The 57,671-nt window shown below is 57.5% G+C and carries 52 protein-coding genes and 1 pseudogene (1 of these 53 running past the window's edge); 23 read left to right on the plus strand and 30 right to left on the minus strand.

The genetic code is table 11. The annotated features are described in order from the left end of the window. Both GO007_RS27155 and fdnG read right to left on the minus strand, forming a co-directional pair. Positions 1 to 220: pseudogene (locus tag GO007_RS27155) on the minus strand (formate dehydrogenase subunit beta); the annotation flags it as partial. 12 nt (positions 221 to 232) lie between these two features. Continuing rightward, the gene (gene fdnG / locus GO007_RS27160; RefSeq protein WP_095105322.1) at positions 233 to 3,283 is read right to left on the minus strand and encodes a formate dehydrogenase-N subunit alpha; all 3,051 of its coding nucleotides are present in this window, start codon (positions 3,281 to 3,283) and stop codon (positions 233 to 235) included. Positions 3,284 to 3,439: 156 nt separating this feature from the next. On the opposite strand from fdnG, the gene fdhD reads away from it, so the two are divergent. Further along, complete coding sequence (gene fdhD / locus GO007_RS27165; protein WP_095105324.1) at positions 3,440 to 4,276, plus strand: formate dehydrogenase accessory sulfurtransferase FdhD; 837 nt, start codon at positions 3,440 to 3,442, stop codon at positions 4,274 to 4,276. A 128-nt stretch (positions 4,277 to 4,404) separates the two neighbouring features. After that, the gene (locus GO007_RS27170) at positions 4,405 to 4,617 is read left to right on the plus strand and encodes a YdgH/BhsA/McbA-like domain containing protein (RefSeq protein WP_095105326.1); all 213 of its coding nucleotides are present in this window, start codon (positions 4,405 to 4,407) and stop codon (positions 4,615 to 4,617) included. A gap of 41 nt (positions 4,618 to 4,658) precedes the next feature. Here GO007_RS27170 and GO007_RS27175 read toward each other — a convergent pair whose 3' ends face one another. Beyond that, positions 4,659 to 4,982, minus strand: coding sequence for an AzlD domain-containing protein (locus GO007_RS27175; protein WP_095105328.1), 324 nt, complete (start codon positions 4,980 to 4,982; stop codon positions 4,659 to 4,661). After that, a complete protein-coding gene (locus GO007_RS27180; protein WP_095105330.1) occupies positions 4,982 to 5,641 on the minus strand; it encodes an AzlC family ABC transporter permease in 660 nt (219 codons plus the stop codon). Before GO007_RS27180 ends, GO007_RS27175 begins: the two co-directional genes overlap by 1 nt. Positions 5,642 to 5,741: 100 nt before the next feature. On the opposite strand from GO007_RS27180, the gene GO007_RS27185 reads away from it, so the two are divergent. The 6 genes from GO007_RS27185 to GO007_RS27210 all read left to right on the plus strand — a co-directional run bounded on the left by GO007_RS27185 (position 5,742) and on the right by GO007_RS27210 (position 13,062). After that, positions 5,742 to 6,290 carry a helix-turn-helix domain-containing protein gene (locus GO007_RS27185; protein ID WP_045853684.1) on the plus strand — a complete coding sequence of 183 codons (549 nt, stop codon included), beginning with the start codon at positions 5,742 to 5,744 and terminating at the stop codon, positions 6,288 to 6,290. 93 nt (positions 6,291 to 6,383) lie between these two features. Next, the gene (locus tag GO007_RS27190; RefSeq protein WP_095105332.1) at positions 6,384 to 7,379 is read left to right on the plus strand and encodes a substrate-binding domain-containing protein; all 996 of its coding nucleotides are present in this window, start codon (positions 6,384 to 6,386) and stop codon (positions 7,377 to 7,379) included. 113 nt (positions 7,380 to 7,492) lie between these two features. Then, complete coding sequence (locus tag GO007_RS27195) at positions 7,493 to 9,616, plus strand: alpha-galactosidase (protein WP_095105334.1); 2,124 nt, start codon at positions 7,493 to 7,495, stop codon at positions 9,614 to 9,616. A gap of 41 nt (positions 9,617 to 9,657) precedes the next feature. Beyond that, a complete protein-coding gene (locus GO007_RS27200) occupies positions 9,658 to 10,923 on the plus strand; it encodes an MFS transporter (RefSeq protein WP_095105433.1) in 1,266 nt (421 codons plus the stop codon). A gap of 59 nt (positions 10,924 to 10,982) precedes the next feature. Further along, positions 10,983 to 11,573, plus strand: a complete 591-nt coding sequence (locus tag GO007_RS27205; protein ID WP_095105336.1) for a maltose acetyltransferase domain-containing protein — start codon at positions 10,983 to 10,985, stop codon at positions 11,571 to 11,573. A gap of 109 nt (positions 11,574 to 11,682) precedes the next feature. Further along, on the plus strand, positions 11,683 to 13,062 hold the full coding sequence (locus GO007_RS27210) for a carbohydrate porin (RefSeq protein WP_095105338.1): 1,380 nt from the start codon (positions 11,683 to 11,685) through the stop codon (positions 13,060 to 13,062). 53 nt (positions 13,063 to 13,115) lie between these two features. Here GO007_RS27210 and rhaM read toward each other — a convergent pair whose 3' ends face one another. The 9 genes from rhaM to rhaB form a co-directional block, all read right to left on the minus strand. After that, positions 13,116 to 13,430, minus strand: coding sequence for an L-rhamnose mutarotase (gene rhaM, locus GO007_RS27215; protein WP_095105340.1), 315 nt, complete (start codon positions 13,428 to 13,430; stop codon positions 13,116 to 13,118). Then, positions 13,427 to 14,575 (minus strand): lactaldehyde reductase, encoded by a 1,149-nt coding sequence (gene fucO / locus GO007_RS27220; protein WP_095105342.1) that lies wholly within the window; start codon positions 14,573 to 14,575, stop codon positions 13,427 to 13,429. Before fucO ends, rhaM begins: the two co-directional genes overlap by 4 nt. A gap of 51 nt (positions 14,576 to 14,626) precedes the next feature. Then, on the minus strand, positions 14,627 to 15,628 hold the full coding sequence (locus GO007_RS27225) for an ABC transporter permease (protein ID WP_095105344.1): 1,002 nt from the start codon (positions 15,626 to 15,628) through the stop codon (positions 14,627 to 14,629). Beyond that, positions 15,625 to 16,629 carry an ABC transporter permease gene (locus tag GO007_RS27230; RefSeq protein ID WP_095105346.1) on the minus strand — a complete coding sequence of 335 codons (1,005 nt, stop codon included), beginning with the start codon at positions 16,627 to 16,629 and terminating at the stop codon, positions 15,625 to 15,627. Before GO007_RS27230 ends, GO007_RS27225 begins: the two co-directional genes overlap by 4 nt. Further along, positions 16,629 to 18,140, minus strand: coding sequence for a sugar ABC transporter ATP-binding protein (locus tag GO007_RS27235; RefSeq protein WP_095105348.1), 1,512 nt, complete (start codon positions 18,138 to 18,140; stop codon positions 16,629 to 16,631). Before GO007_RS27235 ends, GO007_RS27230 begins: the two co-directional genes overlap by 1 nt. Positions 18,141 to 18,191: 51 nt before the next feature. After that, complete coding sequence (gene rhaS / locus GO007_RS27240) at positions 18,192 to 19,178, minus strand: rhamnose ABC transporter substrate-binding protein (RefSeq protein ID WP_095105350.1); 987 nt, start codon at positions 19,176 to 19,178, stop codon at positions 18,192 to 18,194. Between the two features lie 142 nt (positions 19,179 to 19,320). Beyond that, positions 19,321 to 20,151, minus strand: coding sequence for a rhamnulose-1-phosphate aldolase (gene rhaD / locus GO007_RS27245; RefSeq protein ID WP_095105354.1), 831 nt, complete (start codon positions 20,149 to 20,151; stop codon positions 19,321 to 19,323). An 82-nt stretch (positions 20,152 to 20,233) separates the two neighbouring features. Next, complete coding sequence (gene rhaA / locus GO007_RS27250) at positions 20,234 to 21,496, minus strand: L-rhamnose isomerase (RefSeq protein WP_095105357.1); 1,263 nt, start codon at positions 21,494 to 21,496, stop codon at positions 20,234 to 20,236. Continuing rightward, entirely contained in the window at positions 21,493 to 22,959 is a 1,467-nt protein-coding gene (gene rhaB / locus GO007_RS27255; protein ID WP_095105360.1) for a rhamnulokinase, read from the minus strand. The genes rhaA and rhaB overlap by 4 nt, the downstream gene beginning before the upstream one ends. 313 nt (positions 22,960 to 23,272) lie before the next feature. Between rhaB and rhaS (GO007_RS27265) the strand changes: the two genes are divergently transcribed. Together rhaS (GO007_RS27265) and rhaR are read left to right on the plus strand one after the other, a co-directional pair. Further along, the gene (rhaS, locus tag GO007_RS27265; protein WP_095105364.1) at positions 23,273 to 24,109 is read left to right on the plus strand and encodes an HTH-type transcriptional activator RhaS; all 837 of its coding nucleotides are present in this window, start codon (positions 23,273 to 23,275) and stop codon (positions 24,107 to 24,109) included. A gap of 72 nt (positions 24,110 to 24,181) precedes the next feature. Then, positions 24,182 to 25,030, plus strand: a complete 849-nt coding sequence (rhaR, locus tag GO007_RS27270; protein WP_223261845.1) for an HTH-type transcriptional activator RhaR — start codon at positions 24,182 to 24,184, stop codon at positions 25,028 to 25,030. A gap of 5 nt (positions 25,031 to 25,035) precedes the next feature. Here the strand turns inward: rhaR and rhaT are convergent, their stop codons facing one another. Further along, positions 25,036 to 26,070: an L-rhamnose/proton symporter RhaT gene (gene rhaT, locus GO007_RS27275; protein WP_095105366.1), complete on the minus strand. Its 1,035-nt coding sequence runs from the start codon at positions 26,068 to 26,070 to the stop codon at positions 25,036 to 25,038. 291 nt (positions 26,071 to 26,361) lie between these two features. On the opposite strand from rhaT, the gene sodA reads away from it, so the two are divergent. Beyond that, positions 26,362 to 26,982 carry a superoxide dismutase [Mn] gene (sodA, locus tag GO007_RS27280; RefSeq protein WP_095105368.1) on the plus strand — a complete coding sequence of 207 codons (621 nt, stop codon included), beginning with the start codon at positions 26,362 to 26,364 and terminating at the stop codon, positions 26,980 to 26,982. 71 nt (positions 26,983 to 27,053) lie between these two features. Next, a complete protein-coding gene (gene yiiM, locus GO007_RS27285) occupies positions 27,054 to 27,728 on the plus strand; it encodes a 6-hydroxyaminopurine reductase (protein WP_095105370.1) in 675 nt (224 codons plus the stop codon). Between the two features lie 39 nt (positions 27,729 to 27,767). Here yiiM and cpxA read toward each other — a convergent pair whose 3' ends face one another. Then, positions 27,768 to 29,141, minus strand: a complete 1,374-nt coding sequence (gene cpxA / locus GO007_RS27290) for an envelope stress sensor histidine kinase CpxA (RefSeq protein ID WP_041143428.1) — start codon at positions 29,139 to 29,141, stop codon at positions 27,768 to 27,770. Beyond that, the gene (cpxR, locus tag GO007_RS27295) at positions 29,138 to 29,836 is read right to left on the minus strand and encodes an envelope stress response regulator transcription factor CpxR (protein WP_004203671.1); all 699 of its coding nucleotides are present in this window, start codon (positions 29,834 to 29,836) and stop codon (positions 29,138 to 29,140) included. The genes cpxA and cpxR overlap by 4 nt, the downstream gene beginning before the upstream one ends. 149 nt (positions 29,837 to 29,985) lie before the next feature. On the opposite strand from cpxR, the gene cpxP reads away from it, so the two are divergent. The 3 genes from cpxP to pfkA all read left to right on the plus strand — a co-directional run bounded on the left by cpxP (position 29,986) and on the right by pfkA (position 32,709). Beyond that, a complete protein-coding gene (gene cpxP, locus GO007_RS27300) occupies positions 29,986 to 30,489 on the plus strand; it encodes a cell-envelope stress modulator CpxP (RefSeq protein WP_095105372.1) in 504 nt (167 codons plus the stop codon). A 158-nt stretch (positions 30,490 to 30,647) separates the two neighbouring features. Next, positions 30,648 to 31,544 (plus strand): CDF family cation-efflux transporter FieF, encoded by an 897-nt coding sequence (gene fieF, locus GO007_RS27305; protein ID WP_095105374.1) that lies wholly within the window; start codon positions 30,648 to 30,650, stop codon positions 31,542 to 31,544. Between the two features lie 202 nt (positions 31,545 to 31,746). Further along, positions 31,747 to 32,709, plus strand: coding sequence for a 6-phosphofructokinase (gene pfkA, locus GO007_RS27310; protein WP_095105376.1), 963 nt, complete (start codon positions 31,747 to 31,749; stop codon positions 32,707 to 32,709). A gap of 57 nt (positions 32,710 to 32,766) precedes the next feature. Here the strand turns inward: pfkA and rraA are convergent, their stop codons facing one another. The 7 genes from rraA to priA form a co-directional block, all read right to left on the minus strand. Then, positions 32,767 to 33,252 carry a ribonuclease E activity regulator RraA gene (gene rraA / locus GO007_RS27315; RefSeq protein ID WP_095105378.1) on the minus strand — a complete coding sequence of 162 codons (486 nt, stop codon included), beginning with the start codon at positions 33,250 to 33,252 and terminating at the stop codon, positions 32,767 to 32,769. Positions 33,253 to 33,344: 92 nt separating this feature from the next. Continuing rightward, positions 33,345 to 34,271, minus strand: a complete 927-nt coding sequence (menA, locus tag GO007_RS27320; RefSeq protein ID WP_095105380.1) for a 1,4-dihydroxy-2-naphthoate polyprenyltransferase — start codon at positions 34,269 to 34,271, stop codon at positions 33,345 to 33,347. A 68-nt stretch (positions 34,272 to 34,339) separates the two neighbouring features. Next, a complete protein-coding gene (hslU, locus tag GO007_RS27325) occupies positions 34,340 to 35,674 on the minus strand; it encodes an HslU--HslV peptidase ATPase subunit (protein ID WP_095105381.1) in 1,335 nt (444 codons plus the stop codon). Positions 35,675 to 35,683: 9 nt separating this feature from the next. Next, complete coding sequence (gene hslV / locus GO007_RS27330; protein ID WP_095105382.1) at positions 35,684 to 36,214, minus strand: ATP-dependent protease subunit HslV; 531 nt, start codon at positions 36,212 to 36,214, stop codon at positions 35,684 to 35,686. Positions 36,215 to 36,305: 91 nt separating this feature from the next. Further along, complete coding sequence (gene ftsN / locus GO007_RS27335) at positions 36,306 to 37,283, minus strand: cell division protein FtsN (protein WP_095105434.1); 978 nt, start codon at positions 37,281 to 37,283, stop codon at positions 36,306 to 36,308. Positions 37,284 to 37,374: 91 nt separating this feature from the next. Continuing rightward, complete coding sequence (gene cytR, locus GO007_RS27340; protein WP_095105384.1) at positions 37,375 to 38,403, minus strand: DNA-binding transcriptional regulator CytR; 1,029 nt, start codon at positions 38,401 to 38,403, stop codon at positions 37,375 to 37,377. A gap of 151 nt (positions 38,404 to 38,554) precedes the next feature. Next, positions 38,555 to 40,750 (minus strand): primosomal protein N', encoded by a 2,196-nt coding sequence (gene priA, locus GO007_RS27345; RefSeq protein ID WP_095105386.1) that lies wholly within the window; start codon positions 40,748 to 40,750, stop codon positions 38,555 to 38,557. A gap of 246 nt (positions 40,751 to 40,996) precedes the next feature. On the opposite strand from priA, the gene rpmE reads away from it, so the two are divergent. Then, positions 40,997 to 41,212: a 50S ribosomal protein L31 gene (gene rpmE / locus GO007_RS27350; protein WP_041143439.1), complete on the plus strand. Its 216-nt coding sequence runs from the start codon at positions 40,997 to 40,999 to the stop codon at positions 41,210 to 41,212. 107 nt (positions 41,213 to 41,319) lie between these two features. On the opposite strand, the gene metJ is transcribed toward rpmE, so the two are convergent. Further along, entirely contained in the window at positions 41,320 to 41,637 is a 318-nt protein-coding gene (metJ, locus tag GO007_RS27355) for a met regulon transcriptional regulator MetJ (RefSeq protein ID WP_004869405.1), read from the minus strand. A gap of 268 nt (positions 41,638 to 41,905) precedes the next feature. Between metJ and metB the strand changes: the two genes are divergently transcribed. Further along, complete coding sequence (metB, locus tag GO007_RS27360) at positions 41,906 to 43,066, plus strand: cystathionine gamma-synthase (RefSeq protein WP_041143440.1); 1,161 nt, start codon at positions 41,906 to 41,908, stop codon at positions 43,064 to 43,066. A 2-nt stretch (positions 43,067 to 43,068) separates the two neighbouring features. Beyond that, the gene (locus GO007_RS27365) at positions 43,069 to 45,501 is read left to right on the plus strand and encodes a bifunctional aspartate kinase/homoserine dehydrogenase II (protein WP_095105388.1); all 2,433 of its coding nucleotides are present in this window, start codon (positions 43,069 to 43,071) and stop codon (positions 45,499 to 45,501) included. A gap of 8 nt (positions 45,502 to 45,509) precedes the next feature. Here GO007_RS27365 and GO007_RS27370 read toward each other — a convergent pair whose 3' ends face one another. Continuing rightward, entirely contained in the window at positions 45,510 to 45,917 is a 408-nt protein-coding gene (locus tag GO007_RS27370; RefSeq protein ID WP_095105390.1) for a carboxymuconolactone decarboxylase family protein, read from the minus strand. An 88-nt stretch (positions 45,918 to 46,005) separates the two neighbouring features. Between GO007_RS27370 and GO007_RS27375 the strand changes: the two genes are divergently transcribed. After that, a complete protein-coding gene (locus tag GO007_RS27375; RefSeq protein ID WP_095105392.1) occupies positions 46,006 to 46,911 on the plus strand; it encodes a LysR family transcriptional regulator in 906 nt (301 codons plus the stop codon). 188 nt (positions 46,912 to 47,099) lie between these two features. After that, positions 47,100 to 47,990, plus strand: a complete 891-nt coding sequence (gene metF / locus GO007_RS27380) for a methylenetetrahydrofolate reductase (protein WP_095105394.1) — start codon at positions 47,100 to 47,102, stop codon at positions 47,988 to 47,990. A 30-nt stretch (positions 47,991 to 48,020) separates the two neighbouring features. On the opposite strand, the gene gldA is transcribed toward metF, so the two are convergent. The 3 genes from gldA to GO007_RS27395 all read right to left on the minus strand — a co-directional run bounded on the left by gldA (position 48,021) and on the right by GO007_RS27395 (position 50,907). Continuing rightward, positions 48,021 to 49,124, minus strand: a complete 1,104-nt coding sequence (gldA, locus tag GO007_RS27385; RefSeq protein WP_095105396.1) for a bifunctional L-1,2-propanediol dehydrogenase/glycerol dehydrogenase — start codon at positions 49,122 to 49,124, stop codon at positions 48,021 to 48,023. A gap of 54 nt (positions 49,125 to 49,178) precedes the next feature. Beyond that, positions 49,179 to 49,841 carry a fructose-6-phosphate aldolase gene (gene fsa, locus GO007_RS27390; RefSeq protein WP_095105398.1) on the minus strand — a complete coding sequence of 221 codons (663 nt, stop codon included), beginning with the start codon at positions 49,839 to 49,841 and terminating at the stop codon, positions 49,179 to 49,181. 202 nt (positions 49,842 to 50,043) lie between these two features. Beyond that, positions 50,044 to 50,907 carry a helix-turn-helix transcriptional regulator gene (locus GO007_RS27395; protein ID WP_095105400.1) on the minus strand — a complete coding sequence of 288 codons (864 nt, stop codon included), beginning with the start codon at positions 50,905 to 50,907 and terminating at the stop codon, positions 50,044 to 50,046. 152 nt (positions 50,908 to 51,059) lie between these two features. On the opposite strand from GO007_RS27395, the gene zinT reads away from it, so the two are divergent. Next, positions 51,060 to 51,710, plus strand: coding sequence for a metal-binding protein ZinT (zinT, locus tag GO007_RS27400; protein WP_095105402.1), 651 nt, complete (start codon positions 51,060 to 51,062; stop codon positions 51,708 to 51,710). Between the two features lie 64 nt (positions 51,711 to 51,774). Here the strand turns inward: zinT and ppc are convergent, their stop codons facing one another. Together ppc and argE are read right to left on the minus strand one after the other, a co-directional pair. After that, the gene (ppc, locus tag GO007_RS27405; protein ID WP_095105404.1) at positions 51,775 to 54,426 is read right to left on the minus strand and encodes a phosphoenolpyruvate carboxylase; all 2,652 of its coding nucleotides are present in this window, start codon (positions 54,424 to 54,426) and stop codon (positions 51,775 to 51,777) included. A gap of 255 nt (positions 54,427 to 54,681) precedes the next feature. After that, on the minus strand, positions 54,682 to 55,833 hold the full coding sequence (argE, locus tag GO007_RS27410) for an acetylornithine deacetylase (protein WP_095105406.1): 1,152 nt from the start codon (positions 55,831 to 55,833) through the stop codon (positions 54,682 to 54,684). Between the two features lie 179 nt (positions 55,834 to 56,012). Here argE and argC point away from each other — a divergent pair, with 179 nt between their 5' ends. Together argC and argB are read left to right on the plus strand one after the other, a co-directional pair. Then, entirely contained in the window at positions 56,013 to 57,017 is a 1,005-nt protein-coding gene (gene argC / locus GO007_RS27415) for an N-acetyl-gamma-glutamyl-phosphate reductase (RefSeq protein WP_095105408.1), read from the plus strand. Positions 57,018 to 57,023: 6 nt separating this feature from the next. Further along, positions 57,024 to 57,671 carry the 5' portion of an acetylglutamate kinase gene (gene argB, locus GO007_RS27420; protein ID WP_095105410.1) on the plus strand. The gene runs 129 nt beyond the window's last position, so only the first 648 of its 777 coding nucleotides appear in the window; the start codon lies at positions 57,024 to 57,026; its stop codon lies off the right edge, out of view.

The raw sequence follows: 57,671 nt of genomic DNA on the forward strand, positions 1-57,671 counted from the left end.
CGGTCAGATCGGCCGGGTTGTCGTACACGCCGACGTTGTGACCGACCTCATCACGGATATCGTTCCACTCTGAACAGGCCACCTGACAGGCTTTACAGCCGATACAGGTGGTGACGTCGATAAGCTTCGCCACCTCCTGCTGGTGGTCCCGCGCCTGAGGCGCGGGGGTGAAACCGTTAGTCGCGGAACGACGAATAATGTCTTGCGATTGATAAGCCATAAGCCGTCTCCCTTACACCTTTTCCACGTTCACGAGGAAGGCTTTGAACTCCGGCGTCTGCGTATTCGCATCACCGACGAACGGCGTTAGCGTGTTGGCGATAAAGCCCTTCTTCGCCACGCCTTCATAGCCCCAGTGGATTGGAATACCGATAGTATCGATATCCTTACCGTCCACCTTCAGCGTGCGAATACGCTTGGTCACCACCGCCTTGGCCTTGATATAACCGCGGTTGGAGGAGACTCTGACGGTATCGCCGTGGGCAATACCGAGCCTATTCGCCAGCTTCTCGCCGATTTCCACGAACTGCTCCGGCTGCGCGATGGCGTTGAGCAAGGCGTGCTTGGTCCAGTAGTGGAAGTGCTCGGTGAGACGATAGGTGGTACCAACGTACGGGAACTTATCCGCTTTACCCATCTGCTCCAGGTCACCCTTAAAGACGCGGGCGGCCGGGTTGGAGACGACGTTGGGGTGCAGCGGGTTAGTGCCCAGCGGCGTTTCGAACGGTTCGTAGTGCTCAGGGAACGGTCCTTCCGCCATTTTATCGATAGCAAACAGGCGGCCCATCCCTTCAGGCTGCATGATAAACGGCCCGACGTCGCTGCCCGGCGCGGCGGCGCTGTAGTCCGGAATATCCATACCACCCCATTTTGCGCCATCCCATTTGAGGATCTGGCGTTTCGGATCCCACGGTTTGCCCTGCGGGTCTGCGGAAGCGCGGTTATACAGGATGCGGCGGTTAAGCGGCCACGCCCATGCCCAGCCCAGCGTATTGCCGAGGCCCGACGGGTCGGCGTTATCGCGGCGTGCCATCTGGTTGCCATCCGGCGTCCAGCTGCCGGCGAAGATCCAGCAGCCGCTGGCGGTGGTGCCGTCATCGCGCAGCTGTGCGAACGTACTCAGCTGCTGCCCTTTCTTGACGATAACCGCGCCGGTGGTCGGGTCGGTTATATCCGCCAGCGCCTTACCGTTGCTCTCCATCGCGACCTCTTCGGAGGCCGGTTCATGCGGAGTGGAGTAGTCCCAGGTCATATTCAGCACCGGCTCCGGCGCCGGGCCGCCTTCTTCGGCGTACATTTTCCGCAGGCGCATAAAGATACCGGCGAGGATTTCGCCATCGGTGACGGCAATCCCCGGGGCGTCCGCGCCTTTCCAGTGCCACTGCAGCCAGCGTCCGGAGTTGACGATAGAGCCGTTCTCTTCGGCGAAGCAGGTTGACGGCAGGCGGAAGACTTCGGTCTGAATTTTCGCCGGATCGACGTCGTTCGACTCACCGTGGTTTTGCCAGAAGGTGGACGTTTCGGTGTTGAGCGGGTCGATAGTGACCAGGAACTTCAGCTGCGACAGCGATGCGACGACCTTGTTTTTATTCGGGAACGAGGCGACCGGGTTAAAGCCCTGGCAAATATAACCATTCACCTTGCCCTGGTTCATCATCTCGAAGTACTGCAGAACGTCGTACCCTTTATCCCACTTCGGCAGCCAGTCAAAGCCCCAGCTGTTTTCCGCGGTGGCTTTATCGCCATAGAAGGCCTTCATCATCGAGACGAAGAATTTCGGGTAGTTGCCCCAGTAGTTCACCTGATCTTTCAGCAGCGGTTTTGGCGTGTTGGCGGTCAGATAGGTCTGCAGATCGATTTGCTTCTCGCTCGGCAGGGTCATATAGCCCGGCAGGCTCTGCGACAGCAGGCCGAGGTCGGTCAGTCCCTGAATATTGGAGTGCCCGCGCAGCGCGTTCACGCCGCCGCCCGCCATCCCCATATTGCCGAGCAGCAGCTGGATCATCGCCATAGTACGGATGTTCTGCGCGCCGATAGAGTGCTGCGTCCAGCCAAGGGCATAGAGGAATGAAGCGGTTTTATCATGCGCGCTGGTTTCGGCGATATATTCGCAGACCTTCAGGAAGTCGGCTTTTGGCGTACCGCAGATATTTTCTACGACGTCCGGCGTATAGCGGGAAACGTGCTGTTTCAGCAGATTCCAGACGCAGCGCGGATGCTGCAAAGAGGTATCGCGTTTGGCAAAGCCGTTTTCGTCCAGCTCGTAGTTCCAACTGGTCTTATCGTACCTGCGGTTTTCGGCGTCATAGCCGCTAAACAGGCCGTCATCGAAGCTGTAATCCTCACGCACGATCAGGCTGGCGTTGGTATAGGCTTCGGTGTACTCGCGGTTGAATTTTTCGTTATTCAACAGGTACAGAATGACGCCTGACAGGAAGGTAATGTCAGTCCCGGAGCGAATTGGGGTATAGAAGTCGGCTACCGACGCGGTACGCGTAAAGCGCGGGTCGATAACAATGAGCTTCGCGCCATTGTGAATTTTGGCTTCCATCGCCCAGCGGAATCCTACCGGGTGCGCTTCAGCGGCGTTGCCGCCCATAACCACAATGAGATTGGCATTTTTAATGTCAACCCAGTGGTTCGTCATCGCACCGCGACCAAATGTTGGAGCAAGACTTGCTACCGTTGGTCCGTGTCAGACGCGCGCCTGGTTGTCGACCGCGAGCATACCGAGCGCGCGGGTGAATTTCTGCGTTAGGTAGCCGGTTTCGTTGCTGGAGGCGGATGCGCACAGCATGCCGGTCGTCAGCCAGCGGTTAACGGTGGTGCCGGCGTCGTTTTTGGCGATAAAGTGGGCATCGCGGTCTTCTTTCATCAGCTTAGCGATACGATCGAACGCTTGGTCCCAGCTGATTTGCTGCCATTTATCGGAACCTGGGGCACGATATTCCGGGAACTTCAGGCGGCTTTCGGAGTGGATAAAGTCCACCAGGCCGGCGCCTTTTGGGCACAGTGCGCCACGGTTAACCGGATGATCGGGGTCGCCTTCGATATGAAAGATGGATGCTTTGGCGTTTTTCGCACCGTCACCGAGGCTATACATTAACAGCCCACAGCCAACGGAACAGTACGTACAGGTGTTGCGGGTTTCACGGGTACGCAGCAGCTTATATTGCCGGGTCTCCGCGAGCGCAATGGCCGGGGCAAAGCCCAGCGTTGCTGCCGTTGTACCTGCCATACCGCCAGCGCAGATCTTAAAGAACTGCCTTCTGCTGACCTGCATGGTTCACTCCTTGTATCGACATTGTCACATGTAGTTATTTACTTTGCGGTAAGGGTCGCAAAGGTTCAGAATTAGGGGTAATCACCCTCTTTCATGAGGGGGTATGCAAAGAATACCACATTGTGTGTATGCCTGTTCCAATACGGTTAAAACAAAGTGAATGAGAACCCTCCCGAACAAATCGAAAATGTGATGAATGTCACAGGTTATCGCCAGGTCGCGCTGTGGAAGCGCGAGAATTTGCAACATTCTCAGCCGGACGAGTTAGCTGAGGAAGTGCCGGTCGCCCTGGTCTATAACGGCATCTCGCACGTCGTGATGATGGCCTCTCCCGGTGATCTGGAGCGCTTTGCCGTCGGTTTTTCCTTATCCGAAGGGATTATCAAAAATCGCTCCGAGATCTACGGCATGGATGTGGTGCAGGAATGCAACGGCCTTGCCGTCAGAATTGAGCTCTCCAGCCGTCGGTTTATGGGGCTGAAAGAGCGCCGCCGCGCGCTGGCGGGCCGCACCGGCTGCGGGGTATGCGGCGTTGAACAGCTAAACGATATCGGCAGGCCGGTGCAGCCGCTGGCGTTTACGCAAACTTTCAACCTTGCGAATCTCGATCGTGCGCTGGAGCACCTTAATGATGTGCAGCCTGTTGGCCGCATCACCGGTTGCACCCATGCGGCCGCCTGGGTTCGCCCATCGGGCCAGCTGGCGGGCGGGCATGAAGATGTTGGTCGTCACGTCGCTCTCGACAAGCTGCTTGGACGGCGCGTAGAGGAGGGAATCGACTGGCAGCACGGAGCGGCGCTGGTTTCCAGCCGGGCCAGCTACGAGATGGTGCAAAAAGCGGCGATGTGCGGCGTGGAAATTCTGTTTGCGGTCTCCGCCGCGACCGCGCTGGCGGTTGAAGTGGCGGAACGCTGCAACCTGACGTTGGTCGGTTTTTGCAAGCCTGGCAGAGCGACGATTTATACCCACCCGCAGCGGCTTATTGCGGGCTAAAATATAGTCAAATTTTTTGAATGATGAGAACAAATCCTTCCGCTTTTCGTTATGGGATGTGAGGTCTATTATTTATCACATCAAGGCACAACGCCTTATCCAAACAACTTAATTGAAGGATTTACATCATGAAAAACGTCAAAACTTTTGTCGCAGTTATTGCTCTTGCCGCTTCTTTTGGTTCTTTCGCCGCTGAAAGCGTGACCGCCACCGCCTCAACGATGGACGGGGCTGAAGCTAAAATTGCCGCTCAGGCACAGGCTGCTGGCGCATCGTCTTATAAAATTACCGAAGCCTTTACCGGTAACCGCGTGCATATGACGGCAGAACTGAACAAATAAATTCAGAGCTACTGTCGAAAGAGCGCCCCTGGGGCGCTTTTTTAGTTTATGCCCGCCAGCCTCAGCAGCGCGGTAACCACCGCCGCGGCGATAATCACCACGATCAGCGGCATTTTGCGGCAGGCGAGAAACACCGCGAAGCCCACCCCTAACACCCGCGCCATACCGGCAAAATGTTCGCTTTCATAAAATGTGGTCGCCAGGGCGACGGAAAACAGCAATACCGTCGCGGCGTCGGAGAGCAGCGCCTGGGAACGCTCGGAAAGCGCCAGCCGATTACCGAGCTTCGCGCCACCGAGGCGCATCAGGTAGGTTCCTGCCGACAGGATAGCGATCCCGGCGATAAACAGCGTGATGTTACCCATTATTTTTTCCTCGCCAGCAGGCCGAACAGGGAGAACAGCACCGGCAGGCCCGCAGGGGCAAAGGAGACCGCCGCAAGGGATAACGCCGCGCCGCTGCAGGCGCGGATTAAGGTGGTGCGGTTTTTAAACGCGGGAATGACCAGGGCCAGCAGAATGGCGGGGAAGACGGCATCGAGGCCAATGGTTTCCGGGGCCGGCAGGATCTTGCCGACCAATGCCCCAAGCAGCGCGCCCAGCGGCCAGATAATGGCTACGCCGAGTCCGCACAGCCAGTAGGCGGCTTTACGCTGTTCCGGCGTTTTTTGCGACAGCCCGAAGACCACGCTCTCGTCATTCATAATATGGCAGCCCAGCAGGCTGGCGCCGCGCCGGCCGACCAGATCGCGAACCGTTACGCCGAACGGCACGTGGCGGGCGTTGACCAGTAAGCCCGCGGCGGCGGCGGCCAGTGGATTACCGCCGCTGGCGACGATACCGATAAACATAAATTCCGAGGCCCCCGCCAGCACGCAAACCGACAGCACAAACGGCACCCACACCGGGAAGCCATAGGCTATCGCCAGCGAGCCGTAGGAGAGGCCGACGACGCCAACGGCCAGGCATACTAAGACTATCGCTTTTATCGTGTCTCCTTTGAGACAGGAGAAGTGCTGCTTCATACTATTTAGCCATATCGAACGAATTTCCATTATAATGAACGCAACCCCATCGACTTTCAAGTCGAACGAATCGTTCTATATAAAAAACGCGGAGCCGTGTATGACACAGCCAATTAGTCTGATTGCCAGAAGCCTGGTACGCGAGCGCTCGCGCACCGGGCTGTCGCTGGCGGAAGTGGCGCGCCGGGCCGGTATTGCCAAATCGACGCTATCGCAGCTGGAGTCAGGCAACGGCAACCCCAGCCTCGAAACGCTCTGGGCGCTCTGCGTCGCCCTCGATATTCCGTTTGCCCGGCTGCTGGAGCCGCAGGCGCAAAAAACGCAGGTGCTGCGTCGCGGGGAAGGGACGAAGGTGGTGGCTGAGCAGGCCCACTATCAGGCTATTCTGCTGGCGGCCTGCCCTCCCGGCGCCCGCCGCGATATCTATTTACTGCTGACCCAGCCGGGCGCTGACCGTATTTCTCACCCTCACCCGCCGGGATCGATAGAGCATATTATCGTCACCCAGGGCCGCGCGCGCGTGGGCCTGACCGAAGCTCCGGAAGAGCTGGGCGCCGGGGATTACATCTGCTACCCCGCGGATCGGGAACATCTCTTCCAGGCGCTGGAGCCGGATACCCAGGCTATTCTGGTCGCCGAGCAAAGTTAGCGTCATATCGCGACGATGACCGCGCCGCTCTCTGGACGTCCCGCCCGTATTGCGGGACACTAGCCGTTTCCTCCACCGTCGACTGGGATACGTATGTCGCTGAAAGCTATTGCTAAAGAACTTGGGATCTCGGTAACGACCGTCAGCCGCGCGCTGAACGGTTATGACGATGTGTCGCAGGAGACGCGCGCCCGCGTGGAGGCGGAAGCGCAGCGCCGTGGCTACCGGCCCAATACCTTCGCGCGGCGCCTTAAGATGGGCAAAATTGACGCAGTGGGTTTGGTTTTCCCCATCAGTCCGGCCCCGCTGAATAACAACGTGTTTCTCGACATGGTCGGCGAAATTAGCCACGAGCTGGCGCGCTATGAGATTGATTTACTGCTGATTGCCGACGATGAGCAGGCGGATAAGCACGGCTATATGCGAATGGTTCAAAGCCGGCGGGTCGATGCGCTGATTGTCGCCCATACCCTGGATGACGATCCCCGCCTGACGCAGCTGCTCTCCTCCGGTTTTCCTTTCCTCGCCCTTGGCCGTAGCCGGCTGCCGCAGCCCTATGCCTGGTTTGATTTTGATAATCAGGCCGGAACCTGGCGCGCGACCCGCCATTTGATTAGCCAGGGGCATCGGCGCATCGCGTTGTTGAGCGAAAATAACAATCAGGCGTTTATCACTCAGCGCCGTAACGGCTATCTGCAGGCGCTGCGTGAAGCCGGATTAGCGGACACATGGCTGCGCAGCGTGCCGCCAACCCGCCGCGGCGGCTATCAGGCGACGATGGAGCTGCTGCGTTTGCCGGAACCGCCAACGGCAATCGTGACCGACTGTAATACCCACGGCGACGGCGCGGCGATGGCGCTGTCCCAGCTGGGGCGCTTGACCGGCGATAATCGCGTGTCGCTGGTGGTTTACGACGGACTGCCGCAGGACAGCATTATTGAAACCCCGGTCGCGGCGGTGATTCAATCCACTCGCCAGGGCGTTGGTCGCCAGATTGCCGGCATGGTCCGTCGGCTGATTGCCGGCGACGATCTCACCTCTCTGCAGGTGCTCTGGCAGCCCGAATTTATCCCCGGCGACACCGCCTGATTTCTCTCCCGCTACGCTAATTTCTGAACTCGATCACGAATCCGAAACGTTTTGGTTGGCACCCGAAACGTTTCGGATCAACAGTAAGGCATTCCTTGTTGTGGAGATGTCTGATGTCTGATTCGATTTTACGCCTGCAAAGCGCAGGGGCCGATGTGGTAATCAAAACCCATCCGTTTGCCGAAATTATCTACTGGGGGCCGCATTTAAGCCATTTTTCGCCGCAGGATGCGGCCAGCCTGGCGCGTCCGGTGGCGAACGGTCGCCTGGACGTTGATTCCCCCGTGACGCTAATGGCCGAGCTGGGTCATGGTCTGTTTGGCGCGCCGGGGATCGAAGGGCACCGCCAGGGGCTGGACGGCTCGCCGGTGTTCGCCACCGCTGAGGTTGTGCAGGATGGGCAAAGCCTAACCATTATCAGCGAGGACCCGCATGCCGGCCTGCGCCTGCGTAGCGAAATCGTGCTCGATAGCAGCGGCGTGCTGAGCGTTCGTCACGGACTGACCAACCTACGTGCGCAGTCCTGGCAGGTGGACCGGCTTGCGGTCACGCTGCCGGTTGCCGAACGTGCCCGCGAAGTGATGGCCTTTCATGGCCGCTGGATCCGCGAGTTTCAGCCGCATCGGCTGGTTCTTGAGCACGACAGCTTCGTGCTGGAAAACCGCCGCGGGCGTACCTCCCACGAGCATTTCCCGGCGCTGATCGCCGGCAGCACCGCCTTCAGCGAGATGCAGGGCGAAGTGTGGGGAGTGCACCTCGGCTGGAGCGGTAACCACCGCCTGCGCGCTGAGGTAAAAACCGATGGTCGCCGCTATCTGCAGGCGGAAGCGCTCTATTTACCGGGTGAGATGGCGCTGGCCGAAGGCGAAACGCTGTGGACGCCGTCGCTGTACGCCAGCTATTCGGCGCAAGGGCTGAACGGCATGAGCCAGCAGTTTCATCGCTACCTGCGCGAGCAGATCGTGCGCTTCCCGGACAACAAGCCGCGTCCGGTGCATCTGAATACCTGGGAAGGGATCTATTTCAATCATGATCCGCAGTACATCATGCGCATGGCGGACGAGGCGGCGGAACTTGGCGTCGAGCGCTTCATCATTGACGACGGCTGGTTTAAAGGGCGCAACGACGACTGGGCGGCGCTCGGCGACTGGTATCTGGATGAGAAAAAGTACCCTAACGGACTGACGCCGGTTATCGACCACGTGAAGTCGCTGGGCATGGAGTTCGGCATCTGGGTTGAGCCGGAAATGATCAATCCGGATTCGGACCTCTTCCGCGCGCACCCCGACTGGGTGCTGGCCCTGCCGGGCTATACGCCGCTGACCGGACGCCATCAGTTCGTCCTGAACCTCAATATTCCACAGGCTTTTGATTATCTGCTGGAGCGGATGAGCTGGCTGCTGGGCGAACACGACGTGGATTATGTTAAGTGGGATATGAACCGCGAGCTGGTGCAGCCGGGACATAACGGTAAAGCCGCCGCCGATGCGCAAACCCGCCAGTTTTATCGCCTGCTGGATGCGCTGGTTGCCCGCTTCCCGCATATCGAATTTGAATCCTGCTCCTCCGGCGGCGGACGCATCGATTATGAGGTGCTGAAACGCAGCCATCGCTTCTGGGCTTCCGATAACAACGATGCCCTGGAGCGCAACACTATCCAGCGCGGCATGAGCTACTTCTTCCCGCCGGAAGTGATGGGCGCGCATATCGGCAACCGCCACTGCCACGCCACCTTCCGCCAGCACAGCATCGCCTTCCGCGGCCTGACCGCGCTGTTTGGCCATATGGGTCTGGAGCTGGATCCGGTGAGCGCCGACGAACAGGAGCGCGCGGGCTACCGCAAGTATGCCGCGTTGCATAAGCAGTGGCGCGATGTCATTCATCACGGCGTGCAGTGGCGTATGGATATGCCGGACGCCACCACGCTGGCGCACGGCGTGGTCAGTGAAGATAAGAGCCAGGCGATTTTCCTCGTCAGCCAGCTGGCGATGCCGGATTACACCCTGATGGCGCCGCTGCGGGTAGCGGGGCTGGACGCGGGCGCCCGCTATCGGGTAACGCTGCTCGATCACCCGGATATTCAGATTACGGGAGAGGGCGGTCATACGATGCGCAAGCTGCCGGAATGGATGATTACCCCGCAAACGGTGAGCGGCGAGTGGCTACAGCAGGCGGGGCTGGCGCTGCCAATCCTCGATCCGGAAAGCGCCATTTTGATTGGCCTGCAACGCGTGTAATGGTGACGGGCCGCCAGGCGGCCCTGACTGAGGAATATAAAATGAATCCGACTGCCTGTACCCATAAAAACAACCCTAATTTCTGGATTTTCGGCCTGTTCTTTTTTCTCTACTTTTTTATTATGGCCACCTGCTTCCCGTTCCTGCCGATCTGGCTGTCGGACGTCATCGGCCTGAATAAAACCGAGACCGGCATCGTTTTCTCCAGCCTTTCATTGTTTGCGATCTGCTTTCAGCCCGTTCTGGGGGTGATTTCCGATAAGCTGGGGCTGAAAAAACACCTGATGTGGATCGTGACGATTTTGCTGGTGCTGATCGCGCCGTTCTTCCTCTATGTTTTTGCGCCGCTGCTGAAAACCAACATCTGGCTGGGGGCATTAAGCGGAGGCGCCTATATCGGTTTCGTGTTCTCCGCCGGTGCCGGAGCGATGGAAGCCTATATCGAACGCATCAGCCGCAACAGCGGGTTTGAGTACGGCAAAGCGCGAACCTTCGGCTGCCTTGGCTGGGCGCTGTGCGCGACGACCGCGGGGATGCTGTTTAGCGTCAACCCCGAGTGGGTATTCTGGATGGGCTCGGCCGCCGCGCTGCTGCTGGTGGTGCTGGTGGCTATCGCTAAACCCCAGGCCAGCCAGACCGCCCAGGTAATGGATTCTTTGGGAGCGAATCGCCCATCGGTGGATTTAAAAACCGCCTTGCGGATGTTCCGTCAGCGCAAAATGTGGATGTTCATTTTGTATGTGGTCGGCGTAGCGTGCGTATACGACGTCTTCGATCAGCAGTTTGCCACCTTCTTTAAATCCTTCTTCGCTACGCCGGAATCGGGCACCCGCGCCTTTGGTTTTGCGACCACCGCCGGGGAGATTTGCAACGCTATCATCATGTTCAGTTCGCCGTGGATTATTAACCGCATCGGCGCGAAGAACACCCTGCTGATTGCCGGGATGGTCATGGCGGCGCGGATGATCGGGTCATCGTTCGCCACCACGGCGGTTGAGGTCGTGGCGCTGAAAATGCTCCATGCCCTGGAAGTGCCGTTCCTGCTGGTGGGGGCGTTTAAATATATTACCGGCGTATTTGACGTCCGGCTGTCGGCGACGATTTATCTGGTTGGCTTCCAGTTCTCCAAACAGGTGGCGGCGATTTTCCTCTCCGCCTTTGCCGGCAATATGTATGACCGGATTGGTTTCCAGGAGACGTATATGATCCTTGGCGGTATTGCACTGTCCGTGACGTTAATATCGGCCTTTACGCTTTCAGGGAAATCCGCCTCTGCCAGCGTCGGTAATAAAGCAATGACCATTTAATAAATTAACAGAATAAACTCTCACAGGGATGTGCTGAATAAATGGAGAACAGGTTGGCGATGGATATTAAAAAAAGAATGAACAGCGGTGAACTCTACTCTGATTCCGGACACGGGCTGCCAGAGGAGCGGCTGATGGCAAAAGCGCGGGCCTATGAATATAATCACTCGCATCCTTTCGCTCAGGAACTAAGAGACGATATTATCCAGCGAATGTTTGCGAGCGTGGGCAGGCAGTGCTGGATCGAGCCACCGATCAATATTGCTTACGGAATTCACACCACTATTGGCGATAACTTCTACGCGAATTTCAATCTGACGCTGGTCGATGATGCGGAGATTATTATCGGCAATGACGTGATGTTCGCGCCGAATGTAACAATCTCTACCGCCGGTCATCCGCTGCATCCGGATCTGCGCCGTTCGCTGCAGCAGTTCTCTCTGCCGGTCATCATTGAGGATGGCGTCTGGCTCGGCACCGGAGTGATTATTAATCCAGGCGTTACCATCGGCAAAAACTCGGTGATTGGCGCCGGCAGCGTGGTTAATCGCTCGATCCCGGCGAACGTTGTTGCCGCCGGGGTGCCTTGCCGGGTATTAAGAGATATTACCGATGAGGATAAAAATAAATATCAGCTATATACCGGTTGATAAATAAATGTTGCATATTAATTATCCGCTTTGACCATATAAAAATAATGAAGATAAAAAGGTGAGTTATTCACTCACCTGACCTTCCTGTTACCTCCGGAAAATAAAAATGAATAAAAAGACGATAGCGTTAGCGATTAGTTTATGTTTGATGGCGAGTTCAGCAGTAGCTAAAAATAACTCTCTGACGCTTGAACAGCGTATGGAACAGCTGGAAGCGCGGCTTGCCGCGGCTGAAAGTCGGGCAACGGTGGCGGAAGGCCAGGTGCGGGAATTACAGGCGAAGCAGAATGCCGCTATTTCGCTGGCACAAACGACCGTTGCGGTAAAAAGCGTCGCGCCTGTCGAAGAGCGCGCCAGGAATATTACCGCGCCGGAGCTTAAACTCTCCGGTTATGGCGATCTGAAGATCTACGGTGACGTTGAATTCAACATGGACGCGGAGAGCAAGCACGGCCTGCTGGCGATGACTAACGCCGATGTTGGCAGCGACCCGACCTATGATAACTGGGATTTAAACGGCCGCATTCTGCTGGGCTTTGACGGCATCCGCACCATGAACAACGGCTATTTTGCCGGATTCTCGATCCAACCGCTGGCCGATATGACCGGCTCCATGAACCTTGATGATGCCGCTTTCTTCTTTGGTCAGGAGAAGGACTGGAAGATAAAGGTCGGCCGTTTCGAAGCCTATGACATGTTCCCGCTGAACCAGGACACCTTTGTTGAGCATTCGGGTAATACCGCCAACGATCTTTATAGCGACGGTCACGGCTATATCTACATGATGAAAGAGGGGCGCGGGCGATCCGACGCGGGCGGTAATTTCCTGCTGAGCAAGCAGCTGGATAACTGGTATTTCGAGCTGAATACGCTGCTGGAGGACGGCACCTCGCTGTATGACGGCGGAGACTACCACGGCCGCGACATGGAGCAGAAAAAGAACGTCGCCTACCTGCGTCCGGTTGTCTCGTGGGTCAAGGATGAGTTCTCCGTCGCCGCGGCGATGGAGTCAAACGTGGTGAAAAATGCCTACGGCTATAGCAACGCGCGGGGAGACTTCGTCGATCAGTCCGATCGTACCGGCTATGGGCTGACCATGACGTGGAATGGCCTGAAAACCAACCCCGCCGATGGCGTGGTGGTGAATGTGAACACCGCGTATATGGATGCCAACAATGAAAAAGACTTCACCGCCGGGGTTAACGCGCTGTGGCAGCGCTTTGAGCTGGGCTATATCTACGCCCATAACAAAATCAACGACTATGCCGGGGTGATTTGCGATAACGACTGCTGGATTAAGGATGAGGGGACCTACAATATTCATACCATCCACGCGTCGTATCAAATCCCGAACGTGATGAACATGCAGAACTTTAATATCTATCTCGGGGCCTACTACTCCATTCTTGATAGCGATGTGCAGGCCAATAAGAGCGATGACGACGATCGCTACGGCGCGCGCGTGCGCTTTAAATACTTCTTCTGAGAACCGTAAAAAGCTGCCCCGCGAAACGTAGCCCGGCGGGGCAGCCGAGGAGGTTAATCCAGATAGAATACCGCCTTCAGATCGGCGCTGAGCGGGCTGTTATCGGCGTTTGCGGGCATCACGTCGCGCATATGCCGCCACCAGCGCTGACAGACCTCGGATTCGGCGACCGCGTTCCAGCGGGCTTCAGATTCAATCTCCACCGTGGCGAACAGCAGGCTGCGCTCTTTATCGAGATAAATTGCGTAATGGTGCGCGCCGTGCGCCTTCAGAACCGCCTCCAGCTCCGGCCATATTGGCGAATGCCGACGCTGATACTCTTCGTGCGCGTCGGGATTCACCTGCATCACAAACGCCTTGCGGATCATAACGCCTCCAGATACAGCTCGCGTACTTCGTCGCGGCTGGCGGTTCGCGGGTTGCACGGCGCGCACGGGTCGGCGAGGGCCTTGTCCAGCCAGCCTTCGATGTCGGCTTTGGTCACCCCAAGCTGGCTGAAGCCCTGCGGAATGCCGACGCGTTTGCTCAGGGTGCGAATCGCCTCGATCGCCGCCATGCTGGCTGCTTCATCGCTCATGTCGCGGGTCTCGACGCCCATCGCCTGCGCCACGCGGGCAAAACGGGCGACGGCGTTCGGGCGGTTAAAGTTTTCGATGATCGGCAGCAGGATGGCGTTGCATACGCCGTGGGGCAGGTTGTGGGTCGCGCCCGGCTGATGCGCCAGCGCATGAACCAGGCCGAGCCCGGCGCTGTTGAAGGCCATGCCCGCCAGATACTGGCCAAACGCCATCTGCTCACGTGCCTCAAGGTTATGCCCGTCGTCGACGGCTTTCGGCAGCCACAGATTAATGAGCCGAATGGCCTCAAGAGCATTGGCATCGGTTAGCGGATGGGCGCCGATCGAAACGAAAGCTTCGATAGCGTGCGTCAGGGCATCCATTCCGGTGGCCGCGGTGATGGAGGCAGGAATGTCCAGCATCACGCTGGCGTCATCGACGGCGATGTCCGGAATAATATTCGGATCGATAATCACCTCTTTTACCTGGCGCGCGGAATCGATGATGACCGCATTACTGGTCATCTCCGCCGCCGTTCCGGCGGTGGTATTTATCGCCACCAGCGGTACGCCGGCGTTTTTCACCTTGCCGACGCCGGAATAGGCGGTGGAAGGGGCCGGATTGGCGGTGAGGATTTTAACCGCTTTAGCGGTATCGATGGGGCTACCGCCGCCAAACGCGATGATGTAATCGCACTGCGCGTCGTGGAAGGCGGTAATGCCTTTATGCACCAGCGCTTCGGTGGGGTTGGGGAACACCTCATCAAACAGGTGCCAGGACATCTGGTGCGCGTCGAGCGCGGCAAACAGGCTGTCCAGCAGGCCCAGCGTCACCAGCTGACCGTCGGTGACGATCAGCGCTTTGCCCCAACGTTTATCGGCGACCAGATTAACCATATCGCCAATGGCGCCTGCGCCGTGCAGGCTGATTTTCGGCAATGCCAACATAAAGCTCATAATAACTCTCCTGTTAATGAAATTCCGTTCCCCCCACCGTCAGGCGAAGGGCTAATGTCTTCGTTGCAGGACCCGACGGGTGATAATCGGCAGCGAAATCACCGCGATCAGCATTGCGCCGATGATTATCGACATCACGATGCCCGGTACGTTGAGCAGGCTCAGGCCAAAGGTCACCAGCCCCATCAGGAAGGCGGCGATAATCACCCCAACCATGCTGCCGGAGCCGCCAAGGATGTTGATGCCGCCGAGCACCGCCATCGTCACAACCGCCAGCTCCCAGCCCACCGCCAGCGTTGGGCGGGTGCTGCCCAACCGTGACGTCAGCAGCACCGCCGCCAGCCCCGCCATCAGCCCGACCAGGGCAAACAGAATCAGGTTATGGCGCTTGACGTTGATCCCGGAAAACCAGGCGCCGGTCGGATTATTGCCAATCGCGTAGGTGCGGCGGCCAAAGTTGGTTTTATGCAGCAGGAAGGTGAAGGCGGCTGCCAGCAGCAGGAACAGCGCAAACTCAAACGAGAGCGCTCCCCAAACGTAGCCCTGGCCGAACCAGGCGAAGCTGTCCGGATAGTGGTTTAGCGCCTTATCGCCCAGCAGGATGTAGGTCAGGCCGCGATACAGGCTCATGGTGCCGATGGTGATAACGATCGACGACAGGTTCAGGCGCGTCACCAGGATGCCGTTAAACAGGCCGCACAGCAGGCCAACTCCCAGCCCAACGGCAACCAGCAGCGGCGTATCCATCCCCGCCGCCGCGCAAAAGCCCATCGCCGTGGAGCTCAGCGCCATGGTTGAGGCGACCGAAAGGTCGATCTCTCTGGCGATAATCAGCATCGCCATCGGCAGGACGATAATCGCCTTCTCGGTAAAGTTGAAGGTGGCGTCCGACAGGTTCCAGATATTAAGGAAGTAGGGCGACGCCAGCGCATTGGCCGCAAAAACGGCCAGAGTTACCGCCAGCAGGAAGCCTTCCCAGCACAGCAGGCGGCGCAGCGGTGACGTCGTCGTCGCGCGGCTTGTCATCTCTTCTGTGGTCACTATTTTGCTCATGGTTTCACCGTCTGTTTTTGCGAAGCCAGTACCGCGCTGCGCAGAATGAGCCGTCCGTGACGTTTGTTCCCACGCTCGTTAAGCACCACGGCGATGACAATAACCGCGCCGGAGATAGCCATTTGCCAGAAAGGTGAGATACCGATAACCGGTAGCGCGTTGTTGATAATCCCGAGGAACAGCGCGCCGCACAGGCAGCCGACCACGCGTCCGGTACCGCCCATCGTGCTAATGCCGCCGATGACGCAGGCCGCCACGACCTGTAGTTCGAAGCCGTTGGCGACGTCAACATAGGCGACGGCAAAGCGGGAGATCCACAGATAGCCGCAAAATCCCGCCAGCGCCCCGGAAAGGCAGAAGCTGATGAACTGCATTTTCCCGGCGTTAATGCCGGTGTAGTACGCCGCCGTGGCGTTGCCGCCTGCGGTGTACAGCGCCCGCCCGGTACGGCTATAGCGCAGGAAATAACCCACCAGCAGCAGGGCGGCGATGGCGCACCAGCTCAGCAGCGGCAGCCCCAGCAGCGAGGCGCGCGGCAGGCCGAGGAAGTCCGCGCTCATCTGATGCGAGTTAACCCAGCCGCCGTCGGAGAGCAGGAAAATAATGCCGCGATAGATGCTCATGGTGCCGAGGGTCACCACGATCGCCGGGATGCCGAGACGCCAGACCAGCAGGCCGTTAATCACCCCCATCAGCAGGCCAAGCAGGGTGGCCAGCAGCAGCAGCGCCCACACCGGAATTTCCGGGTGGTTGGCGTTAAGCAGGGCGACGATCATCCCGGTCAGCGCCAGGTTGGCGGCCATCGACAGATCGATCCCCTTGGTCAGCAGCACCATCATCTGGCCGAGGGCGAGGACGATCAGAATCGAGGTGTCGTTAAACATCTCGACCAGGTTTTCCGCCGCGATGAACGACGGCACCCGGCTACCGATGCCCGCCACCATCAGGATAATGACCGCCGCCAGCAGCGCTTCGCGGTGTTTAAGCAGTTGTCGCCACATTACGCAGCCTCCCGGGCAATGCCGCTGGCGGCGCTGACGATGGTTTCCGCCGTCGCTTCGCCGGCGCGATATTCGGCCACCATCAGCCCTTCGTGCATCACGATGATACGGTCGGCCATTCCCATGACCTCCGGCAGCTCTGAAGAGACCATAATGACCGCCAGCCCCTGGCTCACCAGCTCGGACATAAACTGGTGTACCGCCGCTTTTGAACCGATATCGATGCCTTTAGTCGGCTCATCGAGAATGATCACCTGCGGATGGGTGGCCAGCCATTTGCCGATCACCACTTTCTGCTGGTTGCCGCCGGAGAGGGTTTCGACCGCCTGCTGCCAGCTGAAGGCTTTGACCTGCAGGCGTGAGGCATACTCATCGGCCAGCCGCCATTCGCGCGCGTCGTTCAGCACGCCGCTGGGGTTGAGCTTGCCGAGCTGGGGCAGGCTGATGTTCTGCGCGATCGGCAGGGCGATGATCGCTCCCTGCTTCTGCCGCTCTTCCGGTACGCAGACGATACCGGCCTGAATGGCGTCCGCCGGCTGGCGAAAACGCACCGGTTTGCCTTTCAGCACGATTTCGCCGGAGGAGGGATGCGATACGCCGGAAAGCGCCTGCATAAGTTCGGTACGCCCGGCGCCGACCAGGCCGTAGAAGCCGAGGATTTCACCTCTGCGCAGGGTGAAGCTGATATTGGCGAACTCGGTGGGATGACAGAGGTTGTTGACCTCCAGCACTGCCTCTCCCAGGGCGCAGCTCATTTTCGGGTAGGTTTGGGTAATGGCGCGTCCGACCATCATCGCCACCATCCGCTCTTCGGTGATCTCGTTGATGGCGCCGGAGCTCACGTACACGCCGTCGCGCAAAATAGTGTAGTAGTCCGCCAGCTCGAAGATTTCGTCAAACTTATGCGAGATAAACAGGATGGCCTTACCGTCCTGCTTCAGGCGTTCGACTATCTGATAAAACTCCAGAATTTCGTGCTGCGAGAGCGCGGCGGTCGGCTCGTCAAGGATCACCACCTGCGCCTCAAAGGAGAGCGCCCGGGCGATGGCCACCATGTGGCGCTGGGCGATGCTCAGCGTTTTTAGCGTAGCGCGCGGGTCGATCTGCACTTCCAGGCGGCGGAGAATATCCCCGGCTTTCTGGTGCATCGCGGGCCAGTCGAGCTTTTTCAGCAGGCCTTTATGCAGATACTGGCCGACAAAAATATTCTCGGTCACCGAGAGTTCGTCAAACAGCACCGTCTCCTGGTGAATGGCGGTGATCCCGACCTTATGCGCCGACTCCGGATGAGGCAGCTGAATCGGGATCGCTTTATACAGGATTTCGCCCTCTTCGGGCTGATAAATGCCGGTCATCACTTTGACCAGCGTGGATTTGCCGGCGCCGTTTTCGCCAATTAAGGCGGTCACTTTGCCGGGCCAGAGATCGAGCTGTACGTTCTCAAGGGCACGCACACCGGGGAAAACCTTGGTGATGCCCTTAAGCGACAGCAGTGGGGTGGACGCCGTCATGATAAGTCTCCGGTTTTTCCCCTGTTTCGATAGTGAAACAGGGGATGATGATTAGAAAATCCTGGAAAACTTATCGATGTTGCCGGCATCGTAGACGAACGGCTGCGCCATCGCGCCGCTACCGTCGGCATCCAGCTTCACCTTGCCCAGCCTGCCCATATCGGCTTCGGTTTTGGTTGCCGTGCCTTTGACCAGATCGTCGGCCAGGTACGTGGCGGCGTAGCCGAGGTCAATGGGGTTCCAGATAGCAAAGCTTTTGCTGGCGCCGGATTTAATCGCCCCGGCCATTTCGGACGGTAGCCCCAGCCCGGTAACGTACACTTTGCCAATCTTGCCCTGATCCTTCACCGCCTGGGCGGCGGCAACGATCCCCACCGACGAAGGCGAGACGATCGCTTTCAGATTCGGATACGATTTCAGCAGGCCGACCGCTTCGCGGTAGCTCTTGTCGGAGAGATCGTCCCCGTAGGCAACGGTGACCAGGTTGACAGAAGGGTACTTCGGCAGCACCTTCTTCATCTCTTCGATCCAGATGTTCTGGTTGGTTGAGGTTGGGGTCGCGCTGAGGATCGCCACGTCGCCTTTTTCGACGTTCAGCGCTTTTAAGGCATCCGCGGCGAGCCTGACGTTGGTCTCGCCAATAAGTGCGTTATTGGAAGGGTTTAAGTGGATCTGACGGCCCGCCGGCGCCACGCCGGAATCCCAGGAGACCACTTTGATTCCGCGCTGCATCGCCTTTTTCAGCACCGGCACCACGGCGTCCGGATCGTTGGCGGAAATGGCGATCGCGTCCACCCCTTGGGCGATCAGCCCGTTCAGCACTTCGATCTGCGCTTCGGCGGTGGTGGTGGTGGGGCCGGTATAAATCACTTTCACATCGCCTAACTCTTTAGCCGCTTCCTGCGCGCCGACGTTCGCTGCCTCGAAGAATCCATTTCCCAATGATTTTGCCACGAGGGCAATTTTAACTTCAGCTAAAGCAGAACCGGACAACGCCAGGGCGGCAACGGTGAGGATCAAGCTTGTCTTTATTTTCATTGCTTTTACTCCACATGATTGAGTTAGTTTTCCGCTGTCTTTCTCCTTGCTGATGCGTAGGCTTCCCGCATGGCGAAAGGCTTCGGGTAGGGTTTGCAGGTGACAGAGTTCGCCCCGTCTCGGTGAGCGGGGCGCGATGTAATTATTGATAAAGGTCTAACGCGGACTGCATAGGCTGCACATCAAAGCGCTTGCCGAGGGCAATCAGCTCTTCGCGGGTGATGGTCTGCTTCATTCCACCCATGGAGTAAACCTTCACCAGTACTTCAGCCGATTTCTCGGCGGTATCGATCAGGCCAAAGGTTTCATCCAGCGTCGGCCCGCTGCCGAAGACGCCGTGGAACGGCCAGAGCACCAGCGAATGCTTACGCATTTCCAGCGCGGTGGCCCCGCCGATTTCGTCGGTACCTGGCACCATCCACGGCAGAATGCCAACGCCGTCCGGGAACACCACCAGACATTCGGTACTGCCTTCCCAGAGCTTACGGGTGAACAGATCGCTGTTGTTTTCGAGGACGTAGGTCAGGGCGATCAGGTTGGTGGCGTGGCAGTGCATGATCACGCGATCTTTGCCGCCGGTCAGCCTGATGCGTTCGCTGTGGGACAAGAAGTGGGCCGGCAGTTCTGAGGTCGGCACCGCCTCGTGGGTCAAGCCCCACAGGATGTGATATCCCGCGCCGTCGCTGTCCACTTTGACCACGCCGAGGTTGGCGGCCGGATCGAGCTGCACGTTGCGGAAAAATTTACCGGAGCCGGTAACGATAAACGGCTGATTGGCCAGCGTCGGCATCGGCTGGCTCAGGGCGATATAGCGCGGTTTGGCGTGGAAATCGGCGGCAAAGGGTTCGATATCAGCCTCGTCGAGGCGTAGCGTCAGGTTACCGCCGTTGCGCTCATCCCAGCCCTTCAGCCAGGCATCGGTGGTGGCTTTAATCATGCCCTGGACGAACCAGGAGTCGATAATGGTGTGCATAGTCTTGTGCTTCCTGTTGATTCGGTACGGGGTTTATCCCGTACCCTAAATAGGTTGTATATCTGCCGGTCGCCGGGCGAGGTTAGTTTCCGCGCTGGCTGAGAACGCTCTTCTCGTAGCCGCGAACGCTATCCAGCCACTGGCTGCCCGCCGGGGTATCGTGACGCTGGCAGTACATCTCCCAGATGGCCTGCCACGGCAGGCATTTCTGCTCTTCCAGCAGCGCCAGACGGGCGGTGTAATCGCCGTCGGCTTCCAGCTGGCGCAGCTGTTCCGTCGGTTCCAGCAGCGCGCGCAGCAGCGCTTTTTTCATGTTGCGGGTACCAATCACCCACGCCGCGATGCGGTTGATGGAGGCGTCGAAGAAATCGAGGCCGATGTGCACCCGGTCAAACAGGTTGTGGCGGATGATTTCGCTGGCGATGGCCTGGGTTTCGTCATCCAGCAGCACCACGTGATCGCTATCCCAGCGTACCGGGCGGCTGACGTGCAGCAGCAGGCGCGGAATGTAGAGCATGGCGGCAGAGATTTTGTCGGAGATAACTTCCGTTGGATGGAAGTGCCCGGCGTCCAGACACAGCGCGGTCTGGCGGCTGGCGGCATAGCCCATATAGAATTCATTGGAGCCGACGGTGTAGCTTTCGGCACCGATACCGAACAGCTTGCTCTCCACGGCATCGATATGATGCGCCGGGTCGAACTTCTCGCTGATAACCTCGTCCAGCGCGTTCAGCAGACGCTGGCGCGGCGCCAGACGATCAACGGTAATGTCCTTCATGCCGTCGGGGACCCAGATATTCATGACCGACGGGGTGCCCAGCTGCTCGCCGAAATAGGCGGAAACCCGGCGGCTGGCCTTGCAGTGATCGATCCAGAACTGGCGGATTTCATCGTTGGCGTGCGACAGGGTAAAACCGTCGGCGCTCAGCGGATGCGAGAAGCAGGAGGGGTTAAAATCGAGCCCCAGGCCGTTGTTTTTGGCCCATTCAACCCAGTTTTTAAAGTGCTCAGGTTTGATTTCGTTACGCGCAACCGGGGTATCAGACTCCAGATAGATAGCGTGCAGATTCAGCCGTTTCGGGCCGGGGATCAGGCTCAGTGCCTGCTCGAGGTCGGCGCGCAGCTCGCCCGCGTTGCGGGCTTTGCCCGGATAGTTGCCGGTGGCCTGAATCCCGCCGGTTAAATTCCCTTCCGGGTTTTCAAAACCGGCGACGTCATCGCCCTGCCAGCAGTGCATGGATACGGGAAGCCGGTCCAGCTGGCGCAGAGCCTCCTCGACATCCACACCGACGGCGGCGTAGCGCTGTTTGGCAATTTCCCAGGCTTGTTCAAGTTGAGTGGTCATGCGCAAAGCTCCTTGGTCTGTTGTTGCTGAAACTGCGCAACGAAGCGGGCAATTTCATTTTCAGGATTAGGGATAAACGTGGTGAGCGCGTAGTTGTGGCGCACCACCTGACGGAAATCATCGACGTTGTTCAGTTCATCCAGCGTCATCAGCTGGATGCCGATATTGCCGAGCGTAGAGGCCTCGACGGGACCTGCGATGACCGTAATGCCGCAGGCGTCCGCGCACAGCTGATTGAGCAGCGCGTTCTGACAGCCGCCGCCGACGATATGCAGCTGGCTGAAGGGTTGGCCTCGCAGCCGGGCAAGTTCGCCGAGCACGCGGGCATACAGCAGGGCCAGGCTGTCAAAAATGCAGCGCGCCAGCTCGGCGTCGCCGCTGGGCACCGGCTGCCCGGATTCACGGCAGGCGGCCTGAATCTCGGCGCTCATATTGTCCGGGTTGATAAAGCGCTCATCGTTGCAGTCAATCACCGAGCGGCAGGCCGGGAGTTCGGCGGTATGGGCAATCAGCGCCGGCAGGTCGCTGACGTTCTGCTCTTTCAGCACCCGCTGCAGCAGCCACAGTCCCATAATATTTTTCAGCACCCGATAGCGGCCTTCCGCGCCGCCTTCGTTGGTGATATTGGCCTTCAGCGCCTCATCGCCGGTGCAGGGGGTTTTGCTTTCAAAGCCCATGAGCGACCAGGTGCCGGAGGAGAGATAGGCCGCATTTTTACCGGCCAGCGGAGAGGCGATCACCGCGCTGGCGGTATCGTGACTGGCGACGGCGACCACCGGGATCGCGTTGCCCTGCGGGCAGATCCAGTGACCAATCACGTTGCCGGGATGGGTCGGGGTACCGAACCACTCGCGCGGCGCGCCGCTCCAGTTCAGCAGATCCTCATCCCAGCTATCGCTGTTGATATTGACCAGCTGGGTGGTGGTGGCGTTGGTGTATTCCCAGTTCATCTGGCCGGTCAGACGGAAGCTGAAATAGTCCGGGATCAGCAGCGCGTGCGCGGCCTGGCTCACCAGCTCCGGCTGCTGCTCAACCAGGGCGCGCAGCTGGTACAGGGTGTTGAACGGCAGAAACTGGATGCCGCTGCGGCGGTAGATATCCGCGCGGCCCATCTGCTCTTCGGCATGCTGCATCAGGCCGTGGGTGCGGTCGTCGCGATAGGAAACCGGCAGGCCGACGCGCTGGCCCTGAGCGTCGAGCAGGACATAATCCACGCCCCAGGTATCAATGCCGATGCTATCGATAAGGATGCCCTGCGCGCACACCTTCTCCAGTCCGCGGCGAATTTCGCCTTCCAGGCGATCGATATCCCAGCAGTCATAGTCATCCACCTGGTGCAGGCTGTTGGTAAAACGGTGGATTTCACGCAGCGTCAGCGCACGCTGTCCGCTTTCATAGCTGGCGAGCATCACCCGCCCGCTGGAGGCGCCTAAATCAACGGCGACACAATGACGAAAACTCATGGCAGAGATCCTTCTGAAAATCATTGCCAGCAGTCTAAAAAAGTCGCCGGTCGCGCACCTTCTTGCCACGGACAGGGAAATTTCCCGGCTGGCAAGAAAGCAAAGGTGACCGTGAGAGAGCTCACAATTTCATTCTGTCGCTATGGGCGCGGGGGATGTGACGTTGTCCGCAGTTCCCGATCTTTCCGGCTGTTTCTTGAAAAAGCGGCAGGCTTTACGACGTTTGCGGTCGAAAATTGAAGGCCGGATTGCCGGTCCTTAATTACTATTTGCCACACTGATTGATAACATTTCTCATTTCGAGGGGGCTGCTATGACCGTATTGCACAGTGTGGATTTCTTTAAGTCCGGTACTTCTGCTGTTGCTATTGAGCCACGCCTCCCTCAGTCGGCGTTTCCGGAACATCACCACGATTTCCATGAAATTGTTATCGTTGAGCACGGGACGGGGATCCACGTTTTCAACGGCCAGCCCTATACCATCAGCGGCGGCTCGGTGTGCTTTATTCGCGATCACGACCGCCATCTTTATGAACATACCGATAATCTGTGCCTGACCAACGTGCTCTACCGCGCGCCGGATGCGTTTCGTTTTCTGAACGGCGTCAGCCAGCTGCTGCCGCAGGAGCAGGAGGGCAACTATCTCTCGCACTGGCGGGTGAATCAGGGGGCCTTGCAGCAGGTGCGGCAGCTCGTCAACCAGATGGAAAGCCTCGGCGCTGAGTCGGATGTGCATACCATTGCCAGTCGGGAGATTCTGTTTATGCAGCTGCTGGTGCTGCTGCGCAAAAGCAGCCTCGCGGAAGGGGCCGCCGATAGCGAGGCGCGGCTCAATCACCTGATGGCGTGGCTGGAAGATCACTTTGCCGAGGATGTTTGCTGGGAAGAGGTGGCGGCTCAGTTTTCGCTGTCGCTGCGCACGCTGCATCGTCAGCTCAAGCAGCAGACCGGCCTGACGCCGCAGCGCTACCTGAACCGGGTGCGGCTGATGAAGGCGCGCCATCTGCTGCGGCACAGCGATGACAGCGTCACGGATATCGCTTATCACTGCGGATTCGGCGACAGTAACCACTTTTCGACGCTTTTTCGCCGCGAGTTTTCCTGGTCGCCGCGTGATATCCGCCAGGGGCGCGACGCCATTCTTCAGTAACGCGAGAGCAGTCAACGTTTTAGCAAGCAAAATGCGAATAATGAAACGTTATTTGCGCCTGGAGTTGTCGCGGTGGCCGGTCAGTTGATTCTTCGCAAAGATGAGTTTTTTGCCTCGCCTTCTCAGGCGGTGGCGGTAGCGGATCGCTACCCGCAAAACGTCTTCGCCGAGCATACCCATGAGTTCTGCGAACTGGTGCTGGTATGGCGGGGAAACGGCCTGCACGTGCTTAACGATCGCCCGTGGCGCATTACCCGCGGCGATCTGTTCTATATCCGCGCGGAAGATAAGCACTCCTACGCGTCGGTTAACGATTTGGTCCTGCAAAACGTCATCTACTGTCCGGATCGGCTGCGGCTCAACTTTGACTGGGCGGCCCATATTCCCGGCCTGTTTGGTACGCCGTGGCTCCCGCACTGGCGGATTGGCAGCTCCGGTATGACCCAGGTGCGGCAGGTGATTACCCAGCTTGAGCAGGAGAGCACCCGCAGCGATGCCCAGGCTAATCAGATGGCCGAACTGCTGTTTGCCCAGCTGGCGCTGATCCTGCACCGCCATCGCTACGCGACCGATAACCTGGCGGCGACCCAAAGTGAAGCCCTGCTCGATAAACTGCTGACCGAGCTGGCCGGCAGCCTGAACAGGCCCTTTTTCCTCGATCGTTTTTGCGCGCGGGAAGCGTGCAGCGAGCGCGCCCTGCGTCAGCAGTTTCGCCAGCAGACCGGGATGACGATCAACCACTATTTACGTCAGCTGAGAATTTGCCACGCGCAGTACCTGCTGCAGCATACGGAGCGGCTGATTGGCGAAATCGCCATGTTGTGCGGATTTGAAGACAGTAACTACTTTTCGGTGGTCTTTAACCGTGAAATTGGCATGACGCCGGGGCAGTGGCGGCAACGCAGTCGCGTCGCCGCTTAGGTGATTTAGTTCGCCATTCCCAGGCCGACAATATTGGCGGCGATAATGATGACCACGCAGCCGAGGCTGAGTACGCCGACCGGCCGGCGCCCGGCGTTTTTCCACTCCTTCAGCACCAGACCAACCAGCCCGCCGCACAGAACGTAGAAGCTCATATGCAGCATCCAGCTCATATAGTCGTACTGCGCCGGAATGCTGGCGTGGCCCCATGCGTAGAAAAAGAACTGCAGGTACCACATCAGGCCGCCGAGAGCGGAAAGCAGAATATTGGCGATGATGAGCGGTTTTGCCCGCGAGAAGTCCGCTTTTATCGACAGATTCTTCACCTTGGCTAGCCGAATAAAGCAGAATCCGAGGTTCACCAGCGCGCCGCCGCCCATGATGACCACGTAGCTAGGCAGGGCGGTGTACAGCGGGTCGACCCCTAGCGCCGCGGCGGCTTCGTGCATCGGTTTGGCGGCGTTCATCGCAAACGACATCCCCGCCGAGAAAATACCGCACATCACCGCCAGGAGCAGGCCTTTTTTCAGATTGAAGTCTTCGGCTTTAATGCCCATTTTGCGCTCTTTCAGCTGCCCCGCTCGGGTCACAATAGCCACGCCAATCACCGCGACCAGCACGCCGAGCAGCGTCATCTGGCCGCCTTTGGTATTGATTAATACCTCGAACTGACCGTTGAGAATAGGGGTCATTAACGTACCGACGATCAGGGTAATACCAATGGCGATACCGATCCCCATCGACATGCCGAGATAGCGCATGGTCAGGCCGTAGTTGATATTGCCGATCCCCCACATCGCGCCGAACAGGAAGACCGGTAGCAGAGTCGAGGCGCTGAAGGAGCCGTAATAGGCCCAAAAATCAGGTAACAGCATGGCGCTGATAGTCCAGGGAAGGATCAGCCAGGAGACAATCCCGCCGATAGACCACATGGTTTCCCATGACCACTGTTTAACTTGTTTGAACGGAGCATAGAAACAGGCTGCACTGGCCGCACCTATCAAATGCCAAAAAATACCCATCGTAATCGCGTGATTCATTGATTTTATCCTCATCTATTTTTTATCGGATAAATCTTCTTCCGACCCGATGAGTGTAAAAATCGGTCAGTTTTATCGCCTTCAGGCTGTTGCCACGTGTTGGGAAACCCTGGCAACCAACAGCTTAATTACTTGTTCCAGCTCACAAAATCGCAGGTATCACACTCTGTTATAACCTTATTAAAAATACGGCATTGATAAGCGTTTTCAATATCATTTAATTAACTATAATGAACCAACTGCTTACGCGGCCTTAACACTCTCAGCCGCTCGACAATAATGGAGATGATTATGAGTTTTACACTGCCAGCCCTGCCGTACGCTTATGACGCCCTGGAACCGCATTTCGACAAGCAGACTATGGAAATCCACCATACTAAGCACCACCAGGCTTACGTTAACAACGCCAACGCTGCGCTGGAAAGCCTGCCTGAATTCGCCGATCTGTCTGCTGAAGAGCTGATCGCTAAACTGGATCAGCTGCCGGCTGACAAAAAAGGCCCTCTGCGCAACAACGCGGGCGGTCACGCTAACCATAGCCTGTTCTGGAAAGGCCTGAAAACCGGTACCACCCTGCAGGGCGACCTGAAAGCGGCTATCGAGCGCGATTTCGGTTCCGTTGATAACTTCAAGGCTGAGTTTGAGAAAGCGGCAGCCACTCGTTTCGGTTCCGGCTGGGCGTGGCTGGTGCTGAAAGGCGACAAACTGGCCGTGGTTTCTACCGCGAACCAGGACTCCCCGCTGATGGGTGAAGCCATCTCCGGCGCTTCCGGCTTCCCGATCCTGGGCCTGGACGTGTGGGAACACGCTTACTACCTGAAATTCCAGAACCGTCGTCCGGACTACATCAAAGAGTTCTGGAACGTGGTTAACTGGGACGAAGCCGCAGCGCGTTTTGCCGCCAAAAAATAAGGTTGCATTGTGCTGACCGAGAAGCGAGTCTGATGACTCGCTTTTTTTATACCTGTAGCAGGGGGCAGCAGATGCATTATCCGGTGAACGTCTTTGTAGGCAAAATAAGGGATTACGAAGGAAGCCGTCCGAGCGCCATCGGGAAAATCCAGGTCGACGGTGAGTTAACCCTCGGCGATCTGGGGCTGGAAGGCGATGAGCAGGCGGAAAAGAAAATTCATGGCGGTCCGGATCGGGCGCTATGCCAGTACCCGCGTGAGCACTACGCCGACTGGGCCCGTGAATTCCCCCTGCAGGCCGACCTTTTCTGCGCTCCGGCCTTCGGCGAAAACCTTTCTGCAGAAGGGATGACCGAGAAAAACGTTTATATCGGCGATATCTTTCGCTGGGGCGAGGCGCTGATTCAGGTGACGCAGCCGCGATCGCCGTGCTTTAAGCTCAACTTCCATTTTTCCATCAGCGATATGGCCCAGCTCATGCAGAATAGCGGTAAAACCGGCTGGCTGTATCGGGTGGTGGCGGGGGGCGTGGTGTCCTGCGACGCGCCGCTGGAGCTGGTGTCCCGGGTGAGCGATGTCAGCGTACATGAGGCCGGCGCGATTGCCTGGCATATGCCGTTTGATGATGAGCAGTATCATCGCCTGCTCTCTGCTGGAGGGCTATCGGTAAGCTGGAGCCGCACCATGCAGAAGCGGCGCTTAAGCGGACAGATCGAAGATAATTCCCGCAGATTGTGGGGAAAATAATGCTCCCCCGGCTGCGGGCGCAGGCCGGGGGAAACCTCGTCAGGTGCGCTTATACAGCGGCAGCCATATGGTCAGCCGCAGGCCGCCCAGCGGGCTGTCGTCGGCCTTCACCCAGCCGCGATGCTGCTGAATAGCGGCTTCGACAATCGCCAGTCCTAGGCCGGTACCGCCTGATTCGCGATCGCGCGCTTCGTCGGTCCGGTAGAACGGGCGGAAAATCTGCTCGCGATCCTCAGGGCTGACGCCCGGCCCGTCATCATCGACGTTAACCGTGATGCCGTCTTTATCCACCGAGAAGCTCACCGAAATTCGGGTGTGCGAGTAGCGTAGCGCGTTGCGTACGATATTCTCCAGCGCGCTTTCCAGCGCGTTGGGGTTGCCGTACAGCGGCCACGGCCCTGGCGGGTACTCCACGGTGAACGATTTTCCTACCTGCTCGGCCTCAAAGGCGGCGTTATCCAGCACCTCGCCCCACAGCTGATTGGCTTTTACCGTCTCGCTGACCAGCGCGTTGTTGGCCTGATTGCGCGACATCACCAGCAGATCGTTGATCATGCTGTCCAGCCGATGCGCCTCCATCTCAATACGCTCCAGCTCTTTGCTCTCGCCGCTGCGGCGGCGCAGCAGCGCGGTGCCCAGCTGCAGGCGCGTAAGCGGCGTGCGCAGCTCGTGGGAGATATCGGAGAGCAGACGCTGCTGGCTGGTCATCATCCGTTCCAAGGCGGTGACCATCTGGTTAAAGCTGGTCCCGGCGGCCAAAAACTCCTGCGGGCCGGCTTCCAGTTCCGGATGCTGGCGCAGGTTCCCCTGGGCGACCTCGTCGGCCGCATTTTTCAGCTTACGCGCCGGTTTTGCCAGACTCCACGCCAGCCATAGCAGCAGCGGGGCGCTGACCAGCATGGTGACGATAAGCAGCAGCAGCGGACGGTCAAACAGCAGGTTGATGAAATCTGATTGTGACGTGCTGGCGGGGCGGATCAGATAGAGCTGATAATTATCTTCGCCATCCCTGACGGAAAACGGGCCGACCATTTCCAGACGACCGTAGCGTTTTTTCTGCGGATGATCGGCGTTATCGGCCTGGCCGATAAAGTTGCGAATAATCTGCATTTCGTTGCGTTCTGCGCCGATAACACGCCCCTCGCTGGTGACCAGCAGCAGGCGCTGTCCCGGCGGAGCCCATTTATCTATCGCCCGAAACAGACGACGCCACCACATCAAATCGTTGGGTGGATCGGTCGCCAGCTCGGCCTCAACGTGCTGCTCAATCATGATGCCCTGGCGTTGCTCGCTTTCCAGAAGTTCGGTCATCTGGCGCGAATCCAGCTTGGGCAGCATCAGAACCAGCATCAACACCAGCGCCAGCGTGAGCCAGAAAATAGCGAAGATGCGTGCGGTTAAACTTCCAATCATGAAGCTGAGACCATCAGATAGCCGCGCCCACGCAGGGTTTTAAACCACGGGTGGCCGTCTTTACGCTCCGGCAGCTTACGCCGCAGGTTAGAAATATGCATATCGATGGCGCGGTCGAACGGCGTCAGGCGTTTGCCCAATACTTCCTGACTCAGGTGCTCACGAGAGACCACCTGGCCAAGATGCTGCGCCAGCAGGTACAGCAGGGTGAACTCCGTTCCGGTCAGCTCCAGCGTTTGACCATCGAAATTGGCTTCCTGACGGCCTGGGTTGAGGCTCAATGCGTCAACCTCCAGCGTCGGTGAGCCGGCTTCGGTGGTTTGCTGCTGCTCGCTCCAGTGGGAGCGGCGCAGAATCGCGCGTATGCGCGCCACCAGCTCACGATCGTTAAACGGCTTAGGTAGATAATCATCCGCGCCCAGTTCAAGGCCGAGAACGCGATCCAGCTCGCTACCGCGGGCAGTTAGCATGATAACGGGAGTCTGGTGTGTCTGACGCAACTCTTTAAGCGTATCGATACCGTTTTTCTTCGGCATCATCACATCAAGTAAAAGTAAATCGATGCTGTCGTCCAGGAGAGCCAGCGCCTGTTCCCCATCATGGGCTACGAGCACGTTAAAGCCTTCCATATCGAGCAGCTCTTTTAACAGGGAGGTGAGCTCCCGGTCATCATCAACTAACAGGATTTTGTTCATTGTTTAAATACCTCCGAGGCAGAAATTACGTCATCAAGGCTCGCTAATCCATGACTTTACGTTGTTTTACACCCCCTGACGCATGTTTGCAGCCCGAATCGTAAACTGTCTCTCGTTGAATCGCGACACAAACGTTTTGGGAGTATGTGATGCGCAATGTTATTGCTGCCGTCATGGCCTCAACGCTGGCGCTAAGTGCTTATAGCCAGGCCGCTGAAGTCGTTACCAGCGTTAACTGGCTCCCCGGAGAAGACGGGGCGCAGCGCAGCAGTCAGGGCCATATGTTTGATGGCATAAGTTTAACCGAACAGCAACGACAGCAGTTACGAGATCTTATGCAACGGGCACGCCACGATAGGTTACCCGTTAATGTTAGCGAAATGGAGACAATGCATAGCCTTGTCACCGCAGAAAAATTTGATGAAAACGCTGTGCGCGCTCAGGCCGATAAGATGGCGCAGGAACAGGTTGACCGCCAGATCGAAATGGCGAAGGTTCGCAACCAGATGTACCACCTGTTAACGCCAGAGCAGCAAGCGGTTTTAAATGCTAAGCACCAGCAGCGAATGGATCAGTTGCGTGAGGTTGTAAGGATGCAGAAAGGCTCAGCGAAGATGCTTTCAAGTAGTAGCAATACCGTGCAACCCCAGTAACAAACCCTGTTTTCCTTGCCATAGACACCATCCCTGTCTTCCCCCACATGATGTGGGGTTTTTTTTTGCCTGTCATTCAGCTAAACGACCTCCCGCTTGCCATCCGTCGTAACAATAGATCGGGTTATACTAAGCGCATTGCGGGTGAAGGAGCGTTTATGAATCAATCTTATGGGCGGCTGGTGAGTCGTGCGGCTGTTGCGGCGACGGTGATGGCCTCCGCGTTACTTTTGATCAAAATTTTTGCGTGGTGGTATACCGGCTCTGTGAGTATTCTGGCTGCGCTGGTGGACTCGCTGGTGGATATTGCCGCCTCGTTAACCAATCTCCTGGTGGTACGTTATTCGCTGCAACCTGCCGATGAGGAGCATACCTTTGGCCATGGCAAGGCTGAATCGCTGGCGGCGCTGGCGCAAAGCATGTTTATCTCCGGGTCGGCGCTGTTCCTGTTTTTAACCGGCATTCAGCATCTGGCTCGTCCGGAACCGATGCAGGCGGCGGGCGTCGGGATGATTGTGACCCTGATTGCGCTGCTCAGTACGCTGGTGCTGGTGACCTTCCAGCGCTGGGTGGTGAGAAAAACGCAGAGTCAGGCGGTGCGCGCAGATATGCTTCATTATCAGTCTGATGTTATGATGAACGGCGCTATTCTGGTGGCGCTGGGCCTCTCCTGGTACGGCTGGCATCGAGCCGATTCGCTATTTGCGTTAGGGATTGGCGTCTATATTCTGTATAGCGCGCTGCGTATGGCCTATGAGGCCGTCCAGTCTTTGTTAGACCGCGCGCTGCCTGATGAGGAACGTCAGGACATTATCGATATCGTGACCGCATGGCCGGGCGTCAGCGGGGCACATGATCTACGGACGCGGCAGTCAGGGCCGACTCGCTTTATTCAAATACATTTGGAAATGGAAGATAACCTGCCATTGGTTCAGGCACACGTCATTGCCGACCAGGTGGAGCAGGCGATTCTGCATCGTTTTCCGGGTTCCGATGTCATTATCCATCAGGACCCCTGTTCTGTGGTGCCGCTGGCGCGACAGGGTGTTTTTTAAGCTTTGAGTTATAGTCTGTAAACTCGATGTAAAATGTGGGGCAGGCCGGCATTATTTGTATAAATTACCGCCGTTTGGTCTGACCTGAATCAATTCAGCCAGAAGCGTTTGATATACTATTGCAATTATCGTCGTGCACTCCTGGTAAGGGAGCGCTTCAGGCAACAGGATTATTTTTTGCTTCCTAAGTTCAGAGGTAGTCATGATTAAGAAAATCGGTGTGTTGACAAGTGGCGGTGATGCGCCGGGCATGAACGCGGCAATTCGCGGCGTTGTGCGCGCGGCATTAACGGAAGGTCTGGAAGTTTTTGGAATCTATGACGGTTACCTCGGGTTGTATGAAGATCGTATGATCCAGCTCGACCGCTATAGCGTTTCCGATATGATCAACCGTGGCGGCACCTTCCTGGGGTCAGCACGTTTCCCGGAGTTCCGCGAAGAGCATGTTCGCGCCGTGGCCCTTGAGAACATGAAAAAGCGCGGGCTGGATGCGCTGGTTGTTATCGGCGGTGATGGTTCGTATATGGGGGCGATGCGCCTGACTGAAATGGGCTTCCCGTGCATCGGTCTGCCGGGCACTATCGACAACGACATCAAGGGTACCGACTACACCATCGGTTTCTTCACTGCGCTGAGCACCGTTGTTGAAGCAATTGACCGTCTGCGTGATACCTCTTCTTCACACCAGCGTATTTCCGTCGTTGAAGTCATGGGCCGCTATTGCGGCGATCTGACTCTGGCGGCCGCCATTTCCGGCGGCTGTGAATTCGTCATGGTGCCTGAGGTTGATTACAGCCGCGACGATTTGGTCGCAGAAATTAAAGCGGGTATCGCCAAAGGTAAGAAACACGCGATTGTGGCGATCACTGAGCACATGTGCGACGTCCACGAGCTGGCTGACTACATTGAGAAAGAGACCGGTCGTGAAACGCGTGCTACCGTTCTGGGCCACATTCAGCGCGGCGGTTCCCCGGTTCCTTATGACCGTATTCTGGCATCCCGCATGGGCGCCTACGCAATTGACCTGCTGCTGCAGGGCTTCGGCGGCCGCTGTGTTGGTATTCAGAACGAGAAGCTGGTTCATCATGACATCATCGACGCTATCGAGAACATGAAGCGTCCGTTCAAAAATGACTGGCTGGATTGCGCGAAGAAACTGTACTAAGTTTCGGCGTAAAACAAAAAGGCCTTCTCAGAGAGAAGGCCTTTTTTATTGGGCGGGTTATTCGATATCCAGCGCATCCTCGGAGAGGATGATTCCGGTATTATCGGCGTACAGATGGTCGCCAGAGAAGAAGGTTACGCCGCCGAAATTGACGCGTACGTCGCTTTCGCCGATGCCTTCACCTGCGGCACCTACGGGAATGGCCGCCAGCGCCTGGATGCCGATATCCAGCTCCTCCAGATCGTCTACCTGACGCACCGCGCCGTAAACCACCACTCCTTCCCACTCATTCTGCACCGCCAGACGCGCCAGGTCTGCGTCAATCAACGCCCGTCGGACGGAACCGCCGCCATCGATCAGCAAAATATGACCACGGCCGTTCTGTTCGAGCATATCGTATAGCAACCCGTTATCCTCGAAACATTTCACCGTGATGATTTGTCCACCAAACGACGACCGTCCCCCAAAGTTGGAGAACAGAGGTTCCACTACGTTGACATCCTCCTGGTAGATGTCACAAAGCTCGGAAGTATCGTATTTCATAGGCTTAACGTTCAGTTGCTGCGAGAGTTTTTAGTATATCTCGCGAAACCCATTGTTGGCAAAATCATCAATTGTTAATTGATATTTGTCAGTTAACCCACCAGCTTGCTGCAAATAATCCCGATGACAAACAGCAGGTTGGTTAACAGGGCCGCTTTTACCGTACGTTCCAGCATCGGACGCATCGCCACCGGTTCGCGTTCGCGCATGACAAATCGCACCTGCTTCACCAGCAGCGGCGTAGCGAGGATAAACAGCCAGCCCCACGGGTTGTGCAGAGAAAGCAGATTAAACAGCGCCAGGCATAGCGGAGCGCCGATTAACAGGCAGGCGTGGTAGCGGCGGGCGTTGATCGGGCCAAGGCGTACCGCCAGCGTGTTTTTGCCGTTTTCCCGGTCGCTGTCGATATCGCGCAGGTTATTGATATTGAGTACCGCCGCCGCGAGCAGGCCGCAGGCCGTTGCCGGCAGGAAGACGCTTGCGGCAATCGTGTGGGCCTGAAGGTACCAGCTTCCCGCCACGCTCAGCCAGCCAAAGAAGACCAGCACCGAAATATCGCCAAGGCCGATATAGCCGTAAGGGCGGGTACCGACGGTATAGGTGATTGCCGCCACGATGGCCAGGCCACCCAAAACCATAAAGCCAATAAAATCGGCCATGGTTTGCCAGGCGGAAAACAGCAGAGCCAGTCCGGAAAGACAAATCAGCACTACGGTGAGGATCAGCGCGCGTTTCATCTGCGCCTGGCTGATCGCCCCTTTTTGCATCCCGCGCAGCGGGCCTATGCGATCGGGCTTGTCGCTGCCCTTTACCGCATCGCCGTAATCATTAGCCAGATTAGATAAAATTTGCAGCAGGCCGGCGGTAATCAGCGCCAGCAGAGCCACCCAGGGATCGAAATGACCCTGGTGCCACGCAAGCGTCGTGCCGACAACGATAGCGGCAAAGGCCAGAGGCAGCGTTTTGGGGCGCAGGCTTTCCAGCCAGGCCTGGGTTCGGTTTATCGGTTGTTCAGTCATAATTCCCGGCCAAAAAAATGGGGCTATATATAGCCCCATCGATTGTGATGAAAATACATTGAACCGGATTATAGGATAAAACGACTCAGATCTTCATCTGCCACCAGAACATCGAGATGTTTACCGACATATTCAGCATCAATGGTGATGCTCTGGCCGTTCATTTCGCTGGCATCGTAGGAGATATCTTCAATCAGACGCTCCAGGACGGTGTGCAGACGGCGCGCGCCGATGTTCTCGGTCGTTTCATTGACCTGCCATGCGGCCTGAGCGATACGCTTGATACCCTCTTCGGTGAACTCGATGTTCACGCCTTCGGTCGCCATCAGCGCTTTATACTGCACGGTAATCGAGGCGTTCGGCTCGGTCAGGATGCGCTCGAAATCTTCGGTAGTCAGCGCTTTCAGCTCAACGCGAATCGGCAGACGACCCTGCAGTTCAGGGATCAGGTCCGACGGGCTGGCCACCTGGAATGCGCCGGAGGCGATAAACAGAATGTGGTCAGTTTTCACCATGCCGTGCTTGGTTGAGACGGTACAGCCTTCAACCAGCGGCAGCAGATCGCGCTGGACGCCTTCGCGAGACACGTCCGGGCCGGAGCTATTGCCGCCGCGCTTACAGATTTTGTCGATCTCGTCGATAAATACGATACCGTGCTGCTCTACCGCGTCGATAGCATCCTGCTTCAGCTCTTCCGGGTTAACCAGTTTTGCCGCTTCTTCTTCAATCAGCAGCTTCATCGCGTCTTTGATTTTCAGCTTCCGCGGTTTCTGCTTCTGCCCGCCCAGGTTCTGGAACATGGACTGCAGCTGGCTGGTCATCTCTTCCATGCCCGGAGGGGACATGATTTCTATGCCCATCGGCGCAGCGGCAAGGTCAATCTCGATCTCTTTATCGTCGAGCTGGCCTTCGCGCAGTTTTTTACGGAATGCCTGACGAGCCGCGGACGGCTCCTGATTTTGCTCGGCCTGGCCCCAGTTATTTTTCGCCGGCGGGATCAGCACGTCAAGAATGCGCTCTTCCGCCAGCTCTTCCGCACGATAGCGGTTTTTATCGATGGACTGCATGCGGACCATTTTGATCGCCGCATCGGTCAGATCGCGGATGATGGAATCCACTTCTTTACCGACATAGCCCACTTCGGTGAATTTGGTCGCTTCAACTTTGATGAACGGCGCGTTGGCCAGCTTTGCCAGGCGACGGGCGATTTCAGTTTTACCGACGCCGGTTGGGCCGATCATCAGAATGTTTTTCGGCGTAACTTCATGGCGCAGCTCTTCGGTAAGCTGCATGCGGCGCCAGCGGTTACGCAAAGCGATAGCGACAGAACGCTTAGCCGCGTCCTGACCAATAATATGTTTGTCCAGTTCGCTGACAATTTCGCGTGGGGTCATTTCAGACATGGGAGATCCTTACGCTTTAGAGGCTAATTCTTCGATGGTGTGGAAATGGTTGGTATAAATGCAGATATCGCCTGCAATATTCAACGCCTTCTCTGCGATGTCGCGAGCGCCCATATCGGTATTTTCCAGCAGAGCGCGGGCAGCGGCCTGGGCGTAGGGACCACCGGAGCCGATAGCAATTAAATCATTTTCTGGCTGCACCACGTCACCGTTACCGGTGATGATCAGAGAGGCATTTTCATCCGCTACCGCCAGCAGCGCTTCCAGCTTGCGCAGCATGCGGTCGGTACGCCAGTCTTTCGCCAGCTCAACGGCGGCTTTGACCAGATGGCCCTGATGCATTTCCAGTTTACGTTCAAACAGTTCAAACAGCGTAAAGGCGTCTGCGGTGCCGCCGGCGAAGCCCGCAATCACTTTGTCATTGTAGAGACGGCGGACTTTTTTCACGTTGCCTTTCATTACGGTGTTGCCCAGCGTGGCCTGGCCATCACCGGCAATAACCACATGGCCGTTACGGCGAACACTAACTATTGTTGTCACGAGCAGACCCCTTGGTTACAAAAGCGGAATAGGGGCCCCGCGCTTTACGCGGGGCGGAATGCAATTATAGATGGGGGGGATTTTGAGGGTTTCAACCCCTGGCGGCGAGACGAATGCAGTTTGCGTGTCCGGCCATTTTCAGGCGGCCGATCATGTCGTTGGCATTTTCCTTGCCTTTCAGCGGCCCGATGACCACGCGATTCCAGCCGTTGTTGGTGGTGATGTGCGAGGCAAAGCCTTCAAAGGCCAGCTGAGCGCGCACGGTTTCCGCCTGTTCAGCACCTTTAAAGGAGCCGCACTGGATCATCCAGCTGCGATCGTCTTTCTTCTCGGCAGCGGCTTTTGGCGCTTCTTCAACCCGCGCAACCGGCGCGGCCGCCTGTGTTTTAGGCGCCGTTGCGGTATGCGCTGGCGTCTGCAGCAGATCCTGATACGGCTGCTGCGCGGCCGCCGTTTGTTTCGGCTGCTGTACCGGCTTCGGCTGCGGGATCGGCTGTTCTGCGACCCGCTGCTGCACGCGCGGCTGTTGCACCGGCGCCTGCTGCTGGGTTTGCGCCCACTGCTGCTGCTGTACCTGCTGCTGAGCCAGACGCTGACGCTGCAGCGTCTGCTGACGCTGCGCCGGGGTCTGTTCGTTCCACGGCACTTCGGTCAGCTGAGTGGGCTGCTGGCGCATATCGGCCTGCATCTGGGCCAGCAGCTGGCGCTGTTCGTTGGTCAGCTGTTCGGGCTTCATCACTTCGCCGCCGGCCGTCGGTTCAGTAGGCGCACGTACGCCAGGCTGACGACTTTCCAGCTCTTTAATATAGCGCCAGCGCTCTTCCGGTTTCGGCGGTAGGCCGTTGCCTGCCACCTGGCGATTTTGCAGCGCTTCAGCTTCTTCTTTTTTGTGGTGCGTGATGAAGTACAGTCCACCGATAAAGGCCACCAGCACTGCCGCCGCGATTGCCACCATAGTAGGTGAAACAGCAGGAAGGCTGCTTTGCTTGTTCCTTGAGCTTCGGGTATTGCTCTTTTTGCGCCGCGAAGAAGCCGGTTGGCTGCGGCGTACATAATCTCGTTGTGCCACTATCGTTTCGCTGTCTTATTCATTCGTCAGCCCGCCATGTTACTTAAGCGGCGGGCCTTTGACCAGAAGAGCAGGCCCGAAAGCCTGATGGTTATGCTCTGATTTTTCGCGTACTGCCACGAACGATCAGCTCGCAGTCAAGAAGTCGCGAGCCGCTGTTGACGCTGTGGCCGTGTAGCTGGTCCAGCAATAGCAGCATCGCTTCGCGGCCAATATCAAAGCGCGGTTGCGCAACGGTCGTCAATGGCGGATCGCAAAATTCAGACAAAGAGATATTATCGAAACCAATAATAGACAAATCGTCAGGAATTTTCAGGCCGCGGCGTTTTGCCAGCGACAGAGCCCCCAGCGCCATAATATCGCTATGGCAGAATACGGCCGTCGGCGGCACGGGCAGCGATAAAAGCTGCTCGAGGGCGTTTGAACCGGCTTCATAGGTAAAATTACCGCGCGCAATATACTGCGGCTCGACGGTTATCCCGCTGCGGCGCAGCGCCTGAACGTAGCCCTGCAGACGGTAGTGACACAGCGGCATCTCTTCCGGGCCGGCGATACAGCCAATACGCTTGTGCCCCAGCTCGTGCAGGTAGTTGACGGCGTTGAATGCGGCGGTGAGGTTATCGATATGCACCGTGGGCAGCTCAAGCTCCGGCGCAAACTCATTCGCCATTACCATCGGCGGCAGATTGCGCTGCTCCTCTACGCCGGCATCGAACGGCAGCCGGGAGCCGAGCAGCAGCATGCCGTCGATCTGCTTGGTAATAATCAGGTCGATAAAGGTTTTTTCCTGACGGTTTTGATGGGCGCAGTCGCCGATCAGCACCAGGTACCCCTGTTCCGCAGCGGTGATTTCGATACCGCGGATGATTTCACTGAAAAAGGGATCGCAAATATCCGGCACAATCACCAGAATCGTGCGCGATTCGTTGCGTTTCATATTCCGCCCGAGCGACTGCGGCAAATAGCCGACTTCCAGCGCCGCCTGCTCCACCCGATTACGGGTAGTTTGTGAAACCTTATCGGGATTCATTAACGCTCGGGATACGGTTGCCGTTGAAACGTTAGCCTTCAGGGCTACGTCTTTCATCGTGGCGGCAACCACCTGTTTTTTGGGCTTCACCTGTTTTCTCCTCGCTGACTGGCGCAGACACATCCTTTGTGTTCTGACATCAACAACATTTTTATCAGATAGTCGATGCGGAGAGTTACAGAATTTTCATGAAAAACGTGATGAGCATTGAATTTTTTCGATCCTCCTCGCAAGAGAAGGCTTAACCTTCAATAGGATCGACGTCCAGCATCCATTTCACCTTGCGTGATTCCGGCAGCGTATTGATCAGCGCCAGCGTACCGCTGACGATATGCTGTAGACGGATACGCGACGGGTGCTGCAGAAGGATCTGCCAGCGCCAGCGGCCTCCGCGCTTTGGCGCCAGCGCCGGAACCGGGCCAAGAACCCACAGCTTATCGTCGGCCAGCGGGCTGGCCTGCAGCAGGTTACGCAGCTGCTGCAGGAACAAAGGCGCCTGCTGATTGTTATGATCTTCCGCGCGAATCAGCACGTGGCTGGTCCACGGCGGCAGCTGCATCGCCTGGCGTTCGGCGAGCGCCTGATCCGCGAAGGCGTCGTAGCCTTTATATAACAGCGTTTGCAGCAGCGGATGCTCAGGGTGGTGGGTCTGGAGGATCACCTCGCCCTGTTTTCCGGCGCGGCCCGCGCGGCCTGATACCTGGGTATAGAGCTGGGCGAAGCGCTCCGCCGAGCGGAAATCGGCGGAAAACAGCGCTCCGTCAACGTCGAGCAGAGAGACCAGGGTGACATCCGGAAAGTGGTGACCTTTTGCCAGCATCTGGGTGCCAATCAGAATACGCGCGCCGCCGCGATGAATATCGGAGAGATGCTGTTCAAGCGCCCCTTTGCGGCTGGTGGTATCCCGGTCAACGCGGGATATTGGCACTTCGGAAAACAGCGGCGCCAGCGCCTGCTCCAGCTGCTCCGTGCCGAGCCCTACCGGCACCAGATGCGTCGAGCCGCAGGAGGGGCACTGACGCGGGACAGGCCGCTGGCTGTCGCAGTGGTGGCAGCGCAGATGATGCTGCGCCTGGTGCAGGGTGTAATAGCTGTCGCAGCGCGGGCATTCGGCAATCCAGCCGCAGTCATGACATAGCAGCGCCGGGGCGAAGCCGCGCCGGTTTAAAAACAGGATGACCTGATTATCGGCCTGCAGGTGCTGGCGCATCCGGGCAATAAGCGCCGGAGAGAGCCCCGACTGCAGCTGCTGGCCTTTCAAATCCAGCACGTGCTGCTGGGCCGGGCTGGCGTTCCCCGCGCGCCTGGTCAGCTTCAGCTGACGATACTTACCCTGGCGAACGTTGTGTAACGTCTCCAGCGCCGGCGTTGCTGAGCCGAGAATAATTGGGATTTGCTCGCTGTGGGCGCGCCACACCGCGAGGTCGCGGGCGTGATAGCGCCAGCCTTCCTGCTGCTTATAGGAGCTGTCGTGCTCTTCATCAATCACGATCACCCCGAGGTCTTTAAATGGGGTAAATAGCGACGAGCGGGTACCGATAACAATCGCCGCTTCGCCGTTTTTGGCCTTTAGCCATGCCGAGAGGCGTTCGCTATCGTTAAGTCCGGAGTGCAGCACTTCAACGGGAGCGTTAAAGCGCTGGCGAAAGCGGGCGATAGTTTGCGGGGTCAGGCCGATTTCCGGGACCATCACCAGCGCCTGGCGGCCTTGCGCCAGCACGTTTTCCAGCACGCTCAGATAAACTTCGGTTTTCCCTGAGCCGGTGATCCCCGCCAGCAGCCAGGTGGAAAAGCGGTCAGAGGCGCTGTGGATCGCCCCGACGGCGGTGGCCTGTTCGGTATTCAGGCGCAGCCGCTCTCCGGGTACGGTAAAGCCGGTCCGCCAGTCGGTAAGGGCCGGCGCTTCGTTCGCCAGCTCGCAGAGCCCTTTCCCGCGTAGCGCCTGCAGCGCCGCGTCGCTGAACTCCAGCTCCGCTACCTGGTGACGCCAGATTTTTCCCTGACGTAGCGCGGCCAGCGCCTGCTGCTGCTTCGGCGAACGCTTGAGGCTGTTGATGTCAACCGCCTGGCCCTGCTCGGTTGCGAACCAGTACCAGAGCGGCGTCGCGCTGGCCGGCTTTCCCTGGCGTAGGGCGATGGGGAGGGCGTGAAACAGCACGTCGCCAATCGGGTGATGATAATAGTCGGCCGCCCACAGCAGCAGCCGCCAGATAGAGGAAGAAAAGACCGGCTCGGCGTCCAGCGCTTCTGCGACCGGCTTGAGCCCATCCAGCGGCAGCTCGCTGCGCTCGCTAATCGCGGTGACAATTCCAATGCGCTCCTGTTTACCAAACGGCACGCGCACGCGACAGCCCGCTTTGACCGTGATGCCCTCAGGGAGCAAATAGTCAAAGGTACGAGGCAGCGGAACGGGCAGGGCTACGTGAGCGACGGGCATGTCATCTTCCTGACTTGAAATCTGGCCGGTTAGTATACACATTGTGATAAGGGCTCGCGGATCAGTTTGCATCTGCCGGTCAAATTCTGTATAATTCGCCGCCTTTGGTGTGCTTCGTGCAGCATCAAAGCGTATACTATTACCCATGAATTCCGCACGGCGGAAAGTCTACGGGAAATTATTAACATCGCGTGGTGTCTGGCGTTAGGGCTGGAAGAGCGACGCGGCCTTAACTGAGGTTCTCCCATGAAAAAAGATATTCACCCGAAATACGAAGAAGTTACTGCTAACTGCTCTTGCGGTAACGTCATGAAAATCCGCTCTACCGTAGGTCACGACCTGAACCTCGACGTGTGCGGTAAATGCCACCCGTTCTACACTGGCAAACAGCGTGATGTTGCTACCGGTGGCCGTGTTGACCGCTTCAACAAGCGCTTCAGCGTACCGGGCAGCAGCAAGTAAGTTGCCGGAAGAAGAAGCCGCCTCAGGGCGGCTTTTTTGTTTCTCTCGCCGTCAAACGCTGAGAAATAAAAAAGGGCAGAAGTTGTCTTCTGCCCTTTTTTATTGGCTTAGTATTCCCACGTATCCGGGTCGATACCCATCTCACGCATAATCTGTTTCGCCGCTTCTGGAATTTCATCACTGCGTTCTTTACGCAGGTCTTCATCGTTAGGCAACGGTTGACCGGTAAATGCATGCAGGAACGCTTCACACAGCAGCTCGCTGTTGGTGGCGTGACGCAGGTTGTTGACCTGACGACGCGTGCGTTCATCTGTGAGGATCTTTAACACCTTCAGAGGAATGGAAACCGTAATTTTTTTTACTTGCTCACTCTTCTTACCGTGCTCAGCGTATGGGCTGATATATTCGCCGCTCCATTCAGCCATGAGATACCTTTAATCCTCTAGTCATTAGTTAAGGGCCTGAATCTTGAGTCCGGGCCATAATCGCGCGTAGTTTACCGCATGACTCATCTTTCCGACATGAGATAAGCCGATACGGATGTGCGCTAATGCATATAATTTTAACGGCTATTTCCAGTTTGCTCAATCTATACGCAAAGAAGTTTAGATGTCCAGATGTATTGACGTCTATTGTGACAATGATTACTCTGGAGTCTGACATTTCACCGATTCAGCCCAGGAACTGCCCAACATGACGCGTAAACAGGCCACCATCGCAGTGCGTAGCGGTTTAAATGACGACGAACAGTACGGCTGCGTTGTCCCGCCGATCCACCTTTCCAGCACCTATAACTTCACCGGCTTTAACGAACCTCGTGCCCATGACTATTCCCGTCGCGGCAACCCAACTCGTGACGTGGTACAGCGCGCCCTGGCGGAGCTGGAAGGCGGCGCGGGTGCGGTTCTGACCAATACCGGCATGTCGGCTATTCTGCTGGTGACCACCGTTTACCTGAAACCGGGCGACCTGCTGGTGGCGCCGCACGACTGCTACGGCGGCAGCTATCGTCTGTTTGATAGCCTGGCGAAACGCGGCTGCTACCGCGTGCTGTTTGTCGATCAAAACGATGAGCAGGCGCTGAGCGCTGCGCTGGCGGAAAAACCGAAGCTGGTATTGGTCGAAAGCCCAAGTAATCCATTGCTGAGAGTGGTGGATATTGCGAAAATCTGCACGCTGGCTCGTGAGGCGGGGGCGGTGAGCGTGGTGGATAACACCTTCCTGAGCCCGGCTCTGCAAAATCCGCTGGCGCTGGGAGCCGATCTGGTGTTGCATTCATGCACCAAATACCTGAACGGCCATTCAGACGTCGTCGCCGGCGTGGTGATTGCCAAAGATCCGCAGACTGTCACCGAACTGGCATGGTGGGCGAATAATATCGGCGTCACCGGAGGGGCCTTCGATAGCTACCTGCTGCTGCGCGGTCTGCGTACGCTTTCCCCGCGTATGGAAGTTGCCCAGCGCAACGCGCAGGCGATCGTCGACTATCTGAAAACTCAGCCGTTGGTGAAAAAACTGTATCATCCGTCTCTGCCGGAAAATCAGGGGCATGAGATTGCTGCGCGTCAGCAAAAAGGTTTTGGTGCGATGCTAAGCTTCGAGCTGGATGGCGATGAGCAGACGCTGCGTCGTTTCCTGAGCGGATTGTCGCTATTTACGCTGGCGGAGTCGCTGGGAGGCGTAGAAAGTCTGATTTCTCACGCTGCGACGATGACCCACGCAGGTATGGCGCCTGAAGCGCGTGCGGCGGCGGGGATCTCAGAAACGCTTCTGCGTATTTCGACCGGTATTGAAGATGGTGAAGATTTAATTGCCGACCTGGAAAATGGCTTCCGGGCAGCAAACGAGGAATAAACATGAGTGTGATTGCGCAGGCAGGGGCGAAGGGTCGTCAGCTGCACAAATTTGGTGGGAGTAGTTTAGCGGATGCGAAATGTTACCTGCGCGTCGCGGGGATCATGACGGAATACTCGCAGGCTGGCGACATGATGGTTGTCTCCGCCGCCGGCAGCACCACCAACCAGCTGATTAGCTGGCTGAAGCTCAGCCAGACCGATCGCCTCTCTGCGCATCAGGTACAGCAGTCGCTGCGTCGTTATCAGATGGAGCTGATCTCCGGTCTGCTGTCGGCAGACGCTGCCGACACGCTTATCGCGACCTTCATTCACGATCTTGAACGACTGGCGGGTTTACTGGATAGCGGCGTCACCGATGCGGTATACGCTGAGGTGGTTGGCCACGGCGAAGTCTGGTCCGCGCGCCTGATGGCTGCGGTTCTCAATCAGCTGGGGCTGGAAGCCGCGTGGCTTGATGCGCGTAGCTTCCTGCGCGCCGAGCGTTCGGCACAGCCGCAGGTGGATGAAGGTTTATCCTACCCGCTGCTGCAGCAGCTCATGGCGCAGCATCCGAACAAGCGTCTGGTGGTAACCGGCTTTATCTCGCGTAACAACGCCGGAGAAACCGTGCTGCTGGGACGTAACGGCTCCGACTATTCCGCGACCCAAATTGGTGCCCTTGCCGGCGCGTCCCGCGTCACTATCTGGAGCGACGTCGCCGGCGTCTATAGCGCTGACCCGCGTAAAGTGAAGGATGCCTGCCTGCTGCCGCTGCTGCGCCTGGATGAGGCCAGCGAGCTGGCTCGCCTGGCGGCGCCGGTTCTGCACGCGCGTACGCTCCAGCCGGTCTCCGGCAGCGATATCGATCTGCAGCTGCGCTGCAGCTACACGCCCGATCAGGGTTCTACGCGTATTGAACGCGTTCTGGCCTCCGGGACCGGGGCGCGAATTGTCACCAGCCATGACGACGTGTGCCTGATTGAGTTCCAGGTTCCCGCGGGCCAGGATTTCAAGCTGGCGCACAAGGAGCTGGATCTGATCTTTAAACGCGCTCAGCTGCGCCCGCTGGCCGTTGGCGTCCATGCCGACCGCAAGCTGCTGCAGTTCTGCTATACCGCTGAAGTGGCGGACAGCGCGCTGAGGCTGCTCGATGAAGCCGGTTTACCGGGCGAGCTGCGTTTGCGCCAGAAGCTGGCGCTGGTGGCGATGGTTGGCGCGGGCGTCACCCGCAATCCGCTGCACTGCCACCGCTTCTGGCAGCAGCTGAAGGGGCAGCCTGTCGAGTTTACCTGGCAATCTGAAGAGGGGATTAGCCTGGTTGCCGTGCTGCGCGCGGGCCCAACGGAGAGCCTGATTCAGGGTCTGCACCAGTCGCTGTTCCGCGCGGAAAAGCGTATTGGTCTGGTGCTGTTTGGTAAAGGCAACATCGGTTCCCGCTGGCTGGAGCTGTTTGCCCGCGAGCAAACCACGCTTTCCGCCCGCACCGGCTTTGAGTTTGTCCTCGCCGGGGTGGTGGATAGCCGCCGCAGCCTGCTGAATTATGAAGGGCTGGACGCCAGCCGCGCGCTGGCCTTCTTCCATGATGAAGCCGTTGAGCAGGATGAAGAATCGCTGTTCCTGTGGATGCGTGCCCACCCGTATGATGATTTAGTGGTGCTGGACGTGACCGCCAGCGCGCAGCTGGCCGATCAGTATCTTGATTTTGCCAGCCACGGCTTCCACGTGATCAGCGCCAATAAGCTGGCCGGGGCCAGCAGCAGCGATAAGTACCGCCAGATCCACGACGCGTTTGAGAAAACGGGGCGTCATTGGCTGTACAACGCGACCGTCGGCGCCGGACTGCCGGTAAACCACACGGTGCGCGATCTGATCGATAGCGGCGATACCATTCTGGCGCTGAGCGGTATTTTCTCCGGGACGCTCTCCTGGCTGTTCCTGCAGTTTGACGGGACGGTACCCTTTACTGACCTGGTCGATCAGGCATGGCAGCAGGGGCTGACTGAACCGGATCCGCGCGTTGACCTTTCGGGTAAAGACGTGATGCGTAAGCTGGTGATCCTCGCGCGTGAGGCGGGCTATGATATCGAGCCTGACCAGGTGCGCGTTGAATCGCTGGTGCCGGCGCACTGCGAAGAAGGGTCCGTCGATCACTTCTTTGAGAATGGCGAAGAGCTGAACGAGCAGATGCTGCAGCGCCTTGAGGCCGCCCGTGAAATGGGCCTGGTCCTGCGCTATGTCGCGCGTTTCGACGCCAACGGCAAGGCGCGCGTTGGCGTTGAAGCCGTGCGCCAGGAGCATCCGCTGGCGGCACTGCTGCCGTGCGATAACGTGTTCGCTATCGACAGCCGCTGGTATCGTGATAACCCGCTGGTGATCCGCGGCCCGGGCGCGGGGCGCGATGTTACCGCTGGCGCGATTCAATCGGATATTAATCGCCTGGCGCAGCTGCTGTAGTCTCCGTATCAGAGAGGCCGGGCGCCCGTCCGGTCTCTCTTTCCGCCAGGCCTGGCGAACACCTCTTTGGCGGCAAACAACCCGTTCAGGGCGGCCGGGAATCCGGCATAGACCGCCATCTGCATGATCGCTTCAACGATCTCTTCCTGCGTCAGGCCGACGTGCAGTCCGGCTGCGATGTGCACCTTTAGCTGCGGGGCCGCATTGCCTAAAGCGGTCAGCGCGGCAATGGTGGCGATTTCACGACTGCGCAAATCGAGCCCGGGTCTTGCGTAAATATCGCCAAAAGGGAACTCAACCAGAAAGCGGGCAAAATCAGGGGCGATGTCGCTCAGGCTGTTAACGACGGCTTCGCCGCCCTTACCGTCAACGCGCTGCAGCATTTCCATACCGGTAGTAAAACGTTCTGAAGTCACGATCTTTCCTCATAATGTGGGGTGTGATGAGGAGATTAAGAAAGTTTGCCGGGCTTGAGTAATACCCTTTTCGTGATACCTTTTCGGTATGACAAATTTACGCCTCTATTCTCTGGATCTTCGTCTGCTACGCTATTTTGCCGTGGTGGCGGAGGAGAACAATATTAGCCGGGCGGCGCAGCGCTTATTTATCTCACAGCCGCCGCTTAGCCGTCATATCCGTCACCTGGAAGAGCAGCTGGGAACCGCGCTATTCGTGCGCCATACCCGGGGCCTGATCCTGACCGAGGACGGGCAGCGGGTGCTGGATATGATTCGCCCTCTGCTGGCGCTACAGGAACAAACCTTAACCGCACTGGGCCAGCTGTCTGATAGCGGGCAGCCGCCGCTGCGGCTCGGGCTGACAACCGCCTTTGAACAGGGGGTCTTTACCGCCGCTGAAGCTGCGCTGAGGGATAATGCCCGCACTTTGCAGATTAGCCGTCACGGCTCGCCATCCCTGGCGCAGCAGGTGCGCAAGGGCCGGCTGGACGCGGCGCTGGTGGCGCTTCCCCTTGATGCCAGCGGGCTGGTTTTGTCCCCCTTGCCCTATCAGGAGCCGCTGATCGCCGCGCTGCCGGCGTCATGGCCGGAATCCAGCGTCGCCGGACTGGCCCTAAGGGACTTTAACCATCGGCCGCTGTTTTGGTTTAAACGCGAGCGCAATCCGGCATTTTTTGACTACACCCGACGGATGTTTGAACGCGCGGGGTATACGCCTGCCTACGTGGAAGAGCCCGTAGAACATGACGTTCTGCTGGCCCGCATCGCGCGCGGGGAGGGGATGATTTTGCTGCCGGCATCCTTTGCCGCTATCCAGCGTCAGGGCGTGGTATTTCATCCGCTGGATGGGGCCAGCCTGCATTTTCCGCTGGCGTTAGGCGTGGTAACGCTGCCGCAGAATGACGCTTTGCGTGCGTGGCTGATCCCTGTGCTTGAAGAATCATTAGCTTAGCGCCAAACCCTACGGCGTTTAGCCGAAATGACGTGAACCAATTTCATCTTCCCTGAATATTCCTCACTCTTTACGCTGATTTTTCTGTTGACGCCCGGGCTCTTTTCCGTCATTTTTACATCTGGACGTCTAAACGTATAGAAGTTCGCAACACGACAAACAATAAAATGCGATTGATGAGGTAAGGTATGAGCTTTTTTCACGCCAATCAGCGGGAAGCCCTGAATCAGAGCCTGGCAGAAGTGCAGGGCCAGATTAATGTGTCTTTTGAATTCTTTCCGCCGCGGACCAGTGAAATGGAGCAAACCCTGTGGAAATCCATCGATCGCTTAAGCAGCCTGAAGCCAAAATTTGTTTCAGTGACGTACGGGGCTAACTCCGGTGAACGCGACCGTACCCACAGCATCATCAAAGGTATCAAAGAACGTACCGGCCTTGAGGCGGCGCCGCACCTGACCTGTATCGACGCCAGCCGCGACGAGCTGCGCACAATTGCTCAGGATTACTGGAACAACGGGATCCGCCATATCGTCGCCCTGCGCGGCGACCTGCCGCCGGGTAGCGGTAAGCCGGATATGTACGCTGCGGACCTGGTTACACTGCTGAAAGAAGTAGGCGATTTTGATATCTCCGTTGCGGCTTATCCGGAAGTCCATCCGGAAGCGAAAAGCGCCCAGGCGGATCTCCTGAACCTGAAGCGTAAGGTCGATGCCGGCGCGAACCGGGCGATTACCCAGTTCTTCTTTGATGTTGAAAGCTACCTGCGTTTTCGCGATCGCTGCGTCTCCGCGGGGATTGATGTTGAAATTATCCCGGGAATTCTGCCGGTATCCAACTTCAAGCAGGCGAAGAAATTTGCCGACATGACCAACGTGCGTATTCCAACGTGGATGTCGAAAATGTTCGAAGGTCTGGATAATGATGCGGAAACTCGCCAGCTGGTGGGGGCGAACATCGCCATGGATATGGTCAAAATTTTAAGCCGTGAAGGGGTGAAGGATTTTCACTTTTACACCTTAAACCGCGCGGAGATGAGCTACGCGATTTGCCACACGCTGGGCGTGCGCCCGGCGGTGTAAAAAAAGGCCCTCTTCGAGGGCCTTTTTTGTTTATTCCCACTCCTCCAGGAAACGTTGCCCGTACTGGTCAGCGACCAGCAGCGCGGCGTAGACCTGATCCGCCGTGGCTCCGCCAGGCATATTATGGATAGTTTCTCCCTCTGCGCAGGCGGCTTCGGCGACGATCCGCATTTTACGCGGAATATCCTCTTTGATATCCAGCTGGGCCAGGGTGAGCGGCAGGCCCACGCTGTGACACAGAGCGGCGGCGGTTTCAATCTCTTCTACCGGCGCGTTTTCCAGCACCAGCTGCGTCAGCGTTCCGAAGGCAACCTTTTCTCCGTGATAGTAATGATGGGCGTCCGGCAGGGCGGTCAGGCCGTTGTGAATCGCGTGCGCGGCGGCGAGGCCGCCGCTTTCAAAACCGACGCCGCTGAGATAGGTGTTGGCCTCGATAACTTTTTCCAGCGCCGGCGTGACAACATGCTGCTCCGCCGCCAGCATCGCTTTTTCACCCTCTTCAATCAGCGTGTGGTAGCACAGTTCAGCCAGCGCCAGCGCCGCCTGCGTGCACTTGCCGCCGGCCATGGTGGTAGCGCCGCTGCGCGAACAGGCGCGGGCTTCAAACCAGGTGGCCAGCGCGTCGCCGATACCGGCCGCCAGCAGGCGTGGCGGAGCGCCGGCAACAATCTGGGTATCAACAATAACCATGTTTGGGTTGCGCGGCAGCATCAGATAGCTGTCGAACTCGCCCTCGTCGGTATAGATAACCGAGAGCGCGCTGCAGGGGGCGTCGGTGGAGGCGATGGTTGGGGCAATCACCACAGGTAGATTCATAAAATGTGCTAATGCTTTTGCGGTATCCAGCGTTTTTCCGCCGCCGATACCCAGCACGGCATTGCAGCGGGCTGAACCTGCAATATCGCGCAAGCGATTGATTTCATTATGTGAGCATTCGCCACCGAACGGGGCGATTTCGGCGACAAGGCCGGCTTCGGTCAGGCTTTGACGCAGCTTTTCTTCGGCAAAGCCCAGCACAAACTTGTCGCCAACGATAAGCCAGCGCTCGGCCAGCGGTTTGAGATAGCCACCGAGGCGGGTGATAGCATTTGCACCCTGAATGTATTTGCCTGGCGATTGAATGATGCGATCCATTTCTATTCCTCCTGGATGACCATGATACCGCCCTCGGGCGGTTAGCCGATCGGGTTACAGGTTCAGATTTCCAAAAGCGCTACTCCAGTCGTGCTCAAACTTCTCTATTGCTGATTCTACCGCAGGCGTGCCGAGCATTTGTTGCGCTACATCTAAAGGAAGGGTGATAGCTTCACACCCGGCCAGCAGGCAGTCCAGCGCCTGGCGCGGGGTTTTAAAGCTGGCGGCCAGGACTTTGCTGCCCGGCGCGTGCAGCTCCAGCAGGGTCTGCAGCTCCTGCACCATACGGATGCCATCGCCGCCCTGGGCGTCAACGCGGTTGACGTAAGGCGCGACGTATTTTGCCCCAGCCAGCGCCGCCAGCAGACCCTGAGAGGCGCTGTAGACCGCGGTACCGAGCGTGGTGATACCCTCTTTTTTCAGCAGCTTTATCGCGGCGAGGCCTTCGGCGGTGACCGGGATTTTGACCACAATGCCGGGTATGGCGTTACTCAGGCGTTTTGCTTCTTCAACCATGCCCTGCGCGTCGCGGCTCATGGTCTGGGCAAACAGGACCCCATCCGGGCCAACGGCTTTTTGCAGGCGCGGCAGAACGTCCCAAACCGATGTTTTTCCCGCCGCGATGATGCTGGGGTTGGTGGTTACTCCGGCCAGCGGGTAGATGCGTGCCAGGCGTTCAACTTCTGCTACGTTCGCGGTGTCCAGATAGAGTTCCATAGCCTTTCCTCAATTCTCAATTCAGTGACGTTGAGATAAGAATACGGTCTCTGCCCGGCGGGTCGCCAGATGACAAATTTGCCAAAAACTGGATAAATGTACGCATTGCGGGTAAGGGTGACTTAGATCACGTTTATCCGCCTGTGCCTGGCGTTCCTGGAGAGATCCGTGGGGATGGCTGCCAGGGAGAACTTACAAAAATCTAGTTTTCCGCCGGCGGATGCTTTTCCGTCAGCTGGCTATGATACTGGCGACGATATTCTGACGGCGAGCGTTCGGTATTTTTACGAAACAGGCGGCAGAAGTAGTTACTGTCGGCAAAGCCGCAGGCGTGGGCGACATCCTTAACCTTCATATCATGGCCCTTTAGCAGCATTCGGGCCTGTTCGAGACGAACGTGGTTCAGGTATTCGTTAAAGCCCATGGGGCCGCATTTCTGGAACAGATGGGAGAGATAGTTGGGGGAGAGGTAAAACTCCTCGGCGACCGACTCACGGGTTAAGGGTTCGGCGAAGCGAGCATCGATATATTTTCGGATGGCTTCAAACAGCGCCTGGCTGCGGGAAGAGGTTTGAACCTGGCTGCCGAGAAGATCGGCGCAGTGGCTTAGCAGGCCGATCACGATGTAGCGCGCCGTTTGCTGCTCCTGCGGCTGCATCTGCATTTCATTGAGAGCCTGCAGCAGAAAGGAGCCCACGCGAGGGCCGCGGCGCGGCGTCTGCACTCTTTCTTCAATATGCAGCGTCTTGCCGTCCCAGCGCTGGAGGGTGAACTCCAGCTGCTGCTTACCAAACTGAATGCTCAACGCGGTGCAGGGTGCCTGCCACTGCGGAAGATTCCAGCCGCCTGCGGGGATATACAGCACATCATAGCGGGCAAGCAGCGCCGGCTCGGCATTGATGCCGGGATCGCCGCGCTGGCCTTCGAGGATAACGTCGAGGCGCGGAAAATCGACCTGCAGCGCCAGCCCGGAGGCCGGGCGATGCTCCGTGGTAAAGCGAACCTGCCTGATTGCCGTCGGGCCTTTAATTAAAGCGTCAATGTGCTGACTGAGATGGCCGTCCATTCCTGCTCCTTAAAAAGCCCCACGTTTTTATCATACCCGACATCGCGGGAAGGGCAAAAGTCAGGCGGATCTCCGCGCATCAGATGTTGCACAATATAAATGTTATGTTATATCGTAACCATCGATTGCAAAAGTTAACTCAGGAGAGAGTAATGACCAGAAAGATACCCGCATTTGCGCTCGGCGTCGGCATGCTGCTGGCCGGTAGCCAGGCTTTTGCCCACGGCCACCACAGCCACGGCCCCGCATTGACGGAGGCGGAAGTTAAGGCGAGCGAAGGCATTTTCGCCGATAAAGACGTCAAGGATCGCCCGTTAAGCGACTGGGATGGAATCTGGCAATCGGTGAATCCGTATCTGCTTAATGGGGACCTGGATCCGGTGCTGGAGCAGAAGGCCAAAAAAGCGGGGGGGAAAAGCGTCGCCGAGTATCGGGAATATTATAAGAAGGGGTACGCCACCGACGTTGATCAAATTGGGATTGAAGACAACGTGATGGAGTTCCACGTCGGGAAAGACGTTAATGCCTGCCGGTACGCCTATTCCGGCTATAAGATCCTGCACTATGCTTCCGGCAAGAAAGGCGTGCGCTATTTATTTGAATGCCAGCAGGCAGACTCGAAAGCGCCAAAATTCGTTCAGTTTAGCGATCATACGATTGGCCCGAGAAAATCACAGCATTTTCATATCTTTATGGGGAATGATTCGCACGAGTCCCTGCTGAAAGAGATGGACAACTGGCCGACGTACTACCCTTATGCGCTGCATAAAGAGCAAATTGTCGACGAGATGCTGCACCATTAATAAAAATCCCCGGATAGGGCGCGTACGGCGCTATCCGGGGATTTATGCTGACGAAGGGCGGAGGTTAGCCGGTGTTACGCATACCAGCAGCAACGCCCGCGATGGTGACCATCAGCGCCTGCTCAACGCGCGGGTCCGGATCCTTGCCCTGCTCTTCCGCCAGACGTGAACGGTGCAGCAGCTCGGCCTGCAGGACGTTCAGCGGGTCGGTATAGATATTACGTAACTGGATAGACTCGGCAATCCACGGCAGATCGGCCATCAGGTGAGAATCGTTGGCGATATCGAGCACCACGTTGATCCCTGAAGACAACAGCTCGCGCAGCTCGCTGCCGAGGCCCCACAGCTCTGGTTTCACCAGGCGCTGATCGTAATATTCCGCCAGCCACAGGTCGGCCTTCGAGAACACCATTTCCAGCATCCCAAGACGGGTTGAGAAGAATGGCCAGTCGCGACACATGGTTTCCAGCTCGTTCTGTTTGCCATCTTCCACCACTTTCTGCAGCGCGGCGCCGGCACCCAGCCAGGCCGGCAGCATCAGGCGGTTCTGCGTCCAGGCGAAGATCCACGGGATTGCGCGCAGTGATTCTACCCCGCCGGTAGCACGGCGTTTCGCCGGGCGTGAGCCGAGCGGCAGTTTGCCCAGCTCCTGCTCCGGAGTGGCGGAGCGGAAGTAAGGTACGAAGTCTTTATTTTCACGAACGTAGCCGCGGTACATTTCACAAGAAATGTCGGACAGCTCGGCCATGATATCGCGCCACTCCGGTTTGGGTTCCGGCGGCGGCAGCAGGTTTGCTTCGAGAATGGCGCTGGTATACAGCGACAGGCTGCTGATGGTGACTTCCGGCAGGCCGAACTTGAAGCGGATCATTTCGCCCTGCTCGGTGACGCGCAGACCGCCTTTCAGGCTGCCTGGAGGCTGAGAAAGAAGCGCCGCGTGCGCCGGGGCGCCGCCGCGGCCGATAGAACCGCCGCGACCGTGGAACAGCGTCAGCTCAATACCGGCTTTTTCGCAGGTTTTGATCAGCGCGTCCTGAGCCTGGTATTGCGCCCAGGAAGCGGCCATGACGCCCGCATCTTTCGCTGAGTCAGAATAGCCGATCATGACCATCTGCTTGCCCTGAATAAAGCCGCGATACCAGTCGATATTCAGCAGCTGGGTCATCACGTCGTTGGCGTTATTCAGATCGTCCAGGGTTTCAAACAGCGGAGCAACCGGCAGCGCGAAGCCAATACCGGCTTCTTTGAGCAGCAGGTGCACGGCCAGCACGTCAGACGGCGTCTTCGCCATGGAGATCACGTAAGCGGCAATGGATCCGTGCGGCGCTTCGGCGATCACTCTGCAGGTATCGAGAACTTCGCGGGTTTCATTGCTTGGCTCCCACTGGCGTGGCAGCAGCGGGCGCTTGGAGTTCAGCTCGCGGATCAGGAATGCCTGCTTGTCGGCTTCTGACCAGCTTTCATAATCGCCGATACCGAGATAGCGGGTCATTTCGCCCAGCGCTTCGGTATGGCGGGTGCTTTCCTGACGGATGTCGATACGTACCAGCGGCACGCCGAACGACTTCACGCGGCGCAGGGTATCGAGCAGCTCACCGTTGGCGATAATGCCCATGCCGCAGGCCTGCAGGGATTTATAGCAGGCATAAAGCGGCTCCCACAGCTGTTCGTTTTGGGTAATCAGGCCGGCGGGTTTCGGCAGCTTCTGTCCTTTCAGGCGAGCTTCCAGCCAGGACTGCGTATCCATCAGCTGGGTACGCAGCTTTTTCATCAGATAGCGGTACGGCTCCTGCGCCCCTTCGGCGCCGGCCATCTCGCGCAGTTCGTCGGTACACTCGACCATCGACAGCTCGGAAATCAGCAGCTGGACGTCTTTGAGGAACAGATCGGTGGCTTTCCAGCGGCTGAGCAGCAGCACGTGGCGGGTGATATCGGAGGTTACGTTTGGGTTACCGTCGCGGTCACCGCCCATCCAGGAGGTGAAGCGCACCGGGACGAAGTCAACCGGCAGCTGATAGCCGAGGTTTTCTTCCAGCTGTTCGTTCAGCTCGCGCAGGTAGTTCGGCACGCCTTCCCACAGGCTGTTTTCGACGACCGCAAAGCCCCATTTCGCCTCGTCAACCGGCGTCGGGCGATATTTACGGATTTCATCGGTGTGCCATGACTGGGCGATCAGCTGGCGCAGGCGGCGCATCAGCTGGTGGTGCTCGTAGTCAGCGATCTCTTTGTTATCGAGCTGCTTCAGGCAGTTATTCACTTCCACCATTTTGTGGATCAGCGTGCGGCGGGTGATTTCGGTCGGGTGGGCGGTTAACACCAGCTCCAGCGACAGCGACTCCACCGCTTTTTTAATGGTGTCTTCGTTGAGATGGGATTGGCCTTTGAGCTTTCTCAGGGTACGGGCAATCACTTCCGGATTGCTGGCCGCTTCGCCGTTTGGCGAAATGCTGTGGTACTGCTCAGCGGTATTGGCCAGGTTCAGAAACTGGCTGAAGGCGCGTGCTACCGGCAGCAGCTCATCGTTGGACAAGTTTTGCAGCGTGGTGAGCAGTTCCTGGCGATTGGCTTCATTGCCCGCGCGTGAAGACTTGGACAATTTACGGATAGTTTCGACACGATCAAGAATGTTCTCTCCAAGTGCATCCTTGATGGTATCGCCCAGCACTTTACCGAGCATACTGACATTACTACGCAAAGCGGAATATTGTTCGTTCATGTTACCCCAGACACCCCATCTCATTTTATTTTGTTATATCCGCTACTCGGCAACGATGAGCCGCGGATAAGCAGCCGTCTTTTATAAAGCCACGTAAAAACCCCCACGTCAATTGTTGCGAAATCGCTTCAGCAAACGAATAAATGGCGGCAATTTGCGAAATTTAACTCAGAGGTCGCTTGATAAGCATTGCTTATGGGAATGTGACAATTGTCACTGTCCCGCCCCTGGCTAAAGGGCGGGAAAAGAGCGATTTTAGTGCCAGCAGAAATGATGGACCACCTGGCTGATAAGCTCGCGGGTAGGCTTAATAAACCGGGTTTCCAGAAACTCATCCGGCTGGTGGGCCTGGTTGATTGAGCCAGGGCCGAGGACCAGCGTCGGGCAGATGGTCTGGATAAACGGCGCTTCGGTGCAGTAGTTAACGACTTCGGTTTGTGCGCCGAGCAGTTTTTCCACCACCTGCACGAGCTGATGATCCGGCGGGCACTCATAGCCGGGGATCGGCGGATGGAGTTCGCTAACGGTTAAACGACCCGGCCAACGTTCGCTGACCGGCGCCAGCGCTTCATCCAGCAGTCCGTTGAGATCGTTGAGCGTCATACCCGGCAGCGGACGAATATCCATATGCAGCTCGCAGCAGGCGCAGATGCGGTTAGATGCGTCGCCGCCGTGAATCGAGCCGAGGTTGAGCGTCGGGTACGGTACGGTGAAGGCGGCAAAGTGATAGCGCTCTTTCAGCACATCGCGCAGCTGCATGATGCGGCCAATGGCGTCGTGCATGAGTTCAATGGCGTTAACTCCGCGCGCCGGATCGCTGGAGTGGCCGGACTGGCCCTGAACGCGCACGGCGGTGGAGATATGGCCCTTGTGCGCTCGCACCGGCTGCAGGGACGTTGGTTCGCCGATAATCGCGCAATCCGGGCGCAGGCGGGTGGTTTCGGCAAAGTAGCGGGCCCCGGCCATGCTGGTCTCTTCATCGGCGGTAGCCAGAATATAGAGCGGTTTTTTGAGTTTACTGACATCAACATCGCGCAGGGCGTCAAGAATAAAGGCGAAGAAGCCCTTCATGTCGGCGGTGCCGAGACCGTAAAGCTTGTTGTCATGCTCGGTGAGGGCGAACGGATCGCGGGTCCAGCGGCCATCATCGAACGGCACGGTATCGGTATGCCCGGCGAGCAGCAGGCCGCCGGCGCCCTGGCCGGTACTGGCCAGCATGTTAAATTTATTGCGCGTATCCGGCACCGGCTGAACTTCGACATTGAAGCCAATTTCGCGAAACCAGCCTGCCAGCAAATTGATTAAAGTCTCATTGCTCTGATCCAGCGACTCTTCGGTTGCGCTGATGGAAGGTGTGGCGATCAATGCGCGGTAAATCTCGATGAACGGTGGTAAATTGTTTTTCATTGTTGACACACCTCGGGTCATGATAGTATCAATATTCATGCAGTATTTGTGAATAAAAATACATTATCGTTGAGCGTAAGAAAACCCATCTAATGTAAGGAAATACTCTTACGGCTTAACAGGGTGAGGAAGATAACGGTCTTCCCAGGCAAACAGATGTAAGAAGGTGAAGAGCCCCAATGTTGAATACGCTGATAGTGGGTGCCAGCGGTTATGCCGGCGCAGAGCTAGTGACCTATGTAAATCGCCATCCTCATATGACCATAACCGCTTTGACGGTCTCCTCGCAAAGTAATGATGCGGGGAAATTGATTTCCGATTTACATCCGCAGCTGAAAGGTATTGTCGATCTGCCGCTGCAGCCAATGTCAGATATCAGCGAATTTAGCGCCGGGGTGGATGTCGTCTTCCTTGCAACCGCCCATGAAGTGAGCCACGACCTGGCGCCGCAGTTTCTCGCCGCCGGCTGCGTGGTGTTCGATCTCTCCGGCGCGTTCCGCGTGAACGACGGCGCTTTCTACGAGAAATATTACGGCTTTACTCATCAGCATCCGGCGTTGCTTGAGCAGGCGGTATATGGCCTGGCCGAGTGGAGCGTCGAGCGGCTTAAAGAGGCAAATTTAGTCGCCGTTCCGGGCTGCTACCCGACCGCAGCCCAGCTGTCGTTAAAACCGCTGATCGATGCCGGGCTGCTGGATCTTAACCAGTGGCCGGTGATCAACGCGACCAGCGGCGTTAGCGGAGCGGGCCGTAAGGCGGCGATCGGCAACAGCTTCTGTGAAGTGAGCCTGCAGCCGTACGGTGTTTTCAACCATCGTCACCACCCGGAAATCTCTACTCACCTTGGTGCTGAGGTTATTTTTACTCCGCATCTGGGCAACTTTAAGCGCGGCATTCTGGAAACCATCACCTGTCGTCTGAAACCGGGCGTCAGCAAAGAGCAGGTGGCCGCCGTTTTCCAGCAGGCATACGCCGATAAACCGCTGGTACGTTTATACGATAACGCGCTGCCGGCATTGAAAAACGTCGTGGGTCTGCCATTCTGTGATATCGGTTTTGCGGTCCAGGATGAGCATATCATCGTGGTGGCGGCGGAAGATAACCTGCTTAAAGGCGCAGCGGCGCAGGCAGTACAGTGCGCGAATATTCGTTTCGGCTTCGCTGAGACGCAGTCTCTTATTTAAGGTGTGATGATGAACCCATTAATTATCAAACTCGGCGGCGTGTTGCTGGATAGCGAAGAAGCGCTGGAGCGTCTGTTTACCGCGCTGGTGAATTACCGTGAAACGCATCAGCGTCCGCTGATTATCGTGCACGGCGGCGGCTGCGTGGTCGATGAGCTGATGAAGCAGCTTAACCTGCCGGTAAGCAAGAAAAATGGGCTGCGGGTAACGCCGGCGGATCAAATCGACATTATTACCGGCGCGCTGGCGGGAACCGCCAATAAAACGCTGCTGGCGTGGGCGAAAAAGCACGGTATAGCCAGCGTTGGCCTGTTCCTCGGCGATGGCGATAGCGTTAAGGTGACTCAGCTTGCCGAAGATCTGGGGCACGTTGGCCTGGCCCAGCCGGGCTCGCCGGCGCTGATTAATACCCTGCTGGCGAGCGGCTACCTGCCGGTGGTTAGCTCTATCGGCGTTACCGATGAAGGGCAGCTGATGAACGTCAACGCCGATCAGGCAGCGACCGCGCTGGCGGCCACTCTCGGCGCCGATCTGATCCTGCTTTCCGACGTCAGCGGTATCCTTGATGGCAAAGGTCAGCGCATTGCGGAGATGACCGCGGAGAAGGCGGAGCAGCTGATTGAACAGGGTATTATTACCGACGGCATGATCGTA

Origin of the sequence: Klebsiella sp. 10-1, assembly GCF_009758445.1 — a bacterium.
Lineage (GTDB): Bacteria > Pseudomonadota > Gammaproteobacteria > Enterobacterales > Enterobacteriaceae > Klebsiella > Klebsiella scottii.

Coding starts and splice junctions, on each gene's coding strand:
- cpxA (WP_041143428.1), bottom strand. CDS start 29,141: ATGATTGGAAGTTTAACCGCACGCATCTTCGCTATTTTCTGGCTCACG.
- GO007_RS27365 (WP_095105388.1), top strand. CDS start 43,069: ATGAGTGTGATTGCGCAGGCAGGGGCGAAGGGTCGTCAGCTGCACAAA.
- GO007_RS27200 (WP_095105433.1), top strand. CDS start 9,658: ATGAATCCGACTGCCTGTACCCATAAAAACAACCCTAATTTCTGGATT.
- gldA (WP_095105396.1), bottom strand. CDS start 49,124: ATGGATCGCATCATTCAATCGCCAGGCAAATACATTCAGGGTGCAAAT.
- sodA (WP_095105368.1), top strand. CDS start 26,362: ATGAGTTTTACACTGCCAGCCCTGCCGTACGCTTATGACGCCCTGGAA.
- argE (WP_095105406.1), bottom strand. CDS start 55,833: ATGAAAAACAATTTACCACCGTTCATCGAGATTTACCGCGCATTGATC.
- fucO (WP_095105342.1), bottom strand. CDS start 14,575: ATGAGCTTTATGTTGGCATTGCCGAAAATCAGCCTGCACGGCGCAGGC.
- rhaT (WP_095105366.1), bottom strand. CDS start 26,070: ATGAATCACGCGATTACGATGGGTATTTTTTGGCATTTGATAGGTGCG.
- rhaM (WP_095105340.1), bottom strand. CDS start 13,430: ATGATCCGCAAGGCGTTTGTGATGCAGGTGAATCCCGACGCGCACGAA.
- yiiM (WP_095105370.1), top strand. CDS start 27,054: ATGCATTATCCGGTGAACGTCTTTGTAGGCAAAATAAGGGATTACGAA.
- rhaS (WP_095105364.1), top strand. CDS start 23,273: ATGACCGTATTGCACAGTGTGGATTTCTTTAAGTCCGGTACTTCTGCT.
- GO007_RS27185 (WP_045853684.1), top strand. CDS start 5,742: ATGACACAGCCAATTAGTCTGATTGCCAGAAGCCTGGTACGCGAGCGC.
- GO007_RS27375 (WP_095105392.1), top strand. CDS start 46,006: ATGACAAATTTACGCCTCTATTCTCTGGATCTTCGTCTGCTACGCTAT.
- GO007_RS27175 (WP_095105328.1), bottom strand. CDS start 4,982: ATGGGTAACATCACGCTGTTTATCGCCGGGATCGCTATCCTGTCGGCA.
- pfkA (WP_095105376.1), top strand. CDS start 31,747: ATGATTAAGAAAATCGGTGTGTTGACAAGTGGCGGTGATGCGCCGGGC.
- rhaD (WP_095105354.1), bottom strand. CDS start 20,151: ATGCACACCATTATCGACTCCTGGTTCGTCCAGGGCATGATTAAAGCC.
- GO007_RS27195 (WP_095105334.1), top strand. CDS start 7,493: ATGTCTGATTCGATTTTACGCCTGCAAAGCGCAGGGGCCGATGTGGTA.
- GO007_RS27190 (WP_095105332.1), top strand. CDS start 6,384: ATGTCGCTGAAAGCTATTGCTAAAGAACTTGGGATCTCGGTAACGACC.
- rraA (WP_095105378.1), bottom strand. CDS start 33,252: ATGAAATACGATACTTCCGAGCTTTGTGACATCTACCAGGAGGATGTC.
- metJ (WP_004869405.1), bottom strand. CDS start 41,637: ATGGCTGAATGGAGCGGCGAATATATCAGCCCATACGCTGAGCACGGT.
- ppc (WP_095105404.1), bottom strand. CDS start 54,426: ATGAACGAACAATATTCCGCTTTGCGTAGTAATGTCAGTATGCTCGGT.
- zinT (WP_095105402.1), top strand. CDS start 51,060: ATGACCAGAAAGATACCCGCATTTGCGCTCGGCGTCGGCATGCTGCTG.
- rpmE (WP_041143439.1), top strand. CDS start 40,997: ATGAAAAAAGATATTCACCCGAAATACGAAGAAGTTACTGCTAACTGC.
- GO007_RS27235 (WP_095105348.1), bottom strand. CDS start 18,140: ATGACGGCGTCCACCCCACTGCTGTCGCTTAAGGGCATCACCAAGGTT.
- cpxP (WP_095105372.1), top strand. CDS start 29,986: ATGCGCAATGTTATTGCTGCCGTCATGGCCTCAACGCTGGCGCTAAGT.
- cpxR (WP_004203671.1), bottom strand. CDS start 29,836: ATGAACAAAATCCTGTTAGTTGATGATGACCGGGAGCTCACCTCCCTG.
- fieF (WP_095105374.1), top strand. CDS start 30,648: ATGAATCAATCTTATGGGCGGCTGGTGAGTCGTGCGGCTGTTGCGGCG.
- rhaB (WP_095105360.1), bottom strand. CDS start 22,959: ATGAGTTTTCGTCATTGTGTCGCCGTTGATTTAGGCGCCTCCAGCGGG.
- GO007_RS27230 (WP_095105346.1), bottom strand. CDS start 16,629: ATGTGGCGACAACTGCTTAAACACCGCGAAGCGCTGCTGGCGGCGGTC.
- GO007_RS27225 (WP_095105344.1), bottom strand. CDS start 15,628: ATGAGCAAAATAGTGACCACAGAAGAGATGACAAGCCGCGCGACGACG.
- GO007_RS27205 (WP_095105336.1), top strand. CDS start 10,983: ATGGATATTAAAAAAAGAATGAACAGCGGTGAACTCTACTCTGATTCC.
- priA (WP_095105386.1), bottom strand. CDS start 40,750: ATGCCCGTCGCTCACGTAGCCCTGCCCGTTCCGCTGCCTCGTACCTTT.
- hslU (WP_095105381.1), bottom strand. CDS start 35,674: ATGTCTGAAATGACCCCACGCGAAATTGTCAGCGAACTGGACAAACAT.
- argC (WP_095105408.1), top strand. CDS start 56,013: ATGTTGAATACGCTGATAGTGGGTGCCAGCGGTTATGCCGGCGCAGAG.
- rhaS (WP_095105350.1), bottom strand. CDS start 19,178: ATGAAAATAAAGACAAGCTTGATCCTCACCGTTGCCGCCCTGGCGTTG.
- metF (WP_095105394.1), top strand. CDS start 47,100: ATGAGCTTTTTTCACGCCAATCAGCGGGAAGCCCTGAATCAGAGCCTG.
- GO007_RS27210 (WP_095105338.1), top strand. CDS start 11,683: ATGAATAAAAAGACGATAGCGTTAGCGATTAGTTTATGTTTGATGGCG.
- rhaA (WP_095105357.1), bottom strand. CDS start 21,496: ATGACCACTCAACTTGAACAAGCCTGGGAAATTGCCAAACAGCGCTAC.
- menA (WP_095105380.1), bottom strand. CDS start 34,271: ATGACTGAACAACCGATAAACCGAACCCAGGCCTGGCTGGAAAGCCTG.
- metB (WP_041143440.1), top strand. CDS start 41,906: ATGACGCGTAAACAGGCCACCATCGCAGTGCGTAGCGGTTTAAATGAC.
- GO007_RS27180 (WP_095105330.1), bottom strand. CDS start 5,641: ATGAAGCAGCACTTCTCCTGTCTCAAAGGAGACACGATAAAAGCGATA.
- fsa (WP_095105398.1), bottom strand. CDS start 49,841: ATGGAACTCTATCTGGACACCGCGAACGTAGCAGAAGTTGAACGCCTG.
- GO007_RS27395 (WP_095105400.1), bottom strand. CDS start 50,907: ATGGACGGCCATCTCAGTCAGCACATTGACGCTTTAATTAAAGGCCCG.
- GO007_RS27170 (WP_095105326.1), top strand. CDS start 4,405: ATGAAAAACGTCAAAACTTTTGTCGCAGTTATTGCTCTTGCCGCTTCT.